Origin of the sequence: Lysinibacillus sp. KU-BSD001, from assembly GCF_042920265.1 — a bacterium.
In the GTDB taxonomy this organism is placed as follows: Bacteria; Bacillota; Bacilli; order Bacillales_A; family Planococcaceae; genus Lysinibacillus_B.
Window position 1 is genome coordinate 230687 of the sequence record NZ_JBDQZI010000005.1, and the last position, 52033, is coordinate 282719.

50 protein-coding genes and 2 pseudogenes (1 of these 52 only partly in view) are annotated in these 52033 nt (G+C 37.6%); 17 read left to right on the forward strand and 35 right to left on the reverse strand.

Annotated features, from left to right (window positions below):
* The 5 genes from AAGS61_RS10220 to AAGS61_RS10240 all read right to left on the reverse strand — a co-directional run.
* A protein-coding gene (locus AAGS61_RS10220; RefSeq protein WP_391371158.1) for an aspartate/glutamate racemase family protein crosses the window boundary here: on the reverse strand, positions 1–447 show its 5' portion. It extends 243 nt beyond the left edge of the window; the window shows 447 of its 690 coding nt (coding positions 1–447); it begins with the start codon at positions 445–447; the stop codon falls past the left edge of the window.
* Between the two features lie 115 nt (positions 448–562).
* A complete protein-coding gene (locus AAGS61_RS10225; RefSeq protein ID WP_391371017.1) occupies positions 563–1501 on the reverse strand; it encodes an SDR family NAD(P)-dependent oxidoreductase in 939 nt (312 codons plus the stop codon).
* Between the two features lie 56 nt (positions 1502–1557).
* Positions 1558–2133 (reverse strand): TetR/AcrR family transcriptional regulator, encoded by a 576-nt coding sequence (locus tag AAGS61_RS10230; protein ID WP_391371019.1) that lies wholly within the window; start codon positions 2131–2133, stop codon positions 1558–1560.
* 171 nt (positions 2134–2304) lie between these two features.
* A complete protein-coding gene (locus AAGS61_RS10235) occupies positions 2305–3639 on the reverse strand; it encodes a DUF2252 family protein (protein ID WP_391371021.1) in 1335 nt (444 codons plus the stop codon).
* A 193-nt stretch (positions 3640–3832) separates the two neighbouring features.
* Positions 3833–4927 carry a saccharopine dehydrogenase NADP-binding domain-containing protein gene (locus AAGS61_RS10240; RefSeq protein WP_391371023.1) on the reverse strand — a complete coding sequence of 365 codons (1095 nt, stop codon included), beginning with the start codon at positions 4925–4927 and terminating at the stop codon, positions 3833–3835.
* Positions 4928–5360: 433 nt separating this feature from the next.
* Here AAGS61_RS10240 and AAGS61_RS10245 point away from each other — a divergent pair, with 433 nt between their 5' ends.
* Positions 5361–6158 carry a DUF169 domain-containing protein gene (locus AAGS61_RS10245; RefSeq protein ID WP_391371026.1) on the forward strand — a complete coding sequence of 266 codons (798 nt, stop codon included), beginning with the start codon at positions 5361–5363 and terminating at the stop codon, positions 6156–6158.
* Positions 6159–6210: 52 nt separating this feature from the next.
* Here the strand turns inward: AAGS61_RS10245 and AAGS61_RS10250 are convergent, their stop codons facing one another.
* Both AAGS61_RS10250 and AAGS61_RS10255 read right to left on the reverse strand, forming a co-directional pair.
* On the reverse strand, positions 6211–7683 hold the full coding sequence (locus AAGS61_RS10250; RefSeq protein ID WP_391371028.1) for an ATP-binding protein: 1473 nt from the start codon (positions 7681–7683) through the stop codon (positions 6211–6213).
* Positions 7684–7716: 33 nt separating this feature from the next.
* A complete protein-coding gene (locus tag AAGS61_RS10255) occupies positions 7717–8529 on the reverse strand; it encodes a ComEC/Rec2 family competence protein (protein ID WP_391371031.1) in 813 nt (270 codons plus the stop codon).
* Positions 8530–8704: 175 nt separating this feature from the next.
* Here AAGS61_RS10255 and AAGS61_RS10260 point away from each other — a divergent pair, with 175 nt between their 5' ends.
* The 4 genes from AAGS61_RS10260 to AAGS61_RS10275 all read left to right on the forward strand — a co-directional run bounded on the left by AAGS61_RS10260 (position 8705) and on the right by AAGS61_RS10275 (position 12069).
* Positions 8705–9388: a response regulator transcription factor gene (locus tag AAGS61_RS10260; RefSeq protein WP_391371033.1), complete on the forward strand. Its 684-nt coding sequence runs from the start codon at positions 8705–8707 to the stop codon at positions 9386–9388.
* 72 nt (positions 9389–9460) lie between these two features.
* The gene (locus tag AAGS61_RS10265; protein WP_391371036.1) at positions 9461–10384 is read left to right on the forward strand and encodes an ABC transporter ATP-binding protein; all 924 of its coding nucleotides are present in this window, start codon (positions 9461–9463) and stop codon (positions 10382–10384) included.
* Positions 10377–11159, forward strand: a complete 783-nt coding sequence (locus AAGS61_RS10270; RefSeq protein WP_391371039.1) for a hypothetical protein — start codon at positions 10377–10379, stop codon at positions 11157–11159. Before AAGS61_RS10265 ends, AAGS61_RS10270 begins: the two co-directional genes overlap by 8 nt.
* Positions 11160–11175: 16 nt before the next feature.
* A complete protein-coding gene (locus AAGS61_RS10275; protein ID WP_391371042.1) occupies positions 11176–12069 on the forward strand; it encodes a sensor histidine kinase in 894 nt (297 codons plus the stop codon).
* A 64-nt stretch (positions 12070–12133) separates the two neighbouring features.
* Here the strand turns inward: AAGS61_RS10275 and AAGS61_RS10280 are convergent, their stop codons facing one another.
* From AAGS61_RS10280 to AAGS61_RS10310, 7 genes are all read right to left on the reverse strand, one after another.
* Positions 12134–13321 carry an MFS transporter gene (locus AAGS61_RS10280; RefSeq protein ID WP_391371045.1) on the reverse strand — a complete coding sequence of 396 codons (1188 nt, stop codon included), beginning with the start codon at positions 13319–13321 and terminating at the stop codon, positions 12134–12136.
* Positions 13322–13457: 136 nt separating this feature from the next.
* Positions 13458–14747 carry an arsenic transporter gene (locus AAGS61_RS10285; protein ID WP_391371048.1) on the reverse strand — a complete coding sequence of 430 codons (1290 nt, stop codon included), beginning with the start codon at positions 14745–14747 and terminating at the stop codon, positions 13458–13460.
* A 5-nt stretch (positions 14748–14752) separates the two neighbouring features.
* Positions 14753–15061 (reverse strand): ArsR/SmtB family transcription factor, encoded by a 309-nt coding sequence (locus AAGS61_RS10290; RefSeq protein ID WP_391371051.1) that lies wholly within the window; start codon positions 15059–15061, stop codon positions 14753–14755.
* Between the two features lie 217 nt (positions 15062–15278).
* Positions 15279–16166 (reverse strand): metal ABC transporter permease, encoded by an 888-nt coding sequence (locus AAGS61_RS10295; protein WP_391371054.1) that lies wholly within the window; start codon positions 16164–16166, stop codon positions 15279–15281.
* Positions 16163–17038 carry a metal ABC transporter permease gene (locus tag AAGS61_RS10300; protein ID WP_391371057.1) on the reverse strand — a complete coding sequence of 292 codons (876 nt, stop codon included), beginning with the start codon at positions 17036–17038 and terminating at the stop codon, positions 16163–16165. The genes AAGS61_RS10295 and AAGS61_RS10300 overlap by 4 nt, the downstream gene beginning before the upstream one ends.
* A gap of 11 nt (positions 17039–17049) precedes the next feature.
* Positions 17050–17778, reverse strand: a complete 729-nt coding sequence (locus AAGS61_RS10305; protein WP_391371060.1) for a metal ABC transporter ATP-binding protein — start codon at positions 17776–17778, stop codon at positions 17050–17052.
* A 9-nt stretch (positions 17779–17787) separates the two neighbouring features.
* Positions 17788–18708, reverse strand: a complete 921-nt coding sequence (locus AAGS61_RS10310; protein WP_391371063.1) for a metal ABC transporter solute-binding protein, Zn/Mn family — start codon at positions 18706–18708, stop codon at positions 17788–17790.
* A 404-nt stretch (positions 18709–19112) separates the two neighbouring features.
* On the opposite strand from AAGS61_RS10310, the gene AAGS61_RS10315 reads away from it, so the two are divergent.
* Entirely contained in the window at positions 19113–20471 is a 1359-nt protein-coding gene (locus tag AAGS61_RS10315; protein ID WP_391371065.1) for a nucleoside-diphosphate sugar epimerase, read from the forward strand.
* 45 nt (positions 20472–20516) lie between these two features.
* Here the strand turns inward: AAGS61_RS10315 and AAGS61_RS10320 are convergent, their stop codons facing one another.
* From AAGS61_RS10320 to AAGS61_RS10340, 5 genes are all read right to left on the reverse strand, one after another.
* Positions 20517–22220: a putative bifunctional diguanylate cyclase/phosphodiesterase gene (locus AAGS61_RS10320; RefSeq protein WP_391371068.1), complete on the reverse strand. Its 1704-nt coding sequence runs from the start codon at positions 22218–22220 to the stop codon at positions 20517–20519.
* Between the two features lie 439 nt (positions 22221–22659).
* Positions 22660–22824: a transcriptional regulator gene (locus AAGS61_RS10325; RefSeq protein WP_391371070.1), complete on the reverse strand. Its 165-nt coding sequence runs from the start codon at positions 22822–22824 to the stop codon at positions 22660–22662.
* Complete coding sequence (locus tag AAGS61_RS10330) at positions 22824–22982, reverse strand: transcriptional regulator (protein ID WP_391371073.1); 159 nt, start codon at positions 22980–22982, stop codon at positions 22824–22826. The genes AAGS61_RS10325 and AAGS61_RS10330 overlap by 1 nt, the downstream gene beginning before the upstream one ends.
* Before the next feature lie 488 nt (positions 22983–23470).
* A complete protein-coding gene (locus AAGS61_RS10335; RefSeq protein WP_391371076.1) occupies positions 23471–24442 on the reverse strand; it encodes a tyrosine recombinase XerC in 972 nt (323 codons plus the stop codon).
* A gap of 373 nt (positions 24443–24815) precedes the next feature.
* On the reverse strand, positions 24816–25223 hold the full coding sequence (locus tag AAGS61_RS10340; protein WP_391371079.1) for a hypothetical protein: 408 nt from the start codon (positions 25221–25223) through the stop codon (positions 24816–24818).
* Between the two features lie 505 nt (positions 25224–25728).
* Here AAGS61_RS10340 and AAGS61_RS10345 point away from each other — a divergent pair.
* The 3 genes and pseudogenes from AAGS61_RS10345 to AAGS61_RS10355 form a co-directional block, all read left to right on the forward strand.
* Positions 25729–26688 (forward strand): DUF4885 family protein, encoded by a 960-nt coding sequence (locus tag AAGS61_RS10345; RefSeq protein WP_391371081.1) that lies wholly within the window; start codon positions 25729–25731, stop codon positions 26686–26688.
* Positions 26689–26693: 5 nt separating this feature from the next.
* Positions 26694–27323 carry a hypothetical protein gene (locus tag AAGS61_RS10350; RefSeq protein WP_391371084.1) on the forward strand — a complete coding sequence of 210 codons (630 nt, stop codon included), beginning with the start codon at positions 26694–26696 and terminating at the stop codon, positions 27321–27323.
* Positions 27324–27405: 82 nt separating this feature from the next.
* Positions 27406–27969: pseudogene (locus AAGS61_RS10355) on the forward strand (transposase); the annotation flags it as partial.
* A gap of 140 nt (positions 27970–28109) precedes the next feature.
* Here AAGS61_RS10355 and AAGS61_RS10360 read toward each other — a convergent pair.
* Entirely contained in the window at positions 28110–28718 is a 609-nt protein-coding gene (locus tag AAGS61_RS10360) for a TetR/AcrR family transcriptional regulator (protein ID WP_391371087.1), read from the reverse strand.
* Positions 28719–28865: 147 nt separating this feature from the next.
* On the opposite strand from AAGS61_RS10360, the gene AAGS61_RS10365 reads away from it, so the two are divergent.
* A complete protein-coding gene (locus AAGS61_RS10365) occupies positions 28866–30071 on the forward strand; it encodes a serine hydrolase domain-containing protein (protein WP_391371089.1) in 1206 nt (401 codons plus the stop codon).
* A gap of 238 nt (positions 30072–30309) precedes the next feature.
* Here the strand turns inward: AAGS61_RS10365 and AAGS61_RS10370 are convergent.
* Positions 30310–30589, reverse strand: a pseudogene (locus AAGS61_RS10370) (IS4 family transposase); the annotation flags it as partial.
* Between the two features lie 107 nt (positions 30590–30696).
* Between AAGS61_RS10370 and AAGS61_RS10375 the strand changes: the two are divergent.
* Positions 30697–31122 (forward strand): hypothetical protein, encoded by a 426-nt coding sequence (locus AAGS61_RS10375; protein ID WP_391371092.1) that lies wholly within the window; start codon positions 30697–30699, stop codon positions 31120–31122.
* Positions 31123–31231: 109 nt separating this feature from the next.
* Positions 31232–31726: a L,D-transpeptidase family protein gene (locus tag AAGS61_RS10380; RefSeq protein ID WP_391371161.1), complete on the forward strand. Its 495-nt coding sequence runs from the start codon at positions 31232–31234 to the stop codon at positions 31724–31726.
* A gap of 13 nt (positions 31727–31739) precedes the next feature.
* Here AAGS61_RS10380 and AAGS61_RS10385 read toward each other — a convergent pair whose 3' ends face one another.
* The gene (locus tag AAGS61_RS10385; RefSeq protein ID WP_391371094.1) at positions 31740–32183 is read right to left on the reverse strand and encodes a DUF4362 domain-containing protein; all 444 of its coding nucleotides are present in this window, start codon (positions 32181–32183) and stop codon (positions 31740–31742) included.
* A 279-nt stretch (positions 32184–32462) separates the two neighbouring features.
* Between AAGS61_RS10385 and AAGS61_RS10390 the strand changes: the two genes are divergently transcribed.
* Positions 32463–32888 carry a hypothetical protein gene (locus tag AAGS61_RS10390; protein WP_391371097.1) on the forward strand — a complete coding sequence of 142 codons (426 nt, stop codon included), beginning with the start codon at positions 32463–32465 and terminating at the stop codon, positions 32886–32888.
* 169 nt (positions 32889–33057) lie between these two features.
* Here AAGS61_RS10390 and AAGS61_RS10395 read toward each other — a convergent pair whose 3' ends face one another.
* Positions 33058–33276 carry a hypothetical protein gene (locus AAGS61_RS10395; protein ID WP_391371100.1) on the reverse strand — a complete coding sequence of 73 codons (219 nt, stop codon included), beginning with the start codon at positions 33274–33276 and terminating at the stop codon, positions 33058–33060.
* 1 nt (position 33277) lies between these two features.
* Positions 33278–34147 carry a tyrosine-type recombinase/integrase gene (locus AAGS61_RS10400; RefSeq protein ID WP_391371103.1) on the reverse strand — a complete coding sequence of 290 codons (870 nt, stop codon included), beginning with the start codon at positions 34145–34147 and terminating at the stop codon, positions 33278–33280.
* Between the two features lie 328 nt (positions 34148–34475).
* On the opposite strand from AAGS61_RS10400, the gene AAGS61_RS10405 reads away from it, so the two are divergent.
* A complete protein-coding gene (locus AAGS61_RS10405) occupies positions 34476–35273 on the forward strand; it encodes an enoyl-CoA hydratase/isomerase family protein (protein ID WP_391371106.1) in 798 nt (265 codons plus the stop codon).
* A gap of 70 nt (positions 35274–35343) precedes the next feature.
* On the opposite strand, the gene AAGS61_RS10410 is transcribed toward AAGS61_RS10405, so the two are convergent.
* Positions 35344–36561, reverse strand: coding sequence for a DUF5068 domain-containing protein (locus AAGS61_RS10410; RefSeq protein WP_391371108.1), 1218 nt, complete (start codon positions 36559–36561; stop codon positions 35344–35346).
* Between the two features lie 280 nt (positions 36562–36841).
* Positions 36842–37639, reverse strand: coding sequence for a hypothetical protein (locus AAGS61_RS10415; RefSeq protein ID WP_391371111.1), 798 nt, complete (start codon positions 37637–37639; stop codon positions 36842–36844).
* Between the two features lie 197 nt (positions 37640–37836).
* Between AAGS61_RS10415 and AAGS61_RS10420 the strand changes: the two genes are divergently transcribed.
* The gene (locus AAGS61_RS10420) at positions 37837–39018 is read left to right on the forward strand and encodes an aminotransferase class I/II-fold pyridoxal phosphate-dependent enzyme (RefSeq protein WP_391371114.1); all 1182 of its coding nucleotides are present in this window, start codon (positions 37837–37839) and stop codon (positions 39016–39018) included.
* 605 nt (positions 39019–39623) lie between these two features.
* On the opposite strand, the gene AAGS61_RS10425 is transcribed toward AAGS61_RS10420, so the two are convergent.
* The 3 genes from AAGS61_RS10425 to AAGS61_RS10435 form a co-directional block, all read right to left on the reverse strand.
* The gene (locus AAGS61_RS10425) at positions 39624–40010 is read right to left on the reverse strand and encodes a cysteine synthase (RefSeq protein ID WP_391371117.1); all 387 of its coding nucleotides are present in this window, start codon (positions 40008–40010) and stop codon (positions 39624–39626) included.
* A gap of 44 nt (positions 40011–40054) precedes the next feature.
* Positions 40055–41275, reverse strand: coding sequence for an AI-2E family transporter (locus AAGS61_RS10430; protein WP_391371120.1), 1221 nt, complete (start codon positions 41273–41275; stop codon positions 40055–40057).
* 77 nt (positions 41276–41352) lie between these two features.
* Positions 41353–42288, reverse strand: coding sequence for an LCP family protein (locus AAGS61_RS10435; protein WP_391371122.1), 936 nt, complete (start codon positions 42286–42288; stop codon positions 41353–41355).
* A gap of 182 nt (positions 42289–42470) precedes the next feature.
* Here AAGS61_RS10435 and msrA point away from each other — a divergent pair, with 182 nt between their 5' ends.
* A complete protein-coding gene (gene msrA / locus AAGS61_RS10440) occupies positions 42471–42986 on the forward strand; it encodes a peptide-methionine (S)-S-oxide reductase MsrA (protein ID WP_391371125.1) in 516 nt (171 codons plus the stop codon).
* 69 nt (positions 42987–43055) lie between these two features.
* Here msrA and recQ read toward each other — a convergent pair whose 3' ends face one another.
* The 3 genes from recQ to AAGS61_RS10455 all read right to left on the reverse strand — a co-directional run bounded on the left by recQ (position 43056) and on the right by AAGS61_RS10455 (position 46963).
* The gene (gene recQ, locus AAGS61_RS10445; protein ID WP_391371127.1) at positions 43056–44843 is read right to left on the reverse strand and encodes a DNA helicase RecQ; all 1788 of its coding nucleotides are present in this window, start codon (positions 44841–44843) and stop codon (positions 43056–43058) included.
* Between the two features lie 72 nt (positions 44844–44915).
* Entirely contained in the window at positions 44916–45710 is a 795-nt protein-coding gene (locus tag AAGS61_RS10450; protein ID WP_391371130.1) for a hypothetical protein, read from the reverse strand.
* Positions 45711–45784: 74 nt separating this feature from the next.
* The gene (locus tag AAGS61_RS10455) at positions 45785–46963 is read right to left on the reverse strand and encodes a CynX/NimT family MFS transporter (RefSeq protein WP_391371132.1); all 1179 of its coding nucleotides are present in this window, start codon (positions 46961–46963) and stop codon (positions 45785–45787) included.
* Positions 46964–47181: 218 nt separating this feature from the next.
* On the opposite strand from AAGS61_RS10455, the gene AAGS61_RS10460 reads away from it, so the two are divergent.
* Complete coding sequence (locus AAGS61_RS10460; RefSeq protein ID WP_391371135.1) at positions 47182–48786, forward strand: ABC-F family ATP-binding cassette domain-containing protein; 1605 nt, start codon at positions 47182–47184, stop codon at positions 48784–48786.
* A 235-nt stretch (positions 48787–49021) separates the two neighbouring features.
* On the opposite strand, the gene AAGS61_RS10465 is transcribed toward AAGS61_RS10460, so the two are convergent.
* The 3 genes from AAGS61_RS10465 to AAGS61_RS10475 all read right to left on the reverse strand — a co-directional run.
* Positions 49022–49711: a peptidoglycan recognition protein family protein gene (locus tag AAGS61_RS10465; protein WP_391371138.1), complete on the reverse strand. Its 690-nt coding sequence runs from the start codon at positions 49709–49711 to the stop codon at positions 49022–49024.
* Positions 49708–50064, reverse strand: coding sequence for a phage holin family protein (locus AAGS61_RS10470; protein ID WP_391371141.1), 357 nt, complete (start codon positions 50062–50064; stop codon positions 49708–49710). Before AAGS61_RS10470 ends, AAGS61_RS10465 begins: the two co-directional genes overlap by 4 nt.
* 111 nt (positions 50065–50175) lie before the next feature.
* On the reverse strand, positions 50176–52033 hold a 1858-nt coding region (locus tag AAGS61_RS10475), incomplete at its 5' end, for an S-layer homology domain-containing protein (protein ID WP_391371142.1).

The following is a 52033-nucleotide window of genomic DNA, read 5'->3' on the forward strand; positions in this document are numbered from 1 at the left end:
ACAAGGAATGGCAATTTCAATGCCATGTTGACGAATTCGTTCTTTATAAAAATCTTGTTCCATCGTATATTTCGTTCCAAGTAGACCAATTTTGTTTAGCTGCATGTGCTGAATTTCACTCGCGGTTGCATCTGCAATATGTAGGAGCGGGATATGAATCGCTTTTTCAATGATTGGGGCTACTTTATGCATCGTGTTTGTACAAATGACAATAAAATCTGCGCCTGCCTTCTCTAAATTTTTCGCAATATGTGCGAGTAATTCGCCAGCTTCCTCCCATTTTCCTAACGATTGAAATTGTTCAATTTCCTCAAAATCTACGCTAGCGAGTAATAGTTTTGCCGAGTGCAATCCCCCAAGTCGTAACTTTACTTCCTCATTGATAACCCGGTAGTATTGTGTGGAGGATTCCCAGCTCATCCCTCCGATTAATCCAATTGTTTTCAAAGTCAAAACACCTCTCCCATTTTAAAAATGTGCATTTTTACAAAATATTCAAACTATAATTTCTATCATAACCGATATAAAGAAAGATGACATGAAATAAGTTATGATCGTAGGCTTACAATGATTTACTAGTTTCTATCCAATGAATCGTTTCTGTTAAGCTTTGCCTTGTGTCTGTTAAAGGGATGTGACCAAGCATTTTTTGTAATTTCTCGCTATCAACGATGACAGGTGCTTCGGTTAAATACATCATTTCTTTTTGTTCCCGCATAAAGGGTGAGAACAATCCTAGAAATGCAATCATACGAGTAGTAGCGGGCTTTAACTTTTTACGGTAGTTGAATTGCTCATGAAGAAAACTTTGTAATGCATCCCCTGTTATTTTTAAACAACCAGGAATATTCCAATGTTGGTTGTAGCTCTCTTCGTTTAAAGCAAGTGCAACCACAGCTTTAGCGACATCTGGTGTGTAAGCAAACTCTCTCGTTTTATCCATTCTTCCAACAAAATAAGCCTTTTTATTTTGCACGACAGCTTGTAGCGTACTATATAAAACAGTATTGACTGCATATGGACCAAATACATCTGGGATATGGGCAATTACGTAGGGGACGCCACTATTTTTAATCAGCCTCTCCATTTCTAATCGTTTTTTTCCTTTCTTTGTATGTGGTCGCTTTTCTACCTCTTCTTTTACAGGTGACATGGCTCTTCCATAAGCATAAATATTATCAAGCATAATCAATCGACTATTCATTTGCTGCGCTACTTTCAATAAATTTTCTAAACACGGCATATGCTTTTCCTCCCATTGTTCATATGGAAAACTGACTGCATGCATTATCGTGTCAGCACCTTGAGCAGCTTTCAGTACATCTTGATCCTTTAAAACATCGCCAGCAATACATGTCACTCGTGCATTTTCCCCAAACCTCTCTTTCAATGTTGCCTCTGTTCGAGCAAATGCAATGACCTCAATCTGTCTTGAAGTTAACTCTGCTACTAATGCAGAGCCTATACCACCTGTTGCACCTGCAATAAATACTTTTTTCATAGTAACTCTCCCCTTTCATTTTTAACCACTGGTCAATTAATGTTAAAATAAAAACTCTAGCTTTTCTCTAGAGCTTTCATTAAAAATGCTGAAAAGTGAACAGCAGCTTGATGTGCTTCTTCATACCTCTTTACCCTACCATAATAATGAGATACGAATCCGTGAAGCGCGATAAATGTTGAATAAATCTCGGCTAGGGCTAATTTATGATGACTAAGCTTTTGTAGTGTTTCCGCAAATTTTGTATAGCTATTATTCGAAGCCTGTTGTGCTAATGGATCCGTATGCTCATCTCGCATCGAAAACATAAATTCATATTGGCTTTGATAGTTTAAACCAAATTGTATAAAGCCTAGAAATACATTCATCATCTGCTGCTCTGTGCTATCTTCCTCCGTTAAAGCCGTTTCCATCATCCGATTGAGCTCATCAAAATACTGCTCTACTACCGCATAAAATAATTCTGATTTATTCGCAAAGTAATAATAGATGGCCCCGTGGCTGCACCCAAGTTCTTTCGCAATAGCTCTCATAGATACTTTATGAAAATCATGCAATAAAAACTGGCGATTCGCCTCCTGAATAATCATTTCTTTTGTTAATTCTTCATGTGCTTTTTTTCTTGCGACCATGTTATCTCCTTTTATTGACCACTGGTTAATTCGATTTTACAATAAATAATCTAGCTATTCAAACATTTCTTTATGCCGCCTATATTTGTTTCTAAGAAAGTGATTGTAATCATGGTGGCATATTTGAAATAGCCGTATTCCAACGAATGCTGAAATACGGCTATTATTATGTCATGCTTGCTCGTTCTTTACTTCCTTAGATACTTCGCCATACTGAAGTTCTGAATATTTCTGCTCTGCCCATTCCTTGAATAGGTCATAATCGCTATATACCATTTTCTTATAGTGCATGGCTTGTAATACGGTACTTTGTACAAACATTTCGTGATGCTGGCTAATACGCTCTAAAATTTCGTCCTCGCTATGGTAGGTAAAAACATCTGAATAATCGATATCTGCTCGCGCATGAATTTTCGCAGCAATTTTGCCCATGATTTCTGCTGTTACGATATAATCATCTAAAGATTTATAATGCTTCGGCTTCACTTTTTTCTTATAGGGCGAACGTTCACGTACATAATATTCTTGCCCGTCCATCGTAACATATGTGAGGTGTGGATCCTCCAAATGGTGCATCGCTTTTTGCGTACCGACAGCACGCGCTCCTTGATGTGCAAAAGCCGACCAAAATCTTTCGGAGTAACGCAAGAAATACGCTGGAATAGCTGTACGAACTTCCTTCATTTCAAGCACTAGGTCTTCTTCCCCTGCTGCGTCCTTTTGTCCTTCGACTAAAATATAAAAGCGCTTTAATCCAATCGATGCAGTACCAGAACCGTATTTTAGTGCAATATCTTTAATTTCGTACTGTGGTAATACATCTTTAATAGCTGCAAACATTTCTGCCGATACAGGATGTACCTCTTCACTCCAGACAAATACACGCTTTCCGTCTCTGACTTCTGTTATATCTTCGAGTAAATGCGTACTTTTCCGTTTTTCAAGCTTCTTTAAAAGTTTCTTAATCGGTCCCTTTGTATTAGCCTTTGTAAAGTTTAGTGTAAAGGCATCCTCTTTTTTTAGCTGGAATCGTTTGAGTTGGTTGATGTAGCTATTTAAAAAGGATTCAATGACCTGCTCTTGTGCGGCTTCTTCCACTTGCTGTTCGTCCATGTATAAACCGATACTGACACTCATGCGAATTAAATCATATAAGTATGAGCCTACATACCCTTCATCGAAATCATTGACGTCATACACAATGTCCCCTTTTTCATTTTGAAAGGCACCGAAATTATCCATGTGCATGTCGCCCATAATCCACGTTGGTTTTGTATCAAGCGAGTGGAAAATAGATGGCGTTTTTGTCACGTCATAATAAAATAAATAAGCCGATCCCCGATAAAAACGAAATGGGCTTTCAAGCATTTTTTTATATTTTTCTACCCGTTGCTCATCCGTGAGCTGCATACATTGCTCATCAAATTCATTAAAAATTGTTGCGATTTGTTGTTCTCGTAGAGCTACTCGCGTATTGCGTACACGTGATAATAAAGCTTCTTCCATTATTACTCCACCTTCCGTTTTTTCAGTTAGTTATGTATTATCATTCGAGATATTGAATTTATTTTAGCATCAAACGGAATATTTTGGGTGTTTTTTGAAAGCTTTATTATTCAATTATGCTATAACAAATTTTTTAGATAGCGTTCCCTTAATAAAAAAGCTGTTTTGTCTATTGAAAAAATGTTCCGGTTAGTTAAAACTTCATTTCATAAGTGTAACGTATTTCACTGTCTAAAATGGATAATATACCATCTAAATCAAAAAGCTGTTCTATATAATGTACACCTGCTGGATAATGATTTTGGGTTAACTTATTGCCTATTATCGAAGCGACATTCCCTGTTATCTCTGTATTATTTGAGCCAAACAATACAGATTCAATGCTTCCTTCTTTCCCCTCAATTTCTCCATGTACTTCCACTTTAATTAAATAGTCATTTGAGCCGATGTTTAATTTATCAAAAATATACAATGCTCCCGTAAATGACTTCATAAAAATAATTTTAAAGAATGTATATTTTAGTAGCTTAAAAGCCCCTAACTTTTTTAGTATTGCTAATTCTTTTGTTGCAAAGGCAGAGTCATAGAAAAAGCGAGAAGATACGTTTTTTAAATCCAGGGTTTTAGTGACAATATGTTGATCTGCTAAGTCAAATCTATAAGCAGTCCTTTTTCCATACTTCTTAGGTAACTCTACATATTTCCCATCAGTAAAACTACTTACATGCTTCTTTTGACCATTTTCAGAAATTGAATAATGATTATTTATATTATTTAGCAGCCACTCTATTCCATCATTTCCGTGCTTTTCACCAATTCCGAGCATGAGATACATATCCGTACTGTTCACTTTATTAACTTGATTGACTAATTTTTTTACCATTAAGTTTGATAAACCTGGGGCTAAGCCTACACCTAATACTAAGGTTGTTCCACATTCAAGTGCTTTACTATGAAGACTTTCGATTTTTGATAGGATTGTATAAGAAGGTGAAATATCTATATAATGCACTTTATTGTGTATACACATTTCAACGAAATTAGTATTTTTTTGGTCGAGGCACATTATGACTAACTGTGTATTTATAAATACTTCATCGGATGCTTCCAAATTATAAATATCTAGATTCATTGGCAGAACCTTCTCATTCATAGATATAGCAAATCTTTTTGCCTTTTCGAAATTTCTACCAGCAGCAATGACTTTTCCGGGATAAATTTTGGAGAGAGTTTTACAGATTACACTGCCGACTTGGCCATACCCACCGATTACTAAAATATTTTTCATTAGAATCCCCTACTTTCTCATAGTTCCTTTATTAATTTAACATAAAATACCATTTAAAGATTGATATTCTACCTATATTTAAACAAAACGCTTTCCAATCCGCGTGAGAAAAGCAAATAGTCTACTAAACAGAGAGGAGCAAAAAGTAGTATACGACTATTACATTCGAAAAGGATATTCCATTAGATTCATTTATTCTTTACGGTCAAACGGAATCAAAATTCGTTTATTTTGATGAAGCGATTCATGTAGACATACACTCTAACTGAACATCTTCATTATTTAATAGTAAAAATCTGTTAACTTAAATATTCCCTGATACATTCTATTCAAAAGGTTGTCATTATCTATAAATCCCCTGTTATTTATTTCTAAAACTATTTGATTATTATTCTGAATTGTTAGATAATTTTAAATACAAGGGGGGGGTTTTATGGAGACAGTATCTCAAACAGCATACAACTGGACAGAAATTGCTGCGGATTTACAAGATTTATTGCGTTTAAAGGCAACACCTGTTGGCATGAAAAAGTATGCATCAACAGAAGAAATGGAGGCCGTTCCAAAAATCAGGCGTCCGAATAAACGCTATTTATTCGACCAAATCGTCGCACAATCTGTTCGCCTCGGCTTTACAATGGGGGTGACAGCTGAGGATTTAGCAATGAAGCAATGTGGTGCCATTTTAGGGTTGATGCCACAAGACGAAGATTTTTATTCTGGCGAGGCAATGGACGGTGTTTGGTTCGGTACACGGGAGGATTCAGCGAAGCATCAAGCAAGCTTAGATGTTATTCCTTATGGTACGTATAAGGCGTTAGCCATTTCACCGTTAGCATCTGGACGGATTCAAAATCCAGATATTTGCTTAATTTACGGCACACCGGGGCAAATGATTCTGTTAATCAATGGCTTACAGTGGGTGGGCTTTAAAAAATTCGAATGGAGCGTTTCGGGTGAAAGCTCGTGTGCTGATTCTTGGGGACGAGCATTAGCTACTGGAGAACCGAGTCTTTCGATTCCCTGCTATGCAGAACGACGCTTTGGCGGTGTGTTAGACGAGGAAATGCTCATGGCGATTGCCCCTGCGGATTTAGTAAAAGGAATCGAAGGGATGAAAAAGCTTTCTCGCAATGGGCTTCGTTACCCGATTCCACCTGTTGGCATTCAAGCAGACGCAACCGAGTCACTAGCGCCGATTTATCCGAAATGGGTACAACCAAATTCATAATAAAATGCCCGTTAAAATGATTCAACCATCATTTTAACGGGCTCTTTTCTCTCTATTTCTCTTCATAGTGTAATATGCTCAGAATCTTTTCCAACACAGTTGGGTTATTGATGACGACAAGGTGTAATTTTTTTCTTACTCTTATCAGGTTTTGATAAAGCAGTTTCATTACATCATAATGCGAATTAAATGTTGATAATTTTTGATTAGATTTGTAATAGAAGCGCTCGTTTAATGTAGCAACTACATAGTCATATTCCTCTCCAAGTACATCACTTCTATCCTCCGAAATAGCGCATTGACAGTGATCCAGATTTGGAGATGAATAATCAATAACTTTCCAGCCTTCATTTTCTAAATACGATAAATAGCTTTGTGCCTCATCATAAGATGAAAAATACTGAATCATAATATTGGAATATCGCTGTCTAGGAGAGCGTTTCGATAAATCAAATAAATGATGAATAAACGCATGCATTTCTTTATTGTATCTGATGACGGTTTTTAACTCATATTTTTTAGGTTGCAAACGCGCTTCTATAAACTCAGCGATACTATGATTGGATGACATAAAACAATAATGAAGATCTAAAGAGAAAATACATTTGATCTTTACATGCTTTGTAAGTTCTAGAAACTTTAAAAGCTCCACCTTTTCAAGATGTTGTGCTTCCACAAAAATGATAACATCATAGCTACTTATATCATTCGTTTTCTCGTTAAAGGAATGGATAGGCTCGATTGTCCAATCGTATTGGTCTCTCAGTTTCTTATGCCCTTTATTAAATTTTCCACAATGAAGAATCAGTACATTTTCCCCGTTTTGCATATACTCTTTGGCTATATCATAAGTCAGAAGGGTCTTCCCTGTCCCAGCACCACCCTCAATCATTATAAAAATCGAATGTTCTATAGGATGGTAACTGAGTATTTCCTTTTTAAATGCATTTTGCTGCATTGTTAAAAAGTATTCATTTTTTAAAAAAGCTTCTGGCGCCTCGTATAGCGATATGAGGTAATGAATCGGGTCAAATAAATCATGGAGGTCTTCTATTTCTTTTACCTGTTGCTCTTGTAATTTATTCATTAAAAAATCAAGCTTTACTTCTTTGATCGCCTTCGAGTCTACTAGCATATATAGTTTTTTAGTAGATGCTACAAATGTAAAATTGTAAACCGGTACATCTAAAAACTTTAAATAATATTGATTTTGAATCAGCTGCTTTGTTATTTTCCCTTTTGTACTTTCGCGCTTTAATTCGATATTAATCACACTATTGTCGCCTATTCGTAATAAATCGAATTCCTTGCTAATTTGATTAATTTTAAACCCTACATAAAAGTGATTAAAAATATCCGTTATTCCAGTGATTGTAATCATTTCATGGACGAATGTATGCAAATCCTTCAACTCATTGACTCTGACAAGTGGTCCCATACCAAATTTACTTATATATTTTTTAAAAGGTATATCATTTAAATCTTTGTGCGCACTCAATAAAGATAATAGATTGATTGATTTCATATTATACGTTCCTTTATAGGTGGAATAGAATAACTATTGCTGAATAACAAGTGTTTCCCCATCCGTTGCCACTTGGATATCGCCATTTCTGGTCACATAAACTTCTGCGCCAATTCCCTCTAATGCCGTAACGGTTCGAATATCTTCCACATTTTTATCTGAGCTTGTAATGACTGCATATGTCGGATGAATGGTTTCGATAAATGCTTCTGTTAATTCATGATAACGACCATGATGCGGCATCTTCACGAGATCAAACGGTCTAGCTAAGTCTGCATTCCTTAATAATTCCCTCAATCGGGCTTGCTCCGCATCTCCTGCAAATAGCATGCTAATCTTGTTATAATCAAGCGTAGCAACAATCGAATAATCATTATCTCCATTATATGCTGTATTTTCTGCGGGGTATAATGTGAGTGTCTGGTCATCTAATATAATTTCAATCATTTCTGTAAGTTTTATAGGCTCTAGTCCCTTATTCGTCATAGTTGCCATAAATTTAGTTGTTTGCTTACTATCACTTTCATAATTAGCCGTATAAACGGCATCGATTTCTACATTTTCAACAATTTGATCTGCTCCACCTACATGGTCTTTATCAAAATGTGTGATAATGAGTGCATCTAACTTCTTGATTTGATTGACTTTAAGGTAGTTTAAAATTTCTTCTCCATCATCGTCTTCCCCTGCATCAATTAATATATGATGATCGTTGTATGAAATTAAGATGCTATCTGCTTTCCCTATTTTAAAAATATAGAGCGATAACGGGGGTGTATTATTTGAAGTGCTACTACAGCTAGTTAAAATAAGCCCTGTTAATAATAGCAACAGTATTTTTTTCATAACAAATCCCCCTCTACTTAGGTGGTACGTACCTGGTACAAAGGTGGTACTTCGCTGGTACGTACCTGGTACCATTCAAGTTCATAGTTCATTATACTGGCATTTGTAGATGTACTATATCTTTATCTGAAATTTTGTATAATAAAGCTATTATTTTTAGTAAGGTGTGACATGTATGGTAAAGATTTTAATTGTTGAGGATGTTGAAGACGTAAATGCTATGTTGAAAGAACTATTTACAACGTCAGGCTATCAGGTATTTTGTGCATTTGACGGCCTTCAAGCACAGCAAATTTTCATGCAAGAATCGATTGATTTAGTATTGCTTGATATTATGTTGCCCTATAAAAGTGGCGATGAATTATTAAAAGAAATTCGTACTATTTCAGACGTACCTGTTCTGATGATTTCTGCCAAAGATTTAGTATCCACCAAAATTGATTTACTGCGACTTGGGGCGGATGATTATATTACAAAACCATTTGATTTAGGTGAAGTACTAGCAAGAGCTGAAGCTGCTCTTCGTCGTGCCAACAAAACCAAATTACAGCCAAAAAAGCTACTATTTAAAGGGATTGAGCTAGATGATGAAGCGAAGCGAGTATACATTGATGGACAGGAAGTGGTACTGACGGCTACGGAATACGCCCTGCTTTCGCTATTTCTTCATCATCAGGAGAAAGTGTTTACAAAGGCAAACTTATATGAATCCGTATGGCATGAAGACTATTTAGGTGATGACCATATTATTAAAACTCATATTAGCAATTTACGAAATAAGTTAAAATCAATTAATCCTGAAACAGACTATATTGAAACGATTCGTGGGCTTGGGTACCGACTAAATCAATCCTGCTGAATCTATACGTCATCTTTACCTTAACTTTACCTAGCGTCTTTATATTAGACATATGAAAGGACGGTAGATTAGATGAACAACCCAATTTTGAAAACAACGAATTTATCCAAAGCATTTAAAAAACATCAAGTGCTCGATCACGTCTCCATTGAATGCAAACAAGGACGAATTTACGGATTAATCGGTGTCAATGGTGCAGGTAAAACAACACTCATGAAATGTATAACAGGGTTTAGTTTTCCTTCGAGTGGCTCGGTCATGTTATTTGGTGAAAATAATCAAAAGAAAATGCAACAGGAACGTACTCGTATCGGTTGCATGATTGAATCTCCTGCCATTGAGCCAAATATGACAGCGAAAGAAAATTTAACGTTTCAACGTTTACTGCGCGGCATTCCAAATGAAGAAATCGAACAAGAATTGCTTGAAACGGTCGGTCTTGCTCAGATAAACAAGAAGAAAGCAAAGGACTTTTCTCTTGGAATGAAGCAACGTTTAGGCATTGCTATTGCCCTTCTCTCTAACCCAGAGTTGCTTATTTTAGATGAACCGGTGAATGGACTTGACCCTATTGGTGTCGTGGAAATTCGACAGTTACTGAAAAGACTTTGTGAGGAACGTCAATTAACGATTTTAATTTCAAGTCATAACTTGCCCGAGCTTTACCAAACCGCAACGGATTATATTTTTATTCATCAAGGAAAAGTCGTGAAACAAATAACACTTGACCAACTAGATGAAGCATGTAGACAATATATCCGCATCGAATGTGAAAATCCTGCTCATTGTGCCAGTGTATTGGAAAGCAAGCTTCAGACGACAAACTTTAAGGTAATGCCTAATGGGATGATTAAACTATACGATTGCTTACAACAGCTCGGGCATATTTCAACGACGCTTGTGCATGAAGGTGTTATATTAACAGCCTTTAATCTACAAGGGGATACATTAGAAAATTATTTTTTAGCACTAATTGGAGGTGAGCAGCATGTTTAATTTACTAAACGCTAACCTCTATAAAGCACGTAAAATGAAAACAATTTGGATGCTCCTTGCTTTAAGCATTTTTTGTGCCACTATGCTACTGATTATTGCTTATGGTGTCGGCAATGGAAAGATGGACACAAGTGTAAGCAGTATCGGCTTTTTGTTTTCAGACATGAACATGCTGACAATTATTGGGGCTATTTTAGCCACCTCTTTAATTGGGACTGAATTTGAAACAAAAAATATTCATCATCCTATTATTAGTGGCTATTCTCGATTCCAAATTGTAATGGCAAAAGCATTCACCTATTGGATGTTACTAATTATCTTGATTACCCCATTTTTAATAGCATCGATGATTGCTTTACTGTCAGGAGAGACTTTTAGCTTAGGTCCTAATCTAGCAGGCTTTTTAAGTATCGTAACATCAGATATAGATGCTGCAACACCGAAAGTCATTTCTGTATTAATCGTGATGACAGTTGTCTATTTGGCGCAGCTTTCATTTGCTATCTTTTTAGCCTTTTGGTTGAAAAAAGCGATATTCGTCATTACATTGTACTACATGTTTTCCGCATTAACAGGACAAATTGCTATGTATCCTGATACATTTACAATATTAAATAAGCTCATTTCATTGACACCATTTAACGGCGAGTTTATTGTGATGAACCCATCTCTAACAAGCGGTGAACTAACAACAGCTCTAATTATATCGATTATTTTTATGGGGATTATGACTGCACTATCATGGATATATTTTAGGAAAGCCGAAGTAAAATAAGGAGGTTTGGAAGATAATGTGGTGGTTTGGAATAGTGATTGCTGTGACGTGTATTTTCTATATCATCTATTTACAAAAGCAACTACGCAATGTAAATCGACAACTAGCACATCGTCTCCAACAAAAATCGGAGCAGCTCATTCAAATTCAACTGTTCGACGACGATTTAAATGAGCTCATTAAAAATATCAATCGCTTAATGCAGAATGAACAGGAGTCCCGACTTTCAAGCAAACGTGAGGCAAGATACTATAAAGAAATGGTTTCAAACATTTCACATGATTTTCGGACACCATTAACAGCGGTGAAAGGCTACCAGCAATTACTTTTACAAGATACATTATCTGATGAACAACGTGCTAAATTGGTCGTCGCCCAAAAGCATGTCCTCCGACTGGAGCAGTTAGTCGAGACATTTTTTGAATATTCTTATTTGCTAAGCAGTGAAGAACAACCTACATGTCAACGCATTATAGTAAATCAATTAATTATTGAAACAGTGGCTGGAGTGTTTACACAACTAGAGGAACGTGGTTTAGCGGTTTCGCTCCCCTCAGACAAGATGCAAATTGTAATGTATTCAGATGAAGAAATGGTGGTACGAATTGTACAAAACTTGCTAAGAAACTGTATTGCTCATAGTAATGGCAACGTTGAAATTAATTATTGGCAAGACGATATACATACGTTTATTACTTTTAAAAATCCGATTGAAGTGAATGATGTCGCTGATCCTAATATGTTTTTCAATCGCTTTTACACAACAGACCGTACAAGAAGAAAAAATACTGGGTTAGGGTTATCGATTGTCCGATTGCTTTCTGAAAAATTAGGTGGAAGTGCAATAGCCCAGATTGAAAATGGTCAGATTATTTTTACAATCACGCTTAAAAACCGAGTGGATGATTGAAAGGTGGCACGTACCTGGTACAAAGGTGGTACTTCACTGGTACGTACCAGGTACCATTCACAATTCACACGCCCCTTTCCTCTTTTACAAAACTCATACAGATAGGAGCAATGATTGTGACAGCCCCAATTACAGTAAAGGCGGTCCCCCAGCTAAATGCATCTAATAAAAGTCCGAAGAGGAGCGGTGAAAAAATAGTCACCGTATACCCTAATACGGACTGCACACCTAATGCTAAACCTAGTATTTCCGGATCACATACCTCACCAATCATTACATTATAAATGGGAGAATCAGCTACAATCGTAAAACCATACACTAAAACGATAAGTAACATAAGTACAATCGGAATGTTACTGAGCCAGCCTACCGATAAAGAACAGGCAATACTTATGATTAAAAAGAGATTGGCTATTTTCACTCTTCCGAAAGCATCAGATAGCCTACCTCCGATATATGTAGCGATCCCACCAACCATAATAACAATTGCCCCCGCTAAATTACCATAGCGAATGGCCTCTGTTTCTTCAAAGCCTTGCAGATGAAAATAATACACGAGGAATGGGCCAATCCACGCCCACATCGCATAAAGTTCCCATGAATGCCCTGAGTATCCTGCATTCACAAGTAAATTTCGCTTCCGAAAAACCTTCTTAAAAATCCCCCAGCTTAGCTTTAACGGATGCTGAGAATTTCTTGAAAATGGAATGTTTAATTTTAGAACAATGTAACCGGCGATTATACTAAAAAAAGACGTGACAAGAACAACACCGCGCCAGCCAATCGTCTCAATGAGTAAGCTCGATACAAGTAACGAAAATCCAGACCCCATGACTAAAGAACCGACATAAATACCAACCGCTTTCCCTCTTTCATACGGCGCAAAGAGACTTGACAGCAGTCTAATACCCGGTACGTAAATACCAGCAATACCAATCCCTGATAGCATTCGTAACAATAAACCTGTCCAAAACCCTTGCACTAAAAAGGTAAACAGCACGCCGGCAATTCCAGCAGCAAATGCACCATAGATGATAAAATACTTGGGATGATATTTTTCAATTAAAACACTATAAACAATAATAGCTAACACATAACCAATCTGAAAAAATGCAATAATAATCCCAGATTGGGAAGCTGTTAAGTTCCATTCTTTTTCAATATACGGCATCACCGCAGAAAAATTAAACCACACTTGCATCGCTAAAAATTGGGCAAATGACATAAACCATAATACGCGATGGTTGCTCAAACTCTAGCCTCCTTTGCATTACAAAATCGGGACCATGTACATTGTGAATTCAATGCTAAAATGATAAATCCTTCTTTTAAATAAAGTAAAATGCAAGATTGCTAATGGATAGCAACCTTGCATTTTTGTTTCTTCTTCATAATAGCAACAACGTAATATATAAACCAACTAACGTGATAAATAGAATTGGAAGCGTTAAAACAATACCTGTTTTAAAGTACGTTCCCCATGAAATTTTAATCCCTTTTTGTGATAAAACGTGAAGCCAAACGAGCGTTGCAAGCGAACCGATGGGGGTAATTTTCGGTCCTAAATCCGAGCCGATGACATTCGCATAAATTAATGCTTCTCGAATGACACCTGACGTATTGGTTTCTGCTATAGCTAGCGCATCAATCATCACCGTCGGTAAATTATTCATTACTGACGATAAAAAGGCAGCAATAAAGCCCATCGCAATCGTTGCACTAAATAATCCTTCGTTTGCGGCTAGTTCAATGACACTTGCTAATACGTCCGTTAAACCTACATTTCCTAGACCGTATACAACCACATACATACCGATGGAGAAAAATACGATGTTCCATGGTGCCCCTTTAACAACTGCGGTTGTATTGACAGCTGGACTTCTTCTCGCCATTATTAAAAAGAAGATAGCCACTAAACTGACTACAAATGAAACGGGTACGCCTGTCCACTCACTTGAGAAGTATCCAATGACCAAAATACTCAGTACAATCCAAGATAACTTAAACATACGCTCATCTCGGATTGCCGTGCGCGGCTCTTTTAACATCGACAAATCGTAATGTTTCGGGATAGATTTTTTAAAGTAAATGAGTAATACCGTAATGGTTGCGAATAATGAAAAGAGGTTCGGTATAAACATGCGAGATGCATATTCTACAAATCCAACATTAAAAAAATCAGCGGATACAATATTCACTAAATTACTAATGACAAACGGTAGTGATGTCGTATCTGCAATAAAGCCACTGGCCATGATAAATGGAAAAATCATCTTTTCTTTAAATTGAAGATTTCTTACCATCGCAAGAACAATGGGCGTTAAAATAAGAGCTGCACCGTCATTTGCAAACAATGCCGATACAACTGCTCCAAGTAAACTGACATACACAAACATTTTAATACCATGCCCTTTTGCGGCACGTGCCATATGTAACGCTGCCCATTCGAACAGCCCTATCTCGTCGAGAATAAGTGAAATTAATATAATGGCAATAAACGCTAATGTAGCATTCCATGTAATATCGACCACATCTAATACGTCGTTCACATCAACGACTCCTACAAGTAATGCAAGAAGTGCTCCTGCACAGGCAGACCAACCAATGTTTAGTCCCTTTGGCTGCCAAATCACAAACACAAGTGTTGTGATAAAAATAAAACTTGCTAAAACGACCATCAAAGTTACTCCTCTATTTCACAAATTTTGCAGTTACATGTTGTCAGTGGTGTAATTTGAGCAAGGATTCCTTCCATTAAAGGAGTTTGTTCTTCTTTAATTCGGTAATGCTTCCATGTACCCACTTTACGTTCTATAATGATGCCTGCTTCTTTTAATTTACGTAAATGCTGACTGACTGCTGGTTGTGAAATGCCAAGTATATCAACAAAATCACAAACACACACTTCCCCTTTCTTTAAACAAGCAAGGAGTTTTAAGCGGTTTTGGTCCGCCACCGCTTTCAATTGTTTTTCTAGGAACTGGATATCCATATTGCCCTCCTTATATAACCATTCACTTATGTATGCTATAAAAAAATAAAAACACCACTATGTCACGATGTACTTATATTATACGTATTTATATTAGAAATCAACGTCTATTTGAATAGAAGAGATGTATACGGAAAGGCCAAATTTTCCGCACACATCCTTAATAAGGGTCTATTAAGTACTGTCGTTGTAAAGATTATGCTAAAGGTTTTTTTTACTATACGCTAGAATCTCGTTCTGTCACATTTAACATCGCAACTGCTTTTTTATTTAACCGTTGATTTAGCTTATCAATAGCAAATGTGACGATAAAAATAACTCCAACGGCGGTCGCCATCATTCCCGCAATCGAGGTATCTAACCATTTGGCGACATAATAGCCGATGATTGCTGAGGCAACACCGAAACTCGTGCTCCATATAAACATTTGCTTAATCGATTTACTAATTAAATAGGCCGTTGCTGCTGGACCAATCAGCATCGCCACAACTAAAATCGCTCCGACACTATCGAATGCAGAAACCGTTGTTAACGAAATTGTTGTCATAAAGCTATAATGTAATAGGACAACTGGTAAGCCAATTGTTGCCGCATAGACAGGGTCAAATGTTGATAGCTTCATTTCCTTGTAAAATAGAACAAGAAATGCAATGTTAATGACTAAAACAAGTAGCAACATCCAAACTGCTTTTGGCATTGTAATCGATAAAAATGTCCATCTATCCCACGGAACAAAGGCAATCTCCCCCATTAATACATGCTCTACATCTAAGTGAACATTCCCTGCAAATAATGTAATGAGTAAAACACCTAATGCAAATAACGACGTAAACGTCACACCAATCGCTGCATCTTCTTGAATACCTGAGGATTGTAGTAACTGTACTAAATAAGCGGTCAAAATCCCTGCAACTGCTGCCCCAACTAACATCCAGAACCCACTCAATGATTGTGTGACAATAAAGGCCATCACAATCCCAAATAATACGGTATGACTAATGGCATCTGCAATCATTGACATTTTACGAAGGATTAAAAAGACGCCTGCTAATCCACATGTAATCCCGACTAAAACCCCCGTTAAAATTACCCAAAATTCAATCATGATACGTCACCCTGCTGCTGAAATTTCTTTTTTCGTATATACTTGCTTAACTGTCCAGATTTTGGACTAAATACGTATGAAATGAAAAAGATCGTTGCTGCAAACAACACGATAATCGGGCCTGTCGATAATCCTGTACGCATCGAACTAATGAATGTACCAGCAACACCTGCTAATCCACCCGCAATGCCGCTAAACAATAACATTGTATTTAGTCTTTTTGTCCATAGCTTGGCACTTGCTGCCGGGATAATGAGTAGTGCGGACATTAAAATAACACCGACCGCTTGAATACCTGTTACGATTGTCATGACAATGAGTGCCATTAAACACGCTTTTAACGCCTCTATCGGTAAACCGATTCCCTTCGCATAGACGGGATCAAAAATCATGAGCTTCCATTCCTTGTATAGTAAAAGGCTGACGAGTATAATAATCATCGCACTAATAAAGAGCCAAGTTAAATCTGCTTTTGTCATCGTCGCTGCTTTCCCAAAAATAAAATCATTCAACCCGCTTTGATTGCCTAATGGACTACGGTTGACAATCGTTAATAAAACAATACCTATACCAAAAAATACAGCTAATACTAGCCCGATTGCTGCATCTGCCTTTAGCTTGGAATACGTCACAACCCATTGAATGCAGTAAACCGAAAGAGCAGACGTGACAGCAGCGCCAATCATTAAAACGGGTAGCTCTTTTTGTCCTGTCAATAAAAAGGCTAAAGCTATACCTGGCAATGCAGCATGTGCTGCGGCATCACCGACTAAACTTTGCTTTTGTAAGAAGGAAAACGCCCCTGTAATACCAGCTGCTATACCTAGAAGCATTGTTCCAATTAGTACCCACAATAGATTTCCGGATAACATAATGTCCCTCCTTACATCGCTTCCATCATTAATAATTTCCCACCATATGTTTGCTGTAGTTTTTCAATCGTAAAGATTTCATCTGTTTTACCTGCAGCTAAAATTGTTTTATTAAGTAAAATCGTATAATCAAAATACTCTGTTACGGTTTGTAAATCGTGATGGACAACAAAAATACTTTTACCTTGTGCCTTTAAATTTTTTAAAATATCAATAATTGTTTTTTCTGTTGCGGCATCGACCCCCGCAAAAGGTTCATCTAAAAAATAGACTTCTGCATTTTGTGCGAGCGCTCTAGCGAGGAACACGCGTTGCTGTTGCCCCCCTGAAAGCTGCCCAATGGACCGATCCGCAAAATCTTGCATACCAACACTCATTAAAGCTTGCATCGCAATTGTTCTGTCTTGCTTTGTCGGACGCTTAAATAAACCTCGATGTCCGTAACGCCCCATTAATACTACATCAATAGCGGTTGTTGGAAAATCCCAATCAACGGCATTTCGCTGTGGTACATACCCAACCACTAAACTTTTTGGTGAAAAAGCCTTACCTAAAATAGCTACCTTCCCAACCTTGTTCGGTAATTGGTTCAATACCGCCTTCAAAAAAGTTGATTTTCCGGCGCCATTCGGTCCAATAATCGCTGCTAAATGGCCAATTGGCACTGATACACTGGCATTTTCAAGTACCGTTTTTTTGTCATAAGCAACCGATAAGTTTTCAACAACTAACGCTTCCATATCCTTCACCTACTTTAATGAATCGACAATAGTGTCGACGTTATGTTTATACATGCCTAAATATGTCCCTTCCTCTGTTCCTTCAGCACCCATGGCATCCGAGAACAACTCACCGCCAATTACAATGTCATGCCCCTTTTCCTTTGCTCCTTCAATGACTGCTTTCATCGCCTTATCTGATACACTAGACTCTACAAAGATTGCTTTAATATTGTTTTCTACTAAATAGTTCACCATATTTTGTACATCTTTTACGCCATACTCAGAATCCGTACTTAAGCCCTGCAAACCTCGTACATTAAATCCTTGGCTCTCACCAAAGTAGTTAAATGCATCATGTGCGGTTACTAAAATGCGCTGTGATGCTGGTACTTCTTCAATACGGGCCGCTGCATATTCCTTTAATTCATCCAATTGTGTTAAATAAGCTTCTTCATTTGCCTCAAAAGCATCTTTATATTCAGGATATTCCTCGACTAGCGTATTGCCAATCACATCGACAACTTCTTTCCATAAATCGATATCAAACCAAATGTGCGGATCATGTAATGATTTATTTTCTTCATCAGCTAATAGTGTATTTTCATCTAATTGCTCTCCTACCGCTAACACTGTTTTTTCTTCGGCCATTTGGTCAAAAATATCTTGCATCTGTCCTTCTAAATGTAAGCCGTTATAAAAAATGACTTCTGCTCCATCTAGTTTTGTTAAATCACTTTGCGTCGCTTTGTATAAATGAGGATCTACACCAGGGCCCATTAACGTTGTCACTTGTAGATGCTCTCCGCCAATGATTTTAATGGCATCTCCAATTTGTCCTGTTGTTGCAACAACAATTCCTTCTTTCTCCTCGTTTTTTGATCCTTCTTCCCCCCCGCTGCATGCTGCTAACAATAAAGATAGTCCTAAAACTCCTAAAAAACGTTTCAATGTCTTTTAAGCTCCTTTTCGCTCATTAAAATTTTCCGAACCACATATCGCCAGCTAATCCAGATAACAAAAAATAACGTGGCAATCGTTACCGATTTTGTTATGAGCCAAATGAGTAATAAGATAAGCCAGAAAATACATAACAAGACCATTGAACCGTCATTTATCATAATAATCAGTCCTTTTCACTAACGATAATATGTTTCCTTAAGGAAAAATATATGCTAAAACGAAACAAAATGCAACCAAAAATTAAAAAAGACTTTTGGTAATGAACCAAAAAGAGGTGACCCCTTATAACGAGGGCACTTTTTGACTATTAATATCTTTTCAGATGAAAATATTACGCTCTTGTTAGAAAATTCGTTATACTTATAGTGGAGAGATAGAGAGGGAGGTTATGTATGTTAAAGATTAAAACAATTGAATTCAATAAAGTGATTTATGATGAATCGCTTTCTCATAATATATTTTCTATTGCTAATATTACGTTTTCAAATTACCCACCTATTTACGGTGCACTATTATATTGGCGTAAAAATACAGATGACAAAGATTTTACCGCTGAGGGCGATTATAAATTTTTTTATGATATGGCAAACGTTACATACTTTGCATCGGTCAAATTCCCAAAACATGTCCGCTTAACACGCGATCAAAAGCAGGAGCTTGCCTACATTTTACTGGAAGAACGCGGTGCTATTGGTTCCTATAGCTTCCCGACACACGGTAGTCGAAAAAAGAGCTATGCTTATAAGAAAAGATTTCAAGAACTCCAATTCCCATCAGATTTTGATGTGAAATCTATTCCAGCCTATATTAAGTCTGTTGTTTCAAAAGTAGATTTAGAGATGATTTTGCATGATTACGCTTCGTACAATCCCGATTTTATTACGAAATATGCAAAATGGCGTTACAAAACAGTACAAATGCACCCAAATGATATTCAGCAATACTTGCCTTATATTGATTTTGATATGATTTGTACGTTAAATCCATATTTAACGGAAAGCTATTTAATTGACCACTTAGCACAAGTGAATTTTGAAATGATTGCTAGTAATTATCAGGTGCTAAATCGCCTTTCGGAGCCGTTTCGGGCGTTTATGTATAGCCAATTAGACCCTGAACTTGCAAAAGAATTACAGGAATTTTTAGAATCAGATATTGAGGATAGTGTTGCACAGGATATCCTCCCTTCTTTTGAAGAAGATGATGAACTTGTCGAACTTGAGTTTTTTGAATATGACCGTGGGGCAAATAAGTGGCCTGGTAGCGAGCATTTAGTAAAAGGAATCCCCTCGCTTGCTTGCCAGCTCTATGATTCGCTTGGCTATCGTAAGTGCACAAATAAAGAAATGGATGAAAAGTTTGCGAATTACAACGAGCAGCAATGTGAGCTGATTAGCTATAGCCTTGAACTGCATTGGATTCATCGCTATAAAGATAAGTTAAACTGGTCCATCATTTGTGAATATAACCCTCATATAACAGAGGATTTTTTAACAGCCCATTTAAAATATGTTGATTTTAATGCATTAGGTAATAACACAATATGTGAGCTATCTGAGTCTTTTATGGATAAGTATATGAGTAGATTTAATCATCAAAAACCTGTCCCGCTTGTGATTCGCCATCTCACAGAAAGTTTATATTTGACTCATAAAGACAAAATTGTTGTCAATAGCGAGCTGTTAAATGAGTATGGTGATTTACTTGATGATGAGCAGTTTTTACTATTGCAAAACTTAATTGAACCTTAAAAAATACGGGACTGTCTAATAAATGACAGCCCCGCATTTTCGGTTTTATGATAATTGTTCCAGCTTATTTGTAAAATCTTTTACATTTAATGGCTTACTGAAATAATAACCTTGTACATATTCGCAATGATACTCTTTTAAAATTTGGAGCTCCTTTAATTCCTCTACCCCTTCTGCGACCACTTCTAAATTTAAAGCATGTGCTAATTGGATAATGGCAGCTACCATGGCAATACCAGATTCTTCATTGCTAATATTCTGAATAAATGAGCGATCAATTTTCAATGCATCAATGGGGAACTGCTTTAAATAGCTAAGTGATGAGTAGCCAGTCCCAAAATCATCCACCGAAATGGTAATGCCCATTTGTTTGATTTTTTGTATTTTGGCGATTAAATCGTTATTTTGATCCATCATACTCATTTCTGTAATTTCAATTTCTAGCATATGTGGCTCGATTCCGACTTCATCAATAATTTCTTGTAACCGTTCTACAAATGTTAGTTCTGCAAGGTGCTTAGGTGAAATATTGACGGCCACTCGTAAATTTAATCCATACTGTTCATTCCACTCTTTTGCTTGTGTTGCTGCACTTTTCAACACCCATTCCCCAATATCAATAATCAGCCCACATTCTTCTGCATAAGGAATAAACTGATCTGGTGGTACGAAGCCTAATTCAGCATCCGTCCAGCGAATGAGTGCTTCCATCCCTTCCATTTTCTCTGTTTTTACGTTCATCTTTGGTTGGTAATGTAATTCAAATGCATTATTTCGAATCGCATGATGTAGCTTTGTTTCCAACATAAGCAGTTGATCATTCAAACCACTCATATTTTCGTGATATAAAACCCATGTATTTCTCTTTTTCTTTTTAGCTTCATACATCGCTAAATCAGCTAATTTTAATATATTTGTAGCGCCCTTCTCATGCCCTGGGAAAATGCTTACTCCCATACTGATACTTGCATAAAACTCATATCCTGAAAATACGAAGCTCTCTTTAAATACAGACAAAATGCGATGAGCCATTTCATTTATACGATTGACATCATTTAAAATATAGACGAATTCGTCCCCATTTAAGCGATAAAAGGAATCAGTTTGACCATCAATTGCCAACAGACGCTGGGCAATTTCTTTTAAAAACATGTCCCCAACTTTATGACCTAAACCATCATTAATATGTTTAAAGCGATTGACATCTAATAGAAATAAAGCAAATGTATCCCCTGTTTTTTTACTTGCCTCTACTTCATTTTCTAATCTTTTAATCAAATTTCGGCGATTTGGTAAACCTGTTAAATCATCATGATAAGCAATATATGTTATTTTTTGTATATTCTTTTGTGCTGTAATATCTGTCCGAATGGATATGTATTGATAAGGCTTTCCCCTATCATCTAAAAAAGGGACGATCGTCGTCTGCACCCAATAAAGGGAACCGTCCTTTGCGCGATTACAAATTTCACTCTGCCATTTTTCTCCATTGCCGATAGCTCTCCACATGTCACGGAAAAACGTTTTCGGATGATAACCAGAATTTAAAATACGGTGATCTTGACCGATGAGCTCTTCACGGCTATATTGAGAAATAGCGCAAAACTGATCATTTACAGATGTAATAATTCCTCTTTTATCTGTAATAGCAACAATAACCGATTCATCTAAGGCAGCTTTAATATCACTTAATTCTTTAATAGACATATCTACAACCCCTAATGCCTCAGATGCATAAGCATTCAACATAATTTCCTCCCCTTCCATTATTATGTTTTCTACAATACTATTTCAATTATAATACTACTATAAATATAAATACAACATTAGATAAAATATTATTTAAGAACTACTCACAAACAATACCTTTTGTACTATAAAGAATAGAAAGTGACCATTCAAATATGCGGAGTAGCTGCTTTTTACACTTTATGGTAATAATTTCTTGAAACACAAAGAACAAAAGCGCTAAAGCGCCTGCTCATCTCCAACACGCGCTGGAGAATCCGGACAAGTGTGCTTGCCACACGTAGGAGGGAGTCGAAGCGTCGCGAGGGGATGGTGCTTTCGCCTAGACGTAGATGCTCTTTTCCACAACCGTTATCCACCATGCGACATTTTATAATTTCTTTAACAATAAAAAAACCTTCCCTTATTTCATCTAAGGAAAGGTTGTTATGTGATGTGATTAGCTGGCGACTTCATGTCGACCTCTTTTCTCAGCACAAGCAAGATACGCTTCGAGCTGCTCTTGAGATAAGTTTAAAATAAAATAGTGAAAGTTAATTGGCTCTAAACCATGCGCCTCACATGCTTGACGGTAATATTCATAAGCTTGTCTATAGTCATTCATTATTCCTGCATTCCTTTCTTTGTAACAGCTTGTTCATTGTAAGCATCTAGTTGTTCTTGCGATAGTTGAATTACATAATAGCGGAAATTGATTGGTTCTAACCCAAATTGCTCACATTTCTTACGATAGATTTCATAGCCTTCTTGATACATTGTCATATAAATCATCCTTCCATTTAAGTTGTACTATAACAGTTTTTGTTTTATGTATTTAATATAGTACAGAAAAAACATAGTGTCAACAAAATTTTCAGAAAAATTATATAAAAAATCAAGCGTTTTTATTTACCTTTTATTGTTAATGCAATCTTGTGAAACGTTGCTTTCCGCTCCATTCGGCTCGCTTTCCACGGGCATGGCCTCAGCCTCCTCGTCGCTCGTACCTCGGTGCTCCTGTCGCTGCGCTTTCGTCGCAAATAAATTTCCTGCGGGGTCTTCAGGCCAACATGACGTTGGTCACGAAGGCGTTGTCACAGGACGTGACGATTTTAGCCTTCGTTCCTTTATTGCTATTCCCGTAGGAGTCTCGCCGATTCCGCTTCAATCAACTGGCAAGTCCTTTTTGATTACGTTTTTCTGAAAAAATACGCTTCTATAAAGGAAATATTTTGATAATCAACACACCTGATAAAAAATAAGCCTATCAATTAGATAGACTCATTAGTAGACATAATAATATTATTAAAAGGATTTTTCTGCATGACATCTTGGATTTGTTCATCCTCAATATGTGTATAGATTTGTGTTGTAGCAACGCTTGAGTGTCCTAAAATATGTTGCAAACTTCGAATATCCGCACCTGCTTTATACATCATCGTCGCTGATGTATGGCGCAGTTTATGTGGTGTCAATTTCTCTTTTTGTAACGTCTGTTTATTAATCTGCTTGACGATTTTAGCAACGGTTTGTCTCGTGAAACGTGTCCCTTTTTGTGAAACAAATAATGGTTCCTCCCCTTCCCCTTTAAACACTTTTCGCTCGGGTAAATAATGTTCAAGCGCAGTCATACAAGTATCGTTTAAGTAAACCGTCCGCTCTTTATTCCCTTTCCCAATGACGGTTAACTGACGTCCTTGAATGGAATTGATATTAATAGAACAAAGCTCTGATACACGAATGCCGAGGTTGAGGAAAAACATCATCATACAGTAGTCGCGCTTACTATATTGTCTATCTTCAATCGATATAATAAATGTCTTCGCCTCTTCCATATTTAAATACACAGGCTTTCGCTTTCCGATTTTCGGAGACTCTAGCTCTTCCGCAATATTATCATCGATTAAACGGCGCTTCCCCTTTAAATATTTAAAAAATGATTTGAGTGTTGCTACTTTTCGTGCACGAGCAGCGGGTGAATTGTTTCGTTGCACTTCACAATACTCCATAAATAAATATAGGTCCTCTAGTGATATTTCCTTAATAAAATCAATCGTCATGTCTGAAATATCAATAGTATGTATTTCGTTATTTGGAATATCTTCTTGCACCGCTTTTAAAAATCGGAAAGTTAAAATGAGATCGTATTCATACTCTTTTCGAGTACGTTGTGATTTTCCTGTAATCGTTGTTAAGTAGATTAAAAAGTCTTTAATGATTTTTGGTAGTTTCACTTGTGCCATATGCTCACCTCTATACACTATTTTAGCATAAAAAAAGTTCCCAAATTCATATTTGGGAACTTTTTGTTGAGTTTTATAGAAAAATAGCGAAAATCGCCTACATTTTAGAATGCATGTTCTTATTTCTGAAATTCGCTCTCAGACGCATCGAAATTCTATTTGATATACCTTACCCCATCTCGATTCGTCTCAGCGCGTTTTTGAAAATAGGAGAAAAAGGGTCTATTAAGCGTAGGAGTGATTACTAAAGTGCCATATACAAAAAACCCTAGCCAAAGTAGACTAGGGTACTATGAGATATTTAAATAATTCCTGATGATTCAAAACGTTTTGGATTGTGGGATCAGAACCCTTAAGGTAAGCTTTTTAATCTCTATTCTTTATTAAGTTTTATATTTTCCTCTTTGTCAGCTACTTTTACTTTAAAAATAAGTTCTGGCCCTCTTTCACAATCTAAGTGGCAGCTCGTTTGAAATGCAGTCCCTTTTAATACTCCTTCATTATTTAAACTAGCATTACCCCCACTTGTGAATTCTTCAAACCCTACCTCATATAGAACCTCTTTATTCTCGAGTCCTTCTGAACTGTCCCCTTTATATGTTGCAACATAATTTCCTATAATTTCATTATCATTTACATATAAACTCTTCTTTTCAACGACATCAAATTGTACTAACCAATCTTCATTTTCCCCTACATAAGTTGAACTAGTTTCCTCATTACAAGCAGTAAGAAAAATGACGAAAAGTAGAATAAGAGTTATAGAAGTGGATTTGCGCAAATTATATCTTCTCCCTAAATAGTATTTATATATACTGTAAACCTATTTTACATATTTTACAAATAACCATTCAAACCGATATATAGTTTATAAATAAATTAAGCGTGTTGATTTACCTTTTATTGTTAATGGAATCGTGTAAAACGTTGATTTCCGCTCCATTCGGCTCGCTTTCCACGGGCATGGCTTCAGCCTCCTCGTCGCTCGTACCTCGGTGCTCCTGTCGCTGCGCTTTCGTCGCAAATAAATTTCCTGCGGGGTCTTCAGGCCAACACGATGTTGGTCACGAAGGCGTTGTCACAGGACGTGACGGTTTTAGCCTTCGTTCCTTTATTGCTATTCCCGTAGGAGTCTCGCCGATTCCGCTTCAATCAACTGGCAAGTCATTTTTGATTACGTTTTTGCTAAAGAAACACACTTCTATAGAGGAAATATTTTGATCATCAACACACCTGTAAATAAATTAAATTTTAATATGAGAGAATATATGTGAGGTGGAAAAGAAATGAAAATTTCAAATCAACAACCTAATTACGCGCAGACAACACAAACAAATACAAAAATTCAACACAATAATGGATACGAAAGCAAAGTAAAACAATATAAAGCAATTTTAGAAGAAAAATATAAGAAAATTCATCAGGAGAATACACGTCAAAAAGACCCTTGGGGGCATATCTCTGATAAATATAGAAACCCTTATTCACCTAAGTTTCGTTCAGATTTAACAGAAACGGAAAGAATGGCTGCCTATGAAAATGAGACCAGTATGCTTCAATTCAATGGAAAACTAGGAGTTTGTAATTTTCAAGATGCTACGTTTCGTGATATGCCCAATATTAATGGGATAGTAGAAAATTATGGAAAACGCGCCTTCCAACGTGAGCAAGTAAACAACCAAATCGGCGAGCTTTTAAAAGAAGCAGGTATAGGCATCCCAATAGGTACAAGTCTTACCTTTACGGTTAATCCAAATGACTTTTCTGTCTCGGTTTCTGGTTCGAAGGATGAGCTACTTCTTCGTCAAATTGAGCAGCTTTTTAATGCTGAGCAAAACGGGCAAGAGCTATACCGCCATATTTTTAAAAGCTTAGATCCTGAATCAACGCAGCGTTCAGAGGTAGCAGAGCGCAAGTACAGCTTAATTAGTACGCTTCGCACGACAGGCTATGATTTAAGCAAATTAGAGCGAAAAGACGGCAAGTTTTTAACACCAGACGGTCAGGATGTATTCGAGCTGTATTTAAATAAAATGCGTGCCAATCCGTACGAAAAAAATTATGTGAGTGCAGCGGCCTCTCATTACGGACCGACGTATTATGAGCTTGCGAAAAATGGCTTTGATGCACTACCAGATCTGATGTTATCGATTAACTATGTAGATGGCAAACTGCAAGACGTTGGGCAACAATACAATTATAGTGAAACAGGCTGGTTAGAGGCACTTAAAAATAGCAAGAGGTGAGCGAATTGAAAATTGGACAAATCCCTTTTCAATCAATCGCAGCGCAACTAGGAAAAAAAGAAAAAATAGCTGATACGGAAGCGACAGTTGTGCAGCAATTAACCGACTCGAAGCAAGTGTTAAAGGAAACAGTGCAGCAACAAATTGCAGAAATCGAAGCAACACGCACCGATATGGGCGAGGATGATCCGAAAGCCCAGCGTTTAATCGAAAAGTTCAAAAACGGCAAAAAGCTTACACCAGAGGAAATGGTATACGTGCGTAAAAATGCACCCGGTATGGTAGATTACATTGACCGTATTACCCGTGAACGCGAAGTCATTGAACTGAGTATGAAAATGGCACCAACGAAAACAGACGTACAAATGGTGGCATTCCGTGCAGCCAAGCAAATTGAAAAGCATCAAATTCCTGAAGAGCGTGAAATTCGTGCCAAGCATTTAGCCGACGCGAAGCACGAGTACGAGCAAACGGATGAATACAAGGAAAAACCGAACAGTCCATTAGAAAAACAAGAAAAGCCGGTGAAAGTTCGCTCCAAACGAAGTGAAAAAGAAACGCTCGAACTCGTAAAAGCTGCTTATGAGCAGGTGAAACCGGAGAAGAAAGAGAATACCATTCAATATGAACAATAAGAAACGATTAAAATAACCAACTGCCTCTATGAATGGTGTTGGTTATTTTTGTATAGAGTTGTGCAGTTGGAATAGCAACGAACATTACCAAACCGACGATCAAACGCAAACACGCCTGAAAAACCAAGCAATACGTGAAAAGAAGAAAGGCATTGTCATGAAGGAGAAAAGTAAAGGTTTAATGGGCATGAATGTGTATATCACGAACACACCGCCAGAAGAAGTGCCGACGAACTACGTGCATGCCTTGTATTCACTATGTTGGCAAATAGAGATTTTGTTTAAAACATGGAAGTCGTTCTTTGGAATTGACGCGTGTAAAGAACGTCTTGAATGCCATTTATATGGCCAGCTCATTGGCATTCTGGTCTGTTCTTCCACCATGTTTCAAATGAGACAGTTCCTGCTTGAAAAGAAAAAGCAGGAACTGAGTGAATATAAAGCGATTTACATGGTGAAAGATTACTTTCCATTACTGTTCCGAGCCATCGCAGTTGGCACAGATGAACTTTTGAACATGCTACATCGCCTTTATCAACTACTCAAAAAGAACGGTCGCAAATGTCATCGCTATAAGAAGCAGACCGTCTTGGATATTCTGGGTGTTGTTTATGAAATGAGGGTGAATAAAAGAAAAGTCGCCTAGCAAAAAAATCATATTTTCATAGGTTTATTTGGTCTGTTTATTTTTCCAAAACACATGAGTCACAGTACAAAACTCAAGGTGTGGCTAGGTTTTTTCACGGTTAGCTTGATGGGTATGTGGATGTACCCCATTATGAAAGCTTACATCTCTGAATCTTTATGTTTTGTTAGACCTTCTGATAAACATTCAATCATTTTTTGCATCATCTTAGAATAAGCTGGTTCTCCAATTTCTTGTCGATGTAATGGAATAAGTATAGTTGTTCGAAAAAGACCAATAAGTACTTCGGGATCGCTTTCTGTAACACCTTTCCCCTGTAAAAATTTCACAAACTCCAGTGAACTGTCTAAATCTTCCTTTGCATGTTGATCTAGAAGTTCCTTAGGAAGTCTTTTCACAACTCGTTCATATTCACCTCTTTGATAAAGACTTTGTAAAAATGGGTTTTGTTCTATAGTTTTAAAAGATAATTCAAAGAAACGAATTAAAAGTTCTTTTGGAGATAGAGACTCACACATAATTTCTGAAATAATTGTATTTTTTACTTCTTCCTCTTTTCGCAATACTGCGTAAAACAGCTCTTCTTTTGATGAATAATATGAATAAAAAGAACCCTTTGCGATTCCACATGCATTTACTACATCATCAATACTAGTTTTAGAAAATCCATATTGAATAAACAGTTCTTTACTCTTAGCGAGAAGGTTCTCCTTTATCTGTTTTCTCTGCTCAGATGAAATTCTTGCCATAATGTATCCCCACCTGTTTTATTTGACTATTTATATACATTTAGTCAAATATCTGATAAGTTTATTTTATTGAATTATTAGTATTTTGTAAATACATAAATATTAGCTGTGATAAAAGGTCAGATTATACAATAAAGGAGAAAAGACATGGCAACAAAAAATAATATATTAGTTCATGGATTTGTTGCACCGGGATTTGAACGGGTAAAGGATGAGTTTATTAAAAATTTTAGTGAAAGAGGAGAAGTTGGAGCGGCCTTTTCTGTATACATTAACAATGAAGCAGTCGTTGATTTATGGGGTGGATATCGAAATCGACAAACTCGTGCAGCATGGGAAAAAGATACACTGGTTCAAGTGTTTTCTGCTACAAAGGGGTTTGCTGCGCTGGCCTTAAGTTTAGCACATTCTAAAGGTTACATTAACTATGATGAGAAAGTGTGTTCATATTGGCCTGAGTTTGCTCAGAATGGAAAAGACAAAATAACCGTTAGACAGCTTCTGGCACATCAAGCTGGATTATCACCTCTCAATGAACTCAAAATTGATATGTTAGAAGACTTAGATACCTCTCGCCTATCAAATTCTCTCGCTGCAAGCAAACCTGCTTGGGAAATTGGGAAAATTCAAGGCTATCATGCCTGGACAATTGGAACCTTAATTGGAGAACTAATTAAAAGAACAGACCCTAAACATCGGACCCTAAAAGATTTCTTTCAAGAAGAAATAGCAGAACCACTAAAAGCGGAGTTTTATATTGGTCTTCCTAAATATATTTCTGAAGAGAAAATTACAACGATTGAAGGAATAAATCACCCCATTCAGTTACTTAAGGGGATGACAAAGCTACCTATAAAAATGTTACTTGGTTTTCTGAATACAAAGTCATTAGTAGCTAGAAGTTTAATAGATCCAAAAAAATTCGTAGCAAATGATAATTTTAATCATCGTCCTATTTTATCTATTGAATTCCCTTCAGGAAATGGTGTAGGGCAAGTAAGAGCAATGGCAAAAATTTATGGTGCTTTTGCTAGTGATGCAAAATCTCTCGGATTAAAAGAAGAAACAATGAATGAATTAAAGAAAAGGGCTATCCCTCCGACATCAGGGTATTATGATCATGTGAATTGTCTAAACATCGCCTATTCTTTAGGATTTTGGAAACACTTTTCAGATATGAAATTTGGACGAAGTGAAAGCTCTTTTGGTCATCCAGGTGCAGGAGGTTCGTTCTGTTTTGCTGATCCAGATGAAAAGTTAGGTTATGCTTATGCGATGAACAAACATGGATTTGGCATGGCAAATGAACCAAGAGAACTTGCACTAAGAAAAGCTTTATACAGCTGTCTATAAAAAATAAGTGAAAATAGTGAAGGATATTTTCACTTTGTACAGTTTTTAGCTATGAATAGTGGAGTAAATATTAAGTATTCAACATAAAGCGTACAAAATTCCCGAAATGTTGGCTGTACCCCATGCCTATCAAGCTAACAACATAAATGACTAAATACGAAATGATCCTTGTTCTAAAAATAGAAAGTGATGGGCAATTAGGAATCACAAACAAGATTATTAAAATACAATTTTTTTGCTAGGCAACTTTTTTATGCTTCATAGTCTTTTCATACACAATCCATAGAGTATCAAAAACGGTTATTTTCTTATACCAATGATATTTGCGACCGTTCTTTTAAATAGCTGATAAAGGCGATGTATTATGTAAATCGCTTTGTATTCACTCAGTTCTTGCTTTTTTCAAGAAGGAGCTGTCTAATTCGGAAAATAGTGGAAGAAAAAAGAAAAATACCGATGAGTTGCTTATATTAATGACACTCTAGGCGTTCTCTTTTTATATTTTTACATTCATTGATACAGTATTTTAAGCCTAGAAACAATGTGTGTGCCTGCGCCTATATTCACATCTTTTATATTTTCACATAGATTAATATGAAATTATAATGAAAGAAGGTATGCACTCTTGTATAACAACCCTTTTGATGATTTCGACTCGCCAAACCAACGATTTTTCCCACAAGGGCCAGGAGGATGGCCAGCTCCTCCGCCTGGGGGACCACCACCATTTGGAGGACCATCTGGAGGCGGTGGCGGTGGTAGACCACCACAACCTGGAGGTCCAACACCAATGGCACCACCACCAAATTTCACACCTCCAATGCCTTCCACTTACGGTGCTCAAGCAATGCATGGTGGTGGTTGGGACATTCGCATTTGCCTGTACCGTAACACATATGTCTGGTTACGAAACGGAAGAAGTTTTTGGTTCTACCCTGTTGCTGTAACGAGAAATCTAATTATTGGATTCCGCTGGAGCACAAGATCTGGCTGGACTTATCGAACAATCAATCGTGATAACCTTCTTACTTTTACATGTTTCTTCGGCTAAAACCTCTCCATACTATTATCCACTCAAACAAACTTACTCAAACAACTGGCAGAGCTTAGGACTGCGACAGACCTAAGCTCGAATACATATTTTGCAGAGGTGATTAATGATGATTCATATTGTGAAACCTGGTGAAACACTTAGCCAAATTGCTAGAGATTACCGCATACCGCTTTCTTCGATTATTAGTGCCAATCCAACGATCAATCCAGATGTTCTTTATATTGGTCAACCGATTCAAATACCTGGATTTCCTGACCCAAGTACAATTCCTTATCATATCGATATTTCGATTAACAAGCGTACACTTCGGTTATTCAAAAATAATGTATTGCAAAAACAGTATCCAATCGCTGTTGGAAAAATGTTAAATAGAACACCTGAAGGTAACTTTATTATTATTAATAAAGCCCCGAACCCCGGTGGTCCATTTGGTACGATGTGGATGAGTTTATCGAAAGAACATTACGGTATTCATGGTACGAATAATCCGAGTTCAATTGGTCAAGCTGTTTCAAGAGGATGTATACGTATGTATAATCGTGATGTAGAGGAGTTGGCAAGAATGATTCCGATTGGCACATCTGTTTCAATTCATTTGTAGCTGTAGCACGAATTTACTTTTCTATTATTAACAGCAAATCATCTAGTTCTTCTTCACAGGCTATTAATTTATAAACGCTAAGTTCACTTGTTTCGAGCTTTTCAATCGATTGACATGTTGTAGCAGCAACTGTTTGTTCGCCATAGCGATCTTGCGTAGAATCAATAGTATACATAATACTATTATCATTATATATAAGATGTTTGTAAATGGCATCCCCTTCCGTTGTGTAGCTGACAATTCGTACTTTATCACTTGTACTATCTTCTACATGCCCAACAAAAGCTTCAAAGCGCTCTAAATTCGTAATGTCGCCATACTTATTAATCACGTCTTCTTCCATAAGTGTATAAGCAGTAGTACTCACTGGTATGACAGGAGACTCAGTGATTTCCTCTTTATCTTTGCAAGAAATAAGCATGAGACATATAGGAAATAATAATAAAATTTTTTTCATGGATTCTCTCCTCGTATAGAAGATCTATATATAATGTTTATTCATCAATATAAAAAAGATTCATGGCGTTTACATTATAACCATTAGTAGTTTCTTTTTATTTTCATTCAAAACGAGCCCCAGCAAATCGGTCTGTAACTGTTGTAAAAGGATTACATTTGCACATAAAATTATATATACATTTATTATCCTAATTATCCCCCTAAAAAAGAAACTTTTACCTATATCTACTCGTCAAAACTTTAAGTGAATAATACAAACGAAATGGTAGGTACGAACATGGCGAGAAAAATTGTGTTTTTGATGGGCTGTGTCTCTGAATGGATTGTATTCGGTTTTGTTCTTCTCTATGTCTTAACTTTTAACATGGTGCACCTTGGAAACATTCTTTTTGTTGATATGTCTTGGGAACAACCTGCTACGGTAACATCCTCATCATTTATTCAGCCGATACTGCTTGTATTAGGTATGGGCTTAGTCTGTTTCTTTTATATCAATTATTTTGATGGAGAAGGATTGTATAAACGATTCAAAGAGGTGATTTGGGGAACGCTATTCGGCTTAAACTCATTAGGTTGCATAGTTTACTTTTTGATGGGTGATGGTTTTACTTTGCCTAAAAACGAACTGATTTTTCTAATCGTCGTTACGGTCGTTAGCGTATTGCTAACTATGCAAATCATGACTAAACCTAACAATAGGTAAACAGTAAAAAGCCCAGTCCCATTCAAAGACCAGGCATTGCCATAAAGATTTGGTAAATAATATAAAAAATAAATAGTATGACCGCGAATTTAATGAGCCACTTTGCAATACTCCACAAGATGCTAACGACAATGATGAATATAATAATTGATAGTAAAAGTTCCATCGGCTATCCCTCAACCACAATGGCACTTTTATCAATCGTCCAGTTCGTTAGCATCATGGCGCGGATTTGGCATTCATTTTCTGCTGCTAACGATACATGTAGCAAGCCGTTCTCTACTCCCTTGTATGGATATTCCTCTAGTGGTTTTTTAGCCGTTTCACCGATAACCCCTTTTTCTTTCAGCATTTCCGTAATAGACGCTCCCATTAGATTAATGCTCATTTTATTCCTCCTTCAGTAGACGCTTATGCCGTTCAATGAGCACTCCTTTTCGTGCATAGCCAAACTTTTCAAATAAGTCATCTGTTTCTTCTTGCTGCATATACATCTCAATCACCGTATAACGGAGATTTGTGCATGTTACTTTAAAACCGAGTAACTGAGACATTTGTAAAAATACGCGTTCCACCGTTTTCACCGTAATCGGTTCGCCGAGCTTATTCCCGACACCTAGCCAAACATCATCAATCTGTTCTAACTGTGAGAAAAACATCTCCGTTTCTTGCTTATATTGCAACAGGATTTCCAGTAATTTTTCCGGTAAGTCTAACGTGCGATACGTACTTCTTTCCATAATATGAATCGTCATTTCATTTTCATTTATATGGGACCATTTCATTTTTACAAGCTCTGCTGGTTTAATGCCAAGCATGGCAATCGCATACGTAATCGTAAGGTTTCGCATCGCAAGCCACGCATGCTCCTCCGTTTGAGCAATTTTATATAGGTTATGCCAACAGTCCAGTACTTGTCGTAGTTCACATTCAGTTAATGCAAATAATTTGGTTACTTTTTTTGCTACTGGCTCTAGTAATGTTTCATTATACGAGTCAATATATTTTCGACTATATAAAAACTCTAGGTAAGCTCGCATCGCCGCTAACTTACGGTTAACGGAATTAGCTGTATTGTAATGTGTATAAAGATGGTTAATATAAGCTTTTAATCCATCCTGAAACTGATCACGAAACGATTCTTCATCTAAAAACTTTTCAAACTGTTTTGCATCATTTACATATTGCTTCACTGTATGTGGTGACTTGTTTAAGCTTTGTAAAAATGCACGAAACGCTTCTGCATAATAATTCTCCACCGATCTAACCTCCTTATTAAGTTGCGTGTTTTTATTTGAGTTTTAAGATATTTTGACGCGTATAGTTTTATATTATTATAGACTATAGCGTCGTATAATATGCATTAAAGTGAAGTTTTTCATTCGGAACATTCGTTTTTTTAAGCTGTATTATAACCAAATTTTCAATTTTATGCTATGATTGGCACTAGGTATGTGAAACTGTACTGTAACAGATACTGAAAATCACTACACCTATGCGCCTTTTTGCTTGAAAATTCACTTAATTGTATATCAAAATGTTATTGTAGTATATAATATGGCTAATTCATTAACAGGGGGAAACAAAATGCAAGTACGTACTACTCGATTAGAAGCAGAAGAAGCGAAAATTATTTATCAAGAAACAGCTGGTTTGGCCATTATTACGATTCACCGTCCACAACTTAAAAATGCATTAACTGCAAATATGTGGGATCAATTAGCCAAAATCGCCCTACAAACATTAGAAAATCCAAAAAATAAAGTATTAATTTTACGTGGTTCCGGCGAAAACTTTACAGCTGGCTCCGATATTAAAGAATTTAACTCGATTTCACTGGAAAAAGCGGAAGCTGCTTTCATCAACATGGAAAATACAATTTCAACAATTGAAAACTTACCAATTCCAGTCATCGGGGTTATTAACGGACCTGCCATGGGTGCTGGCTTAGAACTTGCGCTAGCTTGTGACATTCGTATCGGTTCCGATAAAACGAAAATGGGGATTCCAGTTGGGAAATTAGGCATTACACTAAACAATAAATTTGCGAAACGTCTTGTTGATTTAGTCGGACCAAGTGCAACAAAAGATTTTGTCTTTACGGGGCGTATGTATAAAGCAGAAGAGGCGTTCAAAGCGGGCATGTTAAACTATTTAGTAGCGGAAAAAGACTTAAATCGCTTTGCCATTCGTATGGGGAAATTAGTCGCTGGTATGTCGCCAGATTCTCTACTTGCTGTGAAGCGTTCTGTTCGTGAATGCTTAGACTCTACGCCAAAACTGTGGGAAGGGTCTACACCATTTGTTTCACAAACCGATTTTGCTGAAGGTGTACGTGCTTTCGTTGAAAAACGCCAACCTGAATTTACACGTCAAACGAAATAAAATAACATTCAAAATTAAATCGAGTGAAGAACATGGCTTGTATTCTTCACTCGATTTGTCATTCTTCCACTTATCTTGGTAATGTAAATTTCACCGTTTCCCCTTTAAATTGCTTTTTGCCATCATCTTGGACAAACGGACCGAATTCTAAATCAAACGTTTTATAGATGCCGAATTCATCTTTTCTAAATAAGAAAACATGGTATTTTTCCCCTTGCTCCCCCGCTTCAATATATCGAGGATGATCTGGCTCCACCATACCTTGTGCAAAGACGTTTCCTCGATTTTGATCCACCGTCACTTTTGAACCGATATTCATAATGCTTACTTTTTCACTGGATTGATTATCGACAACGAATTTGGCCGTTAATGCGACAATTCCACTATCCCCAAAGTTACGGAATCTTTCTTCGTTTCCTACTGTTGGAATAATTTCTGCATATTGAATCCCTTCTAGTGTTACTTTGACATCTGCTAATTGTTGCGTTTCATTCATTGTTGTATATTCAGCAATTAGCTCTTTATCCGCCATGTTTGCTGTTGTTAGACGGTCTGGATAGAACACATGTGCATTGGCCACAGCTTCAGCTTGTTCTTCACTATACGTAAAATCGAAAATGGCATTTCCTTTGAAACTACCTGAGTATTGATTATTATCGGCTACACCACCATTGATGACAAATTTAGGCTTCACAGTAGCTAACGAGTTAAATTCATCGTTTGTTAATGTATATGTGACAAGACCTGTTACTTTCTCTCCTGCCCCCCATTTAGAAGATTCCGTTTCAATAGCGGATTTCGGATATTCATCTCGTACAAATGTACGTCCACTACTGAAATAATCAGATTCACTTGTTAACTGAATGAGCAATGTAAGAGGATAATACAACGCTTGAGTCGTCGTATTATCTATCGTTACTTTTGCTGTAATGACATACCCTTCTGTTTGATCGTCAAATTCTATATAGAAATCGTTGTTCATGTCGGTTACTTTTACAATTTCATACGAATCTACACTTACTTTAAATCCATTCATATCATGGATATAACCTGGATTTTCATTTGTATAGACGACTTCAACATTTCCTTCTGTTAGCTTAGCAATGTTTGGGTTAAGCATTTCGCCGGAAGCTGAAGATACTTCCTCCGTATTTGTTGTTGCTTCACTAGCCGTTTCTGCAGGTGTTGTCTCTGGATCCTTTGATGATCCAGTTTTTTCATCATCTCCACATGCAGCTAATAACATTAAAGAAAGAACAGCGGTAGATAGTTTTAAACATTTCCCCATATTTTACACCCCTATTTTGAATTTCGTGATTCATTATAAATCACAAAACACTATAAAAAAACTTATTTTACCTATATTTGTAAAAATAGATAGTATAGTTATACTTATTACTCGTATAATTATGTAAAATGTCATTTCTATAACTACATAATAAGATTATCTTCGACTCAAATGCATTAGTTCTAACGTATTAAAGAAAAATCGCCTCATTTTCTACGAGTATCGTTTTAACGGCAAAAACAGATGAAGAAAAGTTGCTTTCTCCACCTGTTTTTTAGTTTTACTTAATTCCTTTTACAACAACATTTATATATTCTGGTTCAATACCAAAATGCAAGTAAAATGAGTCGGAAATTTGTTGTTGCAAGCCGCGCACTACTTCCCTCACATCATATGTAACAGGTGCCTTTAAAAAAATCACAATCGTCATCGACGGCATTAAATCCACCGTTAATTGCGCAATGTCAAAACGAGTAATCCCATTATGTTTACTTAATTCATGCGTTAACACTTGCAAGTACACCGATTTTGAGATATCAATAGTTTCTTGATGAAAATCCGGGCGGACAATCGTTGTTTCCCCTATTTTTTTATTTTTGAAGAAGATTTCTCTCCCCTTTTGAACAAATCGTTTAAAGAAATTTTGTTCCACTTGCGCATGTGGAATGGGCATAACATGTTTCCCTTGTGTTTCGCGAATAAACTTAGCTAGCTGAATTTCTTTAGTTGTACGAATATCTGTTACATAATGAAAATGATCAATCGGCGCTACGTCTAACCGATCGGCAATTTGCTTCGTCATTTTATCGCTCGTACCTATGATAAGTAACGACTTCAAATCCACTTCTTGTAACGCCTTTATAACTGCCTGCTGATGTGCTTCATCATGAAAGATGGCACGGCGTACAGCCGTAATTGTATTTTTTTCAAACTTTGCACTTGTCCCAGCTAATTTTTCACCGTTTACGATGAGTAAACCATCATCAATAATCCCTTCAATCCCATATTGATGGGCGAATTCTAATGCTGATGTACTTTTCCCTGTTCCACTTGGACCACTTAATGAATAGACTTCCATTACTACCACCATCCCTTCCCTTTAGTGTAAACGATTACTAAGTGATTGACGAATTGTTTTATGCGAAGATTTCTGCGCTACTGTCTGTATTTGCTTTCTAGTAGGAAAAGATACTTTTTTCTGAAATATATACCTGTTTTTCAACGCTGTTATGGTACAATAAATTTTATATTTTATTATTTAGGAGTGTTATTACTTTGAAAGTTCAACCATCACAAAAAATGTCGCTATTTGCACCAGCTATTTTCGGCGATTTAAAGCAATTTGCGCTGGATCAGCAAGCAAAAGGCATGGAGCTAATCGATTTAAGCTTAGGTAGCCCAGATATTCCACCCGCCGATTTCTTACGCGAAACGATGTCTGAACTGACAAAGCTTGAAACATCTTATGGCTATACATTAACAGGCATTCAAACATTTAATGAAGCAGTATGTCGTTACTACAAGCGTGTCAACAGTGTCACGTTAGACCCAGCAACAGAGGTCGTACAAACAATCGGCTCACAGGAAGGACTCGTTCACTTGCCCGTCGCATTTTGTGACCCAGGTGATATCGTCTTAACAACAAACCCTGCCTATGTCGCGTACGATGCGGGCATTCATTTAGCCGGCGCAACGCCTTACTATATGCCGTTAACAAAAGAAAATGGTTATTTACCTGATTTAGCAGCAGTGCCAGAAGAGGTTGCACAAAAGGCTAAACTATTAATCTTGAACTTACCAGGTAATCCTGTTCCAGCGATGCCTTCTATTGCTTACTTTGAAGAAGTGGTGGCGTTCGCCAAAAAATACAATATTATTGTATTACACGATGCAGCTTATTCGGAGTTTTACTTTAAAGGGGATGCACCGATTAGCTTCTTAGCGACTCCAGGTGCAAAAGAAGTAGGGTTAGAAATTAACTCCCTATCGAAAAGCTTTAGCCTTGCAGGAACGCGTATTGCCTATATCGTAGGAAATGCGGAAATGGTCAGCATTTTAAAACAATTAAAATCAAACTTAGATTTTGGTATCTTTGAGCCAATTCAATTAGTCGCAGCTAAAGCATTAGATCACGCAGAAACTATTACAGCCAACCTACGTCAAACATTTGCAGCACGTCATAAAACATTAATGGACGGCTTAACGTCAATCGGTTGGGAAGTGGCTCCAAGCGATGGTGGCATGTTTGTATGGGCTAAGTTCCCTTACAATATGGATAGTAAATCATTTGCATTTGAAGCCATTGCCCAAACAGGTGTCGTAATGGTACCAGGAACAGCATTTGGGTCAGCCGGTGAAGGTTATATGCGTCTAGCGCTTGTACAAGATGTAGAAACGCTCTCACGTGCCGTTGAAAAACTATCAAAAATCAATATAAAAAAAGAAGCTACAGTTTAATTCTGTAGCTTCGATGCTAGAGGGTGTCCAGAAAGTGAAGAGCTTTTTGGACACCCCTTTAATTCTTGATTAATATCTACTAACTCATAATGAGCAAACATACATCCTAAAAATACCAGGTAAATAGTAAAAGATATTAAATGAAAACGTAATCGTAGCCTCCGCGCTTTGCCACAGCCTACACAGGAGCTAAAACAGGCGCGGCCTGTTTGGATCTCCTGTTCCGGCTCCTGTGGCTATGGCGCGCTACGGCAAAGTGGAGTGCTTCTTAATATTCTAAACAAGTATTTACATTTGCTAAGAAACGGTTTTCTTTCCCTTTGCACGTATTGTCTACTTGCTTCTATTGTAATAAATAAGGAGCTTTCATTACTGTTTGGTAACCGATTGATTATTTTATGGAACACTAGTTGCTTGTAGCGGAGGCACGAGACTCCTACGGGAAAAGCGAGACAATCAAGACCCCGCAGGAGCGAAGGATGAGCGACGAGGAGGCTTGATCTCGCCCGTGGAAAGCGAGTGCCGGAGCGGAAAGCAACGGTTACTCAAATGGTAATATATGTTTAGATATTTACTCATTATCAGTACTAAGAAATGTTGCTCCTTTATTCTTCTAAAAACGTATATGTAATCATCCCTTCATCTTTTATTTCCGTCCCATCTAACAAAACGACGACTGTTTGAAAAATGATTTCCTCATTTTCTACACATGCCCAGCGTTCATCAGGTATGATTTCAAACGACACAATTTCCATTTCCTTCGTATGAATATTTCCTACTAACTCTACACCATACTTGCCAATCGTTTGTATGCCATTCGCTGACTTTTTTAATACACGTAACGATATATAGTCAATTTTTTCTTCATCTGTTTCTTCTATAACATAGACATGTCCAGAAACGGTATCGCCTTCTACAAGCGTTGTTTTATCAAGCATCGTATCCACTTTTATGCCATCACATTCCATCGTCGTAAACCATTTATTTACCATGCGATCATCCCCCTGAAAGAAAATCGGCAGCTAGCTGCTACCGATTATTGAATATCTTCATATTGATCTGCTGTATTTGTTTGGAACTTATTATAACGCTCTTTAAACAGCATATAGAAATGTTGGACAAATACTTTTATTAATGCATAGACTGGAATACCTAAAATCACTCCTGGTACACCAAATAGAGAGCCAAATGTTAATAAGACAAAAATAATTGTAATCGGGTGAATACTAAGTGATTTCCCCATGATTTGAGGTGAAATAAACTTCCCTTCAATCAGCTGTACAACCGTCCAAACAACCCCTACTTTTACAACCATAAAAGGACTTGTCACAATGGCGATAATGAGCGCTGGGGTAATTGCAATAACCGGTCCTAAATAAGGGACAACACTTGTGACCATTGCCAGTGTACCAAGTAATAATGCATAAGGTAGTTTAATAATTAAAAAGCCAATCGTCACCATAATGCCGATACAAATTGATACTAAAATTTGTCCTTGAATATACGAGCTGATTTGATTATCCATATCTTCCATCACATCGTCAACAAATGCGCGCATGCGTGGTGGGAATAAGCGCAATATGAACTTCGGCATTTTTTCGCCTTCCCATAATAAATAAAATAAAATGAATGGTACGATAACAAGCGATAGTACGATACCTGTGAGTGTCGTTACAACCCCTGTTACGCCATTTGCGACACCACTCGCTAAGTTTGTCGCCGTATCCTTGACAGTCTTTGTTAAGTCATCTGTCATGTTCTCTAATACTAAATTATAGTCAATATTGGCAGTTGCTAAATATTCATTGATTCGAGAATTATTAATAAAGGATATCACGCTATCAATGAGAGACATAAAGTATATTGGAAACTCATGTAGCAAGTTGGTAAACTGATTTTTTAAGAATGGAACTACTAATAAAATCAGTAGTGTAATGACTCCAATTAGCCCTAAAAATATGAGTAAAATCCCCCATACGCGAGGCACTTTCCATCGGATTAAAATTCTTAAAAATGGCCGTAATAAATAATACAAAATGACGCCAAGTACGCCTGGTAAAATGACGACTTCTAGTAACACAAGGAATGGCTGAAATATAAACGAGATTTTGTCGAATATAAAAATAATGCAGCCTGCCAGTAGCGTAATAATTAATAAAAATAATAAATTTTTCCCGCCTAAAAAGCGGATGAACCGTGTCGAAAAGAAGTGGGACCTCTCCTGTGGTAACTGTTCATTCTGTCTGTCTTGTTCCAAAATACCACCCCAACAAATCGTCAATTTTAAGATATTTTTATTGTATCATGCCTGTTCCCATTAAGTGCAATATTTGACTAATTGCTTGTTAAAAAATCATGTAAAATTTGTTGATTGGCTTCTTTATCTATTTCAAGTACGTCTCCGACACGTGAATAATTTCGATCAACAAACGTTCCCTCTGCTGGAATCGTTAGTTTTGAAATTTCTACTCCACCACTCATCGCTACACCAAGTACAGTTTTTAATTGGTCTGATGACGATACATCTGTCGTAATATAGCCTTGTGTCGCGCCAACTAGTTTCGGCAAGTTTTTCACATTGCCTACCGATAATACTTCATTTTTTAATGCCTCTATTACTTTTTGCTGACGTTCCACACGACCGAAGTCCCCTTCACGATCCATACGGAAACGAGCATAGCCAAGTAATTGTTGCCCATTTAGTTGCTGCACACCTTGTGTGAGCGATACACCAATATTCGCGGACATATTTTTTTCTACATCGATTTCCACTCCATCTGGTGCTAAAATATCAATCAACGACTCAAAGTTTTTAAAGTCGACAATAGCGTAGTGATGAATCGGCACATCAAACATCGATGTAATCGTATCTTTCGTTAGCTGAACACCACCTAAATAATAAGCGGTATTTAGCTTATACATTTGATAGCCCGGAATCTCCGCATAAATATCACGCATAAAGGAGACAAGCTTGATCTCATCGGTTTTCTTTTGCCATGACACAAGCATCATCGTATCTGTACGAGATTTTTCCTCCCCCCTCGTATCAATACCAAGCAGTAAATAATTGACCGTTTCATCTTCTTTTTCGTCGGGGACAAACGGCTCTGGTGCAGCAGTATTCGCTTCACCTGCAAGCTGTAAACCAGCTCGATACTGCATGACGCCATATGTACCAATGCCTAATAAAGCAAGAATTAAGACGGTAAATAAAACGCGGCCTTTACGTAATTTCTTTTTTTGATAACGGCGTTCTTTTTGTTCTTCCATATAAAAACTCCTTCTCGATTCATCGACTATATGACGTTGTACTTATGAATATGTTTCCATCTTATGTTGCTTTATTATACTATGCATGACAGAAATTTGCAGATTCCTGCACTTAAGCGAATATTTTGTGCAGAAACAAGTAGCATGCTACAATAATTATATTTTTCAGGAGGTGTTTTTAGTTGGAAAAAGCAACATTTGCAGGTGGCTGTTTTTGGTGTATGGTGAAGCCATTTGATCAGTGGGACGGTATACATAAAGTAACGAGTGGCTATATGGGTGGTCACGTAGAAAATCCAACATATGAGGATGTAAAAAAAGGAACTTCTGGTCATTTAGAAGTCGTACAAATCGAATTTGACCCTTACGTATTTAGCTATGAACAGTTATTAGACATTTACTGGATGCAAATCGACCCGACAGATGATGGTGGACAATTTCACGACCGCGGTGAGTCTTATAAAACAGCCATCTTTGTACATAACGAAACGCAACGTCAGCTAGCTGAACAATCTAAAGTTCAATTAGCAGCAAGCGGCCGCTTTAAAAAGCCCATTGTGACAGAAATTCGTGATGCCAACACGTTCTATAAAGCGGAAGATTATCATCAAGATTACTATCAAAAAGAGCCTGAGCATTATAAAGAGGACCGCGAAAAATCTGGCCGCGATACGTTTTTGAAAGAATATTGGGGATAAGCAAACTGCCCGCTCACTACGGGCAGTTTTGTTTCTTTATATAATGGTTTACATAATAAAATTATAGCATTAATCTACAACTATTGTTGCTTCATTTTGTTCCCAGTTAATAATCGCTTCCATAAATAGTTCGCCATATTTAGTGAGTTTATTTTCCCCTACTCCACTAATAGCTAAAAAGGCATTGGCTGTTTTTGGTCGTTTTTCACAAAACTCTTTTAGCGTTTTATCCGAGAACACAACGTATGGTGGGACGGCTTCTTTCGCCGCAATGTCTTTACGAATTTCGCGTAAATGTTCAAATAGAGGGTCTTGGTCAGAAATGGCTTTGACTACTGGTGCACTTCGGCGCAGCACTTTTCGTTGGCCCGTTAACACTTCTTTTCCGAGCTCCGTCATAAAAATCGTTGGAAATTGCCCATTGCTCACAGCTAGTAATTTTTCAGCAATACAAAACTCAATAAATTGCGCAATTTCTTTTGCGTTCATTTCTTTTAAAATCCCGTATGTTGGGAGGCGATTAAATCCAAGCTCTTGCACTTTTTTATTACTCGAACCTGCTAGCACTTGACTTACTAATACTTTCCCAAACTTTTGTCCCATCCGTACAACACACGATAATACTTTTTGCGCCTCTACGGTCATATCTACTTGCGGTCGTTCATCCTTGCAATGATTACATTTGCCACAAGCGATGTCCGTTTGTTCGCCAAAGTAACGTGTTATGTAGTTTTGTAAACAATCTTCTGTATGGCAATAATCGATCATTTCTTGTAATTTTGTTAATTCAAACGGGATGCGCGAGCGATCCTGTGCTTGATCGATTAAAAAGCGCTGTGTCTGCTCATCACTTGATGCGTACAGAAGAATACATTCACTCGGCAACCCATCACGCCCTGCTCGTCCGGCTTCTTGATAGTAGCTTTCCATATTGCGCGGCATTTGATAATGCATGACATAACGTACATTCGTTTTATTAATCCCCATCCCAAACGCATTCGTTGCAACCATGACCGTTAATTCATCATTTAAAAATCGTTGCTGCATGATAGATCGTTCCTCGTCCCCAAGACCACCATGATACTTCCCGACATGCATGCCCTTTTTTTCAAGCAACATATACACCTGCTCCACTGCTTTTCTTGTGGCACAATAAATAATCCCTGCATCTTGTCGATTATTCGTAGCATATTCCACAATATACCGCTCTCGGTTTTCTCCTCGTAAAACAGAAAATGCTAAGTTTGGACGGCTAAACCCTGTAATGAATGTATCATTTGGTGAGATGCTTAACAATTCACATATATCCTGCCTTACATGAGGTGTGGCAGTTGCTGTTAGGGCCACAATTGTCGGCTTTTCCATCCATAAATCCTTTATACGATGTAAAAGACGATAGCTTGGCCTAAAATCATGTCCCCATTGGGAAATACAATGTGCTTCATCGATCGCGATTAGTGGCACATGTAAATTGGCTAAAGTCATACAAAATGCTTCATTTTCTAATCGTTCAGGCGCGATATAAAGTAGCTTTAAGTCTCCTATTCTCGCTTGGTACAATACATCCTCTGCTTCTTCATAACTGATGGAGCTATTAATAAAAGCAGCCTGAATGCCACTTGTTCGGAGCATATCTACTTGGTCTTTCATTAAAGAAATAAGCGGTGAAATGACAATCGTCGTCCCCGGTAACGTAAGAGCAGGCACTTGATAACAAAGTGATTTCCCTCCCCCTGTTGGCATGACGACAAGCGTATCTCTCCCAGCTAAAACAGACGCAATTGCTTGTTGCTGACCATCTCGAAATGACGTATAACCAAAGTACTGTTGTAATATGTTATTCGCTTTTTGTAGCAATTTACTGCCTCCCTTTCATTTTTGTTTACATAATATTATTATAATGATTTTCCTCCATGCAAAAAAGAGCTTCTATTTTTCAATTTGTAAATACGTAATATAATAGTTATCATCTACTAAATTGATTTTATAAACAATCGGAAACTCCTTTGTTTGTCCTTTGATGTACCATTCAAAACCGGACTGACCGATTTCCGTCACCTCGAAGTTCTCGATTAAAAGCTTTTTTTCTTCATTTACCATTGCTTCCTTCAGTAAATCCGATAAAATATACGGTTCAACTTGTGCAAAATCGTTTGATGCTACATATTGATTAAATGCGGCATTAAATGTATGGATAAATGCTTCTAGTGCATCTGGATTATACTCAAATGTTGGCTTTTCGTACTGTTCAAGTACAGTCATATCGTATTTTTGCGGTACTTCTGTCTCTTTAAAGGCGTTATGTAACGTGTAACGTTCCATTGCAGTTAACGTTTCTGTTTCTAACATGTCTACAAGTTGTTGTTGATTGCCCTGCTCCACTGCTTCTACATCTGCGCTATTTCGTAGGTGAAGAATCGCGCTATTATCTTCCACAGAAAAAGCTTGTAATTTTGCTTCAAGCTGCTGACCGTTACTCGTCTCAATGAGTGCTTTCGGATGATCGCGCATCACAGCAGCCTCTGTCACGATCCATTTATCTCGCCCATCCGCTAAAAAGACAATGCCGTCTGTACTACCCGCTACACTGTACACCTTGACGTTCGCGTCCATCACTTCTTTCTGAACAGGCTTGCTCTCTGGCAACACTTGACTAACTGATTCAAAGCCGCCTTGAGAGCATCCAGTCAGAACTATTAGACATAATATAATTATCTTTTTCATCTTTCCTCCACTGCAAATACTTGCTTAATCTTCAATTATACGAAAAAGCAGCCCGTCAGACGGACTGCTTCCTATTATACATGCTTTTTATGCTGTTGGTATAAATACACCACTACAAACATTAACGAAAATAACCCGACTACTATCCATTTCGAGATAATATGTGTCCCTGTTAAATCGTATACGACGCCAATTAGCAGTGGTACAATCGCACTCATCATAAAGCCCCCTGATAATACCATCGAGCTCCATGAACTTGCCTCTGCGTTATTTTTCGCTTCATCGAGCGGTAACATCAAGCCAATTGGGAATAAACCGGATAAGGCAACCCCTAAAATAACAGCCGCTACCCATAATGCCCAGTTTGCTGGAATAAGTAAAACCCCTGCTCCGATGATCCCGATTGTCAATAAAATGTAGAGCCACATTACGCGATTCGGAAATTTATTAATCAGCAACGGAATAAATAAATTGCCTATCAGTTGCACAATCGACATTGTCGTTAATACCGAGCCCGCTGTAATTAGTGTCAAGCCTTGCTCCTGTGCAATCGGTGATAGCCATGTCGTTAGCGAGAAGAACACCGATGTTTGCAAACCGAAATATAATAGAATGAGCCAAGCTGTCTTCGTTTTCCACGGATTGCGGGAAGGCTCTTCTACTTGAGCTTTGCTAATACGTTGCTCTTTTGGACCAGCTGCTATCGTCCATAAAATAAGTGCGGGAACGGCTAAAACGCCCCATACACCAAGGGCGATTTGCCATGATTGCAATTGGGCAAACAATACCCCCGTCAACCCAGCACTAATCGTTGCCCCGGCCCCCATCGCCAGCGAATACAATCCAACTACCGGTGCTATTTTATGTGCAAAACGCTCCTTAATAAAGGCATTAATAATTGGGCTAATAATTGCAATCGCAAAACCTACGATAAAGCTTGTCAATATAAGTGCGATATAATTGCCAAACAGGAGGCGTGCCAACGTTCCTACACCAATTGCCATCACAAGCAGATTAACAGCCCATTTATAGCCTAATTTCTTTTGCAATGGAACTGCAAGCGGCGCAAATAATCCCATACAAAATACCGGAATAGACGTTAGCAAACTGACTTGTGTATTTGATATAGTTAACTCATCTGTAATCGTGTTGAGTAGTGGTCCGATACTTGTTACAGAAGGTCGTAAGTTTAGTGACACGAAGAAAATGGCTGCCAGTGCAACCCCTACATGCCACCCTTTTACTTGTTGCATATAAAAACCTCTATTCTCTCTAGTTCACTCTGTTAGTAAAGCATATTTCAAGTTGTCTGACAACATAATCGCATAGAAAAAGAAATCTATGTATAGAATGGTGTCGATACTGCAGTTTTACCATTTTAAAACCACAACTAATCATGCTATAATAGAAACATTGTGTATGAAACAGAAAAAGTTTAAAGCAATTAGTAGATAAATGAGGAGGAACTTACATGATTCAAGTAAGTGGTGTAGGTCTTCGCTATGGCGACCGTAAATTATTTGACGACGTAAATATTAAATTCACACCAGGCAACTGTTACGGACTAATCGGGGCGAATGGTGCTGGTAAATCAACATTTTTAAAAATTTTAGCTGGTGATATTGAGGCCCAAGAAGGCCACGTATCAATGGGTAAGGACGAGCGTTTATCTGTTCTTAAGCAAAATCACTTCGAATACGATGAGTTCACTGTTTTAGAGACCGTTATTATGGGGAACAAACGTCTATATGAAGTCATGAAAGAAAAAGACGCTATTTATGCAAAAGAAGAGTTTTCTGATGAAGATGGTATGCGTGCAGCAGAGCTTGAAGGCGAATTCGCGGAAATGAACGGCTGGGTAGCAGAATCTGACGCAGCAACACTTCTAAATGGTTTAGGCATTGGTGATGAATTACATTATACAAAAATGGCGGATCTAGAAGGCGCTGAAAAAGTAAAAGTTTTACTTGCACAAGCACTATTCGGTGAGCCAGATGTACTATTACTAGATGAGCCTACCAACCACCTTGACTTAAAGGCAATCCAATGGTTAGAAGAGTTTTTAATCAACTTCGAAAACACAGTAATTGTTGTATCCCATGACCGTCACTTCTTAAACAAAGTATGTACGCACATTGCGGACCTTGACTTCGGGAAAATTCAATTATATGTTGGTAACTACGATTTCTGGTATGAATCCAGTCAATTAGCACAAAAAATGCAATCTGACCAAAATGCAAAAAAAGAAGAGAAGATTAAAGAATTACAAGCATTCATTGCACGCTTCTCTGCGAACGCTTCTAAATCGAAGCAAGCAACGTCTCGTAAAAAAATGCTGGATAAAATCGAGCTTGACGACATTCGTCCATCAAGCCGTAAATACCCATTCATTAACTTCCAAATTGGTCGTGAAATCGGGAATGATGTATTAACGGTTGACGGTTTAACAGCTTCACTAGAGGGCGAAACATTATTTAAAGACATTCGTTTCTCGATGAACAAGGAAGACAAAGTCGTATTACTTGGTAGTCCAAATGCGAAAACTGCATTATTTGATATTTTAATGGAGCAAGCACAGGCGGACGCTGGTACATTCAAATGGGGTGTCACTACGTCTCAAAGCTACTTTGAAAACGACCACGACAAATATTTCACAGGCAGTGAAAAAACATTAGTCGAATGGTTACGCCAATACTCACCAGAAGACGAAACAGAAAGCTTCTTACGCGGCTTCTTAGGTCGTATGTTATTCTCTGGTGAAGAGGTGAAAAAATCACCTGCTGTTTTATCAGGTGGAGAAAAAGTTCGTTGTATGCTATCAAAAATGATGTTAGCGAACTCAAACGTTCTTATTTTAGATGAGCCAACGAACCATTTAGACCTTGAATCCATTCAAGCGCTAAACGAAGGCTTAATCCGCTTCAAAGGTGCGATGTTATTCACATCACATGACCACCAATTCATCCAAACAATTGCGAACCGTGTCATTGAAATCCGTGAAGACGGCTCAATTTTAGACAAGCAATGTACGTATGATGAATTCCTGGAGTGGAAGGAAAGTCAAGGTTTAAAGTAGTCCATACAAGCGAAAAAAACCTTGCAAACGTTGATATATCAACATTCATGATAAAACTGTTAAAGTAATACCCTCCATACAAATCCATACAAAAACGCTCTTTTTGAGGAGAATTATGGGGAGATAAAACGGGCAGCTGTAAGGGTTAAAAGCAAAAAGGTACCTCTAAATTGGGGTGCCTTTTTGCTTTTTATATTCAATAAAATAATCTCACTAAGATAAAGCTTGTACTTATTTATTCGGCTTTACGGATAGTGTAAATGAATGCATAGCTTGCCAATTCATCGTCAGTATATGAATTGACCTTACTTGTGTGATCAAACGTGAAAATACCTTTCTTATAAGCACCAGCAATTAGTTTCTTCATTTTATAACGATTTGAATTCAACTCTTTTTGAGCTGTTGCATTTAAAGTCAATGGTTTAGAACTTACTGCGACTTTAGCATTTTTCAATTTGTGTAATTCTACTTGTACACGTTTTTTGAATGCATCCCAACGACCTTCGGACAAGATTCGGTGCGGGCAATATTTCCCTGACCAATCTTGGTGCTTTTTCACGCGATCAATTCCCCATCCGTACTGGTGAAGTAATTTAGCGATATATTGGACTGCATTTTCTTCAGCTTGTTTATAGCGTTCTCCACCTGATTTACTGTAACAAATTTCAATGCCAATTGACTTTCGGTTTCCCGTACCATTAGCACCATCACCACAATGCCAAGCGTTACGATTAAATGGAATGCACTGGATCACTTCTTTGTCATCGATGGCCACATGATAACTCACTTGGTTGTTATTACGATTATGGTATGCAGCCTCATTTGCTGTGTTATGCACAGTAATAAATTGAGGCGTCATTGAGTATGGACTTTTCAACTTGTGCTTGCTTGATGATAAAAATACTTGTTTAAATACGTAACTCATTTTGCTTCCCCCTCTTCATTCATACCAGTATTATCTTTTACCAACTTCAAAAGATTTTTAATATACGGAGGCATCGGCGCCCCCATTTTAACGCCGTTTTCAGTAATGCTAATAAACTCAATAGCAATATAAGCGAATGCTGCACCGTCACCGATGTAGCCCCCCAAAATATCGAAATCTACATAATGACTAGCTGTAAATTCTAGCGCATATACCATTCCGATTAAAACTAAAATGTACATCTTTCGCGCAAACCTTGTTAGCCCTACTCGACTATTTAATTCTTTGTTAATCCATGTAGCTACTAGCCCAGTAATGTAATCTGCAAGCATAAATAAAATGAGGATTAACAATGTTAAGCACTTAATGTGTCCAAGCGATGCTTTGTTCACATGACATCGCAATAAAAAACTACACAAGTAACGGTGGAATCTTTCCCCACCGTACCGGTGTAGTTTTTGTTTTTATTTTTTGACAATCATTTCGGTTGCAGCTGCCTCAATATCTCCAATTGCCCAATGTGTTAAAGATACGTCTTTAAATGTAGTTGTTGTCATTTCTTTCAATGCTGGTCGTTCAAATAGTTGATTGAGGACCTTCACTGCTTGTGCACGTGTTAACGAACCGTTTGGATTAAAGGTTGTTGCGCTATTGCCCGTCATGATGCCGAGTGCACTTATTTTTTCAATGGCAGTGGCTGCCCAGTGATTGCTAGGGACATCTGCAAATGTTTTGCCTTGGCCCGCTGCTTGGCAATAGGATTTTGAATCGTCTTGTACACAAACTTTTTCTATCCAGCGCATCACGACACTTGCCATTTGGGCACGTGTAATCGAACCATTTGGATCGAACGTCGTTTCGGTTACCCCGTTAAATAAACCGGTTTGCTTCACAAACTCAATCGCATCCTTTGCATCGCTGTTACGCGTGTCTGCGAATGTCGCCTCTGCTTGTGGGATATCACCATTTGTTAAGAAGCGTGCAAGCATTGTGGCCATTTGGGCACGTGTGACAAAAGCGTTCGGCTTAAACGTGCCATCTGGATACCCTTGAATATAAGGTGCTACGGTCTTTGTCGCCACTTCCTCCGTTTGGACGTCGGATGGATATAGTAACGAGAACGTGGAGAAGTGTTGCACGTCAAACGCGATTCCTTTCACACCTGGTTTAAATTCTACGATGCGTCCACGTTTCACCTCTGTTGAACCATCACTATGTTCGATATAGACGAACAGTGCTGCAATCTGTTCATCTGTCGCATCAGTTGGGATAGGCAAAGTGATTGTGACCGGTCGATTTTGCATATTTGTTTCAATTGTGACCGGATTACCTAATAGTGTCACGGTCATACGGTTTGGCACAAACGCTTGTACTTGTTGATTGTTAACCGCGTTCGTTTGGATTGCTTCCTGTCTTTCTCGTTGTACAGGGACAATGCGGAAAAATACATCGTTTGTTACCCCACTTAAAGACGTATGTGGAACAAGCATGTTGCCAAGTGTTGTTTGAACAAACACATCTGTCTGGTTACTTGCTAAAAATTCAGCGGCACTTCTCGGTAGCGTTGATTCTATCCTCGTCGCCTCCGACGGGAAAATAACACGTGCCGTTCGCTCGTTTTGGCTGGCTAAGTCACGAACGATGGCTTGTACATTTTCCAGTGTAATATTCGCTCTATATATCACTTCACCATTTTCTACAACACGTGAGATGACAAGTTGAGATGATGGTGATTCTATTGGTTCTGCCCCCCCTGGTTGTGGATTAGGGATATAGCCACCGCCTCCGCCAGATGATTCTTTCGCACGGTTGACATTAACCGTATATGTCTTAGTTGTTACGTCATTGTCTGCCCTTACCACAACTTGAATTGTATTATCTCCAACAGTTAATGAAACAACCGTTGGAGATGGTTGACCATTTACTGTAACGGTTGCCTTTTCTGTGTCTTCTACTGTAGGTGTTATAGTAATACTACTAGTAGAATATGGTACATTCACTTTATAAGTTTGTGTATTTTTATCAAATACCGGGCTTAATGTTCCGCTAGATAATGTTAAAGCACTTAAGTTAGCGTTTGCGCTTTTTGTATTCACAGCCACTACATTACTAGTGACCGTCGCTACTTGATTCCCTGTTGCATTTGAATCAGTGTTTGTCACTACTACGTAATAATACATTGTGCCTGCAGTATCCGTTGGTGGGGCATACGTTGCACTTGTTGCTCCAGGAATGAGCGTTCCACCACTCGTACTATTCGTTGTGTTGCTATACCATTGATAGCTTAACGACACGCCTCCACTTGCTGCTACATTGAGAGTG

Excerpts from the sequence above, each read along its gene's own strand:
- AAGS61_RS10225 (WP_391371017.1), bottom strand. The coding sequence starts at position 1,501 with ATGAAAAAAGTATTTATTGCAGGTGCAACAGGTGGTATAGGCTCTGCA.
- AAGS61_RS10230 (WP_391371019.1), bottom strand. The coding sequence starts at position 2,133 with ATGGTCGCAAGAAAAAAAGCACATGAAGAATTAACAAAAGAAATGATT.
- AAGS61_RS10235 (WP_391371021.1), bottom strand. The coding sequence starts at position 3,639 with ATGGAAGAAGCTTTATTATCACGTGTACGCAATACGCGAGTAGCTCTA.
- AAGS61_RS10240 (WP_391371023.1), bottom strand. The coding sequence starts at position 4,927 with ATGAAAAATATTTTAGTAATCGGTGGGTATGGCCAAGTCGGCAGTGTA.
- AAGS61_RS10245 (WP_391371026.1), top strand. The coding sequence starts at position 5,361 with ATGGAGACAGTATCTCAAACAGCATACAACTGGACAGAAATTGCTGCG.
- AAGS61_RS10250 (WP_391371028.1), bottom strand. The coding sequence starts at position 7,683 with ATGAAATCAATCAATCTATTATCTTTATTGAGTGCGCACAAAGATTTA.
- AAGS61_RS10255 (WP_391371031.1), bottom strand. The coding sequence starts at position 8,529 with ATGAAAAAAATACTGTTGCTATTATTAACAGGGCTTATTTTAACTAGC.
- AAGS61_RS10260 (WP_391371033.1), top strand. The coding sequence starts at position 8,705 with ATGGTAAAGATTTTAATTGTTGAGGATGTTGAAGACGTAAATGCTATG.
- AAGS61_RS10265 (WP_391371036.1), top strand. The coding sequence starts at position 9,461 with ATGAACAACCCAATTTTGAAAACAACGAATTTATCCAAAGCATTTAAA.
- AAGS61_RS10270 (WP_391371039.1), top strand. The coding sequence starts at position 10,377 with ATGTTTAATTTACTAAACGCTAACCTCTATAAAGCACGTAAAATGAAA.
- AAGS61_RS10275 (WP_391371042.1), top strand. The coding sequence starts at position 11,176 with ATGTGGTGGTTTGGAATAGTGATTGCTGTGACGTGTATTTTCTATATC.
- AAGS61_RS10285 (WP_391371048.1), bottom strand. The coding sequence starts at position 14,747 with ATGGTCGTTTTAGCAAGTTTTATTTTTATCACAACACTTGTGTTTGTG.
- AAGS61_RS10290 (WP_391371051.1), bottom strand. The coding sequence starts at position 15,061 with ATGGATATCCAGTTCCTAGAAAAACAATTGAAAGCGGTGGCGGACCAA.
- AAGS61_RS10295 (WP_391371054.1), bottom strand. The coding sequence starts at position 16,166 with ATGATTGAATTTTGGGTAATTTTAACGGGGGTTTTAGTCGGGATTACA.
- AAGS61_RS10300 (WP_391371057.1), bottom strand. The coding sequence starts at position 17,038 with ATGTTATCCGGAAATCTATTGTGGGTACTAATTGGAACAATGCTTCTA.
- AAGS61_RS10305 (WP_391371060.1), bottom strand. The coding sequence starts at position 17,778 with ATGGAAGCGTTAGTTGTTGAAAACTTATCGGTTGCTTATGACAAAAAA.
- AAGS61_RS10315 (WP_391371065.1), top strand. The coding sequence starts at position 19,113 with ATGTTAAAGATTAAAACAATTGAATTCAATAAAGTGATTTATGATGAA.
- AAGS61_RS10320 (WP_391371068.1), bottom strand. The coding sequence starts at position 22,220 with ATGTTGAATGCTTATGCATCTGAGGCATTAGGGGTTGTAGATATGTCT.
- AAGS61_RS10325 (WP_391371070.1), bottom strand. The coding sequence starts at position 22,824 with ATGAATGACTATAGACAAGCTTATGAATATTACCGTCAAGCATGTGAG.
- AAGS61_RS10330 (WP_391371073.1), bottom strand. The coding sequence starts at position 22,982 with ATGACAATGTATCAAGAAGGCTATGAAATCTATCGTAAGAAATGTGAG.
- AAGS61_RS10335 (WP_391371076.1), bottom strand. The coding sequence starts at position 24,442 with ATGGCACAAGTGAAACTACCAAAAATCATTAAAGACTTTTTAATCTAC.
- AAGS61_RS10345 (WP_391371081.1), top strand. The coding sequence starts at position 25,729 with ATGAAAATTTCAAATCAACAACCTAATTACGCGCAGACAACACAAACA.
- AAGS61_RS10360 (WP_391371087.1), bottom strand. The coding sequence starts at position 28,718 with ATGGCAAGAATTTCATCTGAGCAGAGAAAACAGATAAAGGAGAACCTT.
- AAGS61_RS10365 (WP_391371089.1), top strand. The coding sequence starts at position 28,866 with ATGGCAACAAAAAATAATATATTAGTTCATGGATTTGTTGCACCGGGA.
- AAGS61_RS10380 (WP_391371161.1), top strand. The coding sequence starts at position 31,232 with ATGATTCATATTGTGAAACCTGGTGAAACACTTAGCCAAATTGCTAGA.
- AAGS61_RS10385 (WP_391371094.1), bottom strand. The coding sequence starts at position 32,183 with ATGAAAAAAATTTTATTATTATTTCCTATATGTCTCATGCTTATTTCT.
- AAGS61_RS10390 (WP_391371097.1), top strand. The coding sequence starts at position 32,463 with ATGGCGAGAAAAATTGTGTTTTTGATGGGCTGTGTCTCTGAATGGATT.
- AAGS61_RS10395 (WP_391371100.1), bottom strand. The coding sequence starts at position 33,276 with ATGAGCATTAATCTAATGGGAGCGTCTATTACGGAAATGCTGAAAGAA.
- AAGS61_RS10405 (WP_391371106.1), top strand. The coding sequence starts at position 34,476 with ATGCAAGTACGTACTACTCGATTAGAAGCAGAAGAAGCGAAAATTATT.
- AAGS61_RS10410 (WP_391371108.1), bottom strand. The coding sequence starts at position 36,561 with ATGGGGAAATGTTTAAAACTATCTACCGCTGTTCTTTCTTTAATGTTA.
- AAGS61_RS10415 (WP_391371111.1), bottom strand. The coding sequence starts at position 37,639 with ATGGAAGTCTATTCATTAAGTGGTCCAAGTGGAACAGGGAAAAGTACA.
- AAGS61_RS10425 (WP_391371117.1), bottom strand. The coding sequence starts at position 40,010 with ATGGTAAATAAATGGTTTACGACGATGGAATGTGATGGCATAAAAGTG.
- AAGS61_RS10435 (WP_391371122.1), bottom strand. The coding sequence starts at position 42,288 with ATGGAAGAACAAAAAGAACGCCGTTATCAAAAAAAGAAATTACGTAAA.
- AAGS61_RS10450 (WP_391371130.1), bottom strand. The coding sequence starts at position 45,710 with ATGAAAAAGATAATTATATTATGTCTAATAGTTCTGACTGGATGCTCT.
- AAGS61_RS10455 (WP_391371132.1), bottom strand. The coding sequence starts at position 46,963 with ATGCAACAAGTAAAAGGGTGGCATGTAGGGGTTGCACTGGCAGCCATT.
- AAGS61_RS10460 (WP_391371135.1), top strand. The coding sequence starts at position 47,182 with ATGATTCAAGTAAGTGGTGTAGGTCTTCGCTATGGCGACCGTAAATTA.
- AAGS61_RS10465 (WP_391371138.1), bottom strand. The coding sequence starts at position 49,711 with ATGAGTTACGTATTTAAACAAGTATTTTTATCATCAAGCAAGCACAAG.